This is a genomic window from Peptostreptococcus anaerobius VPI 4330 = DSM 2949, from assembly GCF_000381525.1.
Classification (GTDB): Bacteria; Bacillota; Clostridia; order Peptostreptococcales; family Peptostreptococcaceae; genus Peptostreptococcus; species Peptostreptococcus anaerobius.
The window spans coordinates 5,376-63,046 of the sequence record NZ_KB906606.1 but is presented as its reverse complement, the minus strand read 5'-3'; the positions used below and the strand labels follow the sequence as shown (position 1 = coordinate 63,046).

The following is a 57,671-nucleotide window of genomic DNA, read 5'->3' as shown; positions in this document are numbered from 1 at the left end:
AATTTTTTTCAGTAAAAACTATAAAAAATAGGATAGCAAGAGAAAAAGTCTACTGCTATCCTAAATTATTCTAAGCTGTATTTTGTTGTATCTTATTACTTTATTCCCATTTCTGCATACTTCTCAGCTATCCTAACTAGTAGTTTAGAACCAGCTTCTAGGGCTTCTACACTTACCATTTCATTTCTTCCATGGAAGTTGATTCCACCTGCAAATAGGTTTGGACAAGGTAGTCCCATAAATGATAGTCTAGCTCCATCTGTACCACCCCTGATAGGTATTACGTTTGGCTCTACACCTACATCCTTCATAGAGTCAACTGCTATGTCTACTACAAACATATTCTTTTCTATGATTTCCCTCATATTGTAGTAGCTGTCCTTGATCTCTACAGATATCCTATTGTCAAACTTGGCAGTTAGTTCATCTATAGTCTTCTGGAAAAATTCCTTCTTCTGCTTGAACTTGTCCATATCGTGGTCTCTGATGATATATGTCATCACAGTATCTTCAGCATTACCTGATATTTCATTTAGGTGGTAGAATCCTTCATAACCTTCAGTAGTTTCTGGTCTTTCATCCTTAGGGAAGGCTTCCATAACAGCTGCTGATATATAGATTGAGTTTATCATCTTGTTCTTTGCTGAACCTGGGTGTACGTTTCTACCCTTGATAGTCACTATTGCTGATGCTGCGTTGAAGTTTTCATATTCTAACTCACCCATTTCACCACCATCAAATGTGTAGGCATACTTAGCGCCAAATTTTTCAACGTCAAAGTGGTCTGCACCACATCCTATTTCTTCATCTGGTGTAAATCCTATCATTATGTCTCCATGCTTGATTTCTGGATGTGCAATAAGGTATTCTACACCTGTCAATATTTCAGCTATTCCAGCCTTGTCATCTGCTCCAAGTAGGGTATTACCATCTGTAACAATTACAGTCTGTCCCTTGAATCTTTCTATCTCTGGATAGTCCTTTAATGAAGTAACTATTCCCTTTTCTTCGTTAAGGACTATATCCTTACCGTCATAGTTTTCTATTATTCTTGGCTTTACATCTTTTCCAGATATATCAGGGCTAGTATCCATATGGGCAATAAAACCTATAGGACTGATTCCCTCTGTATTTGCTGGAAGTTTTGCCATTATATAGCACTTGTCATCCAAAGTCACATCTTCAAGTCCCATGTCTTCCATTTCCTTAACCAACATCTTGGCAAGATCGAATTGCTTCATAGTAGATGGCACTGTCTCAGAATATGGATCAGACTGTGTGTCAATTGATATGTAGTTCAAAAATCTAGATAAAACCTTTTCTCTCATAATAACCTCCACCTGTCAAGGCCACGCTATATATGACCCTGTTATTTTAATATTGCAATTAGATTACATAGCTTATTATAACACATATTATGTAATCGTATACATAGACTGACCCTTTTTTTTATGTTAATATTAAATATATTATTATGATTCGAGGATATTTATGAAAAATTTTAAGAAAAAGCTTTTTGGGAAAATAGGTAATCAGAAAATCAACCTATATACATTTGAAAACGATAGAGGTCACTGCCTAGAGATTATGAACTATGGCGCCTGTATAAGAAAATACACAAGTCCAGACAAAGACGGCATATTCTCCAATATAGTCCTTTCACTAGATAGGCTTGAGGACTATATAGATACGCCTCCAAACTTTGGATTTGCCCTAGGTCCTGTTGCTGGTAGGATAGGCAATGCTAGTTTCAAACTGGGAGATGACTTTTACAAACTTGAGAAAAACCTAGGAGATACCCATCTTCATAGTGCCAGCACAGGTTTTAATAAAAGTGTATTTGAAGTTGAATCTGTAGACAATAATGGAATAGTTATGTTTTTGGATAGACCTCATATGACAGGAGGATACCCTGGCAACTTAAAGGCCTGGATTGAATATCGCCTAGGTGAAGATGGTAGCTTGACTATAAATTATAGGGCTAAATCCGACAAAGACACTCTTTTTAACCCAAGCAACCACAGTTACTTTAACCTAGGAGATGATACAGGCCTAGGACTAAGAGACCACGTCCTAAAGATAAGGTCTAATAACCTAGTTCCAATAGACTCACAAGGACTACCTATAGAGGACTACAATCCCACAAATTGGAACCCTGACCAAGGCCTAGCTAGGCTAAACAAGGAAATTAATAGGGGTATGGACCTTGAGGATATATTTTCATATCCACACCCACAAATACAAGATACAAATGGACTCGACCACCCATTTTATTTGGACAAGCACCAATCTGATTCTATTGAAGAGGTTGCCTTACTTAGCCATAGAAAAACAGGAAGATCTATAAGCCTAAAGACAAGCGCTCCTTGCCTAGTTGTGTATACAGCAAATGGTCCAAATCCTGGCATAAAAATAAATGGCAAACAACCACCCCAACATATGGGTATAGCCCTAGAGACTCAGATTATGCCAGATGCCATCAATAGACCATACCTTGGCAATATAATACTTAAAAAAGACCAGGTATTTACTAGTACAACAATAATTACACCTGATACTTGTTACTAAATATTCTAACCTATCAACAGAAAAATATGATATAATATTATTTAGAGTATGTGCGCCTATAGCTCAACTGGATAGAGCTGCAGACTTCGGATCTGCGAGTTGTGGGTTCGACTCCTACTAGGCGCACTTTTATTTAAATAATTTCATGAGGTGAAATATGTACGTAATATTTAGAGACGACCTAATTAGCAGTGATGATATAAGAAAAGAAATAGAAGAAAATTCAAAATTCAGGGTTATTACAGACCTTTCAAAGGCTAGCAAGAGAGAGGACGTTATGAGCTTTAAGTTGGCAATAAAGCCAAGAGACTTAGAAATAGACAGGGCTTTTGATTGGGATGATGACTCTACTGTAGATGAATATTTTGAAAAGGCAGAGTCACTTACAAAAGACTTTCTAAAGTTATTTCCAAAATATACTATTCAGGCATCATCTGCTTATAAGTGGGATGAAGTATACGATGAGATAAACTTGGTTCTTGTAATATCAAATATAGACCTGAAGCTCAAAAAACTAGAATTAGATATCCTTCCAAGGATGCTTAAACAAGTTGATTAATAAACCATACCCTTTTTACTCAATTATGTTGTATAAAGGGTATTTTTATTTGAATTAATTATAGCATAATTGCATTTTTCCTTATAAAAGTACCTGTATTTTCCCTTTATTATGGATATTGAATAAATACTTTCACCAATTTCACCTTAAAAAACAACTTTTTAGATCTTTTTCATAAAAACATTGTAAAATCAAATATACCTTTTGTTAAATCGAAAACAATTTCCTACACAATCCATTAGTATGGACCCTGTAACTTTTTTATATAAAGTGTCAAAAACCCTTATTTTTTAAATTTATATGCCTATAAAATATAAAAAACATAATTTTCATAAGAAAGGCTCAAAACCTTGTTATTACTAGCTTACAGCCTGTATAAAACAATTCATATAATAGACTCGTGAAAAATTTTATGTTTTTTAGCTGTCTTATTATCTTATGGTTTTTTAGTAAAATATCACTTTTAGCATATAAAACTTAATTAAAATTAATATAAGCATATTTTTGATTAATACTATAAAATAGTCGGAATATTCGAGAGTATGATTTAAAAAAATCATGTAAAAAACCCCTTGACCTTTTTTTTAAAGGTGGTATAATGAAGTTAAGAAAAAGATAAAAAAAACACAAACATTAATTAAAAACAAAGTAATCAAGGAGGAAATCAAAATGAAAAGAAGAGAATTAGACAACATCCAGAAGGAAAACTTAAAGAACAACATACTTTACAGAATGATTATGATGGTAGGTTAATTAGCATGATAGTGACGAAAATCAAAGAATGCAGTATTTAGGGCGACAGGTAAAACTGTCGCCCTAAATCATTGTACATAAGTCATGTTCTATAGGATCTCTGTGTAATTGTCTTATCTATGTAATTTATCTATATAATAATCTTATCTAAACAAATATATTTTTCAATTTACTTGTAGCAATTTCTATATCCTCAAGCTCCATAACAGCAAAACCAATAATCACACTATCTCTTTCATAGTCTTTATTTTCCTCTATATAGTAGTCAGACAAGCCTCTTATCATAATTCCATTTTCCCTAGCCTTCCTTACAAACTCTGCTTCATCTATATTCTTAAATGACACAACCATATGTAGGCCTGCATCAGCCCCCCTACATACAAGATTGTCACATGGTTCAAGTATAGATAGTATCATCTCTCTTTTGGCCTTGTATATTTTCTTCATCCTATTTACGTGCCTGTGGTAGTAGCCCCTCCTAATAAATATATCCAGCCCTATCTGGGTCATGGTTGTCACTGGACACCTCTTGTAGGATAGCCTATCCTTGTACCTAGCCAAGAGTTGGTCTGGAAGAATCATATAGCTCACCCTTATGGCAGGACTGATTGTGCTAGAAAAGGTACCCATATATATGACCCTATCCATATCATCCATACTCTTAAGGGCTGGTATCCTGCTACCCGTATACTTAAACTCGCCGTCATAGTCATCCTCTATTATCCAACCATCATTTTCAATAGCCCAGTCAAGGAGCTTGATCCTCCTAGCTATAGGCATTATCTTTCCAGTTGGAAATTGGTGGTTGGGAGTAACGCAGGCAATATCAACATTATTTGTAACCAAATCATCTAGGACTATACCCTCACCATCCATACTAAGACAGGAATATGCTACCTTGTTTGTCTTGAGAAAACTTGACCACCTCTCAAAACCTGGGTTTTCAAGACCAAAGCTAACATCATCATCCCAAAGTCGAAATAGGATTTCAAACATGGCCTCTGTACCCGAACTGATAATCATATTATCTTTTTGGGCTACTATTGATCTAGTCTCATATAGGTAGTTACATATAGACTCCCTAAGTGGCTCATAGCCCATCCCTCCCACAGTATTTAGTAGGGTATCCTGGTAGGAATCTATGACCTCCCTATTTATCTTCTTCCATATTCCAAATGGAAATGACTTGTCTACACCACCATAGGAAAAATTGTACTGGTACTTGTCTTCAATTTTTTCTTTCTCTAAGCCATAGTCATAAACTTGTTCCTGTGGCAGATATTCAATATTTTTACCTATCCCCCTGCCTACAAAGCTCCCTCTCATATGCTTCAAATCATCAAGCTCTGCAACGTAGTAGCCTGACCTTTCTCTAGCCTCTATATAACCCTCTTCTATAAGCTGAAAATAAGCTATCTCAACAGTATTGATACTTACACCCATCCTGTCTGCCATGATCCTCTTTGATGGTATTCTTGTTTTTTCAGGGTAGATATCCATCAGTATCTTTTTCCTTATTTCATGATATATCTCTTCGTATTTCTTCAAAACAACCTCCACCTATATGCAAACTATATGTAAAAATTTATAAAAACCAAAATCTGGTCCCATAAATTTAATCTATTTTGGTTCTTTTTAACCTATCAATATTATCCTATAATAAGGCTATGAGCGATACACTTTTGATAGTATTTCATCAAGTGTACCAATACACTTAATAAAGGAGAGGATATTTATTATGAGAATCACAAAAGAAGAAGTAACTAAGAAATTTATCGGTGGAGTAATCATGGACGTAACTACTCCAGAACAGGCAAGAATAGCTGAAGAAGCTGGTGCAGTTGCAGTTATGGCACTTGAAAGAATCCCAGCTGACATAAGAGTAGCTGGTGGTGTATCTAGAATGAGTGACCCTTCTATGATAAAGGAAATCATGGCTGCTGTATCTATTCCAGTTATGGCAAAGTGTAGAATAGGCCACTTTGTAGAAGCTCAGATCCTTGAATCAATCGGTATAGACTATATAGATGAATCAGAAGTATTGTCTCCTGCTGACAATATCCACCACGTTGACAAGACTAAGTTCGAAGCTCCATTTGTATGCGGTGCTAGAGACCTAGGTGAAGCCCTAAGAAGAATCCAGGAAGGTGCTGCAATGATCAGAACTAAGGGTGAGGCTGGTACTGGTGACGTTGTTCAGGCCGTATCTCACATGAGACAGATCCAGGGAGAAATCAGGATGGTGACTGCCCTAGCCGAAGATGAACTATTTGAAAAGGCTAAGGAATTCAGAGTACCATACGACCTAATCAAGTATGTACACGACAACGGTAAATTACCAGTTGTAAACTTCTCTGCTGGTGGTGTTGCAACTCCTGCAGATGCTGCCCTAATGAGACAGTTGGGTGCTGAAGGTGTATTCGTAGGTTCTGGTATATTCAAATCAGGCAACCCAGAACAGAGAGCTAAGGCAATCGTTAAGGCTGTTCAGAACTACGACAATCCTGCTATAATAGCAGAAGTATCTGAAAACCTTGGAGAAGCTATGGTTGGTATCAACGAAGACGAAATCGAAATCATCATGGCTGAAAGAGGTATATAAGTAAAATCTTCTTAACCATATAATATAATATTAAATCGGCTGACAATTCTTGTAAGCCAAAAAAACGGAGGTTACATCCTAATTGAATGTTAACCTCCGTTTTTCATTTTAGTTATATTCAGTAATTACTCTGTAAATAGTATACTTTCTTCTGTTTCAATATCGAAGAAGTGAGCCCTATTCATATCAAATGCCAATTCCAACACTTCACCTGGCTCTAGGTCTCTTCTACCATCGAACTTGGCTATTAGTTCCTGACCTGCAAACTTAAGGTAGGCAAATATCTCTGAACCCATAAGTTCTCTGATAATAACACTTGCTTTAAAGCTAGTTTCTGGAGACATATCTAGGAATACTTTCTCCTTGTGTATATCTTCTGGTCTGATACCCATTATAATAGTCTTGCCGATATATCCCTTTTCCTTTAGGTAGGCACCCTTGCCACCTGGTATAAGAATTCTTTCTTGTCCCTTAGCTAGCTTGGCTATTATATCCTTGCCTTCTTCTAGGACTTCAACTTCCATAAAGTTCATCTGAGGGCTACCTATAAAGCTAGCTACAAACTTGTTGGCTGGATTATCATATAGGACTTTTGGCTTGTTGATCTGCTGAACAACTCCGTCCTTCATTACAACTATCCTATCTCCCATTGTCATGGCCTCTACCTGGTCATGAGTTACATATATAAATGTAGCTCCAAGGTCCTTGTGTAGCTTGGATATCTCAGATCTCATCTCTGTTCTTAGCTTGGCGTCAAGGTTTGATAGGGGTTCGTCCATCAAGAATACCTTAGGGTTTCTGACTATAGACCTTCCTAGGGCAACTCTCTGTCTCTGGCCTCCTGATAGGGCTTTTGGCTTTCTATCTAGTAGGTTTTCAAGCTGTAGTATTCTAGCAGCCTCCTTTACCTTCTTGTCTATCTCATCTTTTGGCATCTTTCTTAGCTTAAGGGCAAATGACATATTTTCATAAACTGTCATGTGTGGGTATAGGGCATAGTTCTGGAAAACCATGGCTATATCTCTGTCCTTTGGTTCTACATGGTTGACTAACTTGTCATCTATAGTCAACTTACCGCTAGATATTTCTTCTAGTCCTGCAATCATCCTAAGTGTAGTAGATTTACCACAACCTGATGGACCAACTAGGACTATAAATTCCTTGTCATCTATATCTATATTTACATCTTTTACTGCATTAAATCCGTTATCATATGACTTGCATATATTTTCTAATTTTACTTTTGCCATTTGTATACCTCACTCTTATTTATCTAATATACCTAGGGTATCAAGACTAAGTTGGCTAGTAGATTCTAGCCTCAAGTCTGCATCTACCCCTATGCCTACGCTTCTCATATTGCATGCTTTCATGGCATCTACTCCTGATCTCGCATCCTCAATACCGATTGTATCCTTTATGTCTAGACCTAGTCCCCTAGCTGCTTCAATAAATATGTCTGGAGCAGGCTTGCCCTTTTCTACCTTGGCTGGGTCTGCTATAAAGTCTATCTTGTCTATCAAACCTAGCTTGTCCAAGATCATAGGGGCGTTTTTGGATACTGATGCCAATCCTATCTTAATATTATTATACCTTATTTCATTTATAAAGTCTTCTATTCCATCTAAAATATCTTCTTTTTTAAGGTCTTCTAGGAGTTTTTTGTAGTCTTCATTCTTGTCCTCTGCAAGGGCTTCTAGATCTTCTCTTGAGTACTTGTCAAGCACATTGCCATGTTCTAGTATTCTCTTTAGGGAATCCATCCTAGATACCCCCTTTAGACCTTCATTGAAGTCTTCATCTATATCTATGCCTAGCCTACTTGCCAGTCTCTTCCATGCCTTATAGTGAAATTTTGCTGTATCTGTTATGACCCCATCTAGGTCAAATATAATGCCTTTTATCATATAGACCTCCTAGTAGTTCTTTAACATTATAGCCTCGTATGGTCTTAGGCTAATCTTATTTCCATCTGCTACCATATCCTTGTAGTTTGATAGGTCTAACCTGTAGTCTTCTAGCTTGTATGTGTCTAGGTCAAAGTCAACTGGCTCAGAGTAGAAGTTAGCTATTATAAGTATAGACTTGTCACCAAGGTATCTTTCATAGGCGAATATCTTCTTGTTGTCCTTGTCAACCAATCTGAACTCAGCATCTGTTATCATGTCGTCATCATGCCTTTGGTCTATAAGCTTTTTGTAGAAGTAGAAGATTGAATCCTCATCAGCCAAACTCTCCTCTACATTGATTGTCTTGTAGCTAGGGTTGACCTTTAGCCAAGGCTCTCCACTTGTAAATCCACCATTTGAACTATCATTCCACTGCATAGGAGTCCTTGCATTGTCTCTTGATATCCTGTGAACTGCCTTCATAAAGTCTTCTTTTGTTGTCAACTTTCTTTCAAGAACTAGGTCCTTGTAGGCGTTTCTGATCTCAACATCCTTGTAGTCTTCTATATCAAAATCTGTATTGACCATGCCTATTTCCTGGCCCTGATATATATAAGGTGTACCCTGCATCATCTGGTAGACTAGGGCAAACATCTTAGCTGATTCTTTTCTGTACTCCTTGTCATTACCCCATCTTGATACTACCCTTGCCTGGTCATGGTTTTCTAGGTAAAGTGAGTTCCAGCCCTTATTGTATAGGGATGTCTGCCATGCTTCTAAAGTCTCCTTAAACTCAACTAAGTCTAGGTCTCTTAGGCTCCATTTACCTATTTCGCTGTCCATATTCCTGTCTAGGTCCATATGGTCAAAGGTAAATATCATATTTAGCTCATCCCTGTCCTTACCACAGAATAAAAGGGCGTTTTCAGGAGATGATCCTGGAGCCTCTCCCACTGTCATACAATCGTACTTAGAAAGAACTTCCTTATTCATTTCCTTGATATAGTCATGTAGTTTTGGACCATTTGTATGGTAGTCACCTATACCAATCTCGCCTTCTTCTAGATCATAGTCTGGGAAGTCTGTGTACTTGGATATTGAACTGATAACATCCATTCTCCATCCATCTACACCCTTGTCCATCCAAAACTTCATCATGTCCCATATTTCATTTCTTACCACTGGATTTTCCCAGTTAAGGTCTGGCTGCTTCTTTGTGAATAGGTGTAGGTAGTACTGACCTGTTGTCTCATCAAATTGCCAAGCTGGACCTGAGAAATATGATTCCCAGTTATTTTTTTCGTCTCTCCAGAAGTAGTAGTCCCTGTAAGGATTATCCTTTGACTTTTTACTCTCTACAAACCACTTGTGCTCGTCACTAGTGTGGTTGGCTACTAGGTCCATCACTATCTTTATATTCTTTTCGTGGGCCTTGTCTATAAGTTCAAACATATCTTCGTTTGTACCGAACTTTGACCATATATTTCTATAATCACTTATGTCATATCCATTGTCATCCTGAGGTGACTCGTATACTGGACTAAGCCAGATAACATCTATCCCCAATTTTTCTAGGTAGTCAAGTTTTTCTATTATACCCCTTATATCACCTAGTCCGTCTCCGTTTGAATCGTAGAAACTTCTAGGATATATCTGGTATACTACTGATTTCTTCCACCACGTCATTGTTTTACCTCACTTTTTATTAGTTATTTTTTAGCTTTACTGTATACTCTCCATCCAATGATATAGTTTCAGAGTACACCTTCATATCTAGCCTATCTCCCTCAATAAGCTTGAATACTATGTCCTCCTTGCTTACATCTACATTTATAAGCCTATCCCTATAGTTTATGTTGAAAGAGTATCCTTCCCATCCCTTTGGAACTATAGGTCTAAATGATAGGACCTCTTGGGCTGTTCTCATTCCTGCAAATCCCTGCACAACTGATAGCCAGCTACCTGACATAGACGTGATATGTAGTCCGTCATCTGTATCTGAGTTGTAGTTGTCAAGGTCTAGCCTAGCAGTCCTCTCATACATATTGACCGCCTTGTCTCCAAGTCCTATCTCGCAGGCAAGTATGGAGTGGATACAAGCAGATAGACTTGATTCATGTACTGTCATCGGCTCGTAGAACTCATAGTTTTTCTTCTTTTCTATATTTGAATACCTGTCACTAAACATATATATACCCTGTAGGACATCGGCCTGCTTTATAAAGCAAGATCTCAGTATCCTGTCCCAAGACCAGTTTTTGTTAAGTGGAAGGTTGCTAGGATCTAGATCTTCAACCTTCATAAGGTCCTTGTCTAGGAAGGTATCATGCTGGACAAACACTCCTAGTTCTTCATCAAATGGATAGTACATCTTGTCTATGATGTCTTTCCACTTGTCTAACTCATCAGCTGTCACAGCTAGGTCTTCTTTTCTATTTTCGTACTTTTTAAGCATTGAACTAGTAAATTCAAGTGTCCATGCTGCCAAAGTATTTGTGTACCAGTTGTTGTTTATATTGTTTTCATATTCATTTGGACCTGTAACCCCATGGATCATATAGACGTCTTTTTTCTTGTTGTAGTGGACCCTATCAGCCCAGAATCTACTGATACCAACTAGGACATCAAGACCATAGTCTCTTACATAGTCATAGTCACCTGTATATGTTGAGTAGTTGTATATAGCATAGGCTATAGCCCCATTTCTATGGATTTCTTCAAATGTTATCTCCCACTCATTGTGGCACTCTATACCTGTAAAGGTAACCATTGGGTAAAGGGCACCCTTTAGACCCTGCTTTCTGGCATTTTCATAGGCCTGGTCTAACTGCTTGTACCTATACATAAGTAGGTTTTTGGTTACTGACTGCGGTGCTACTGATAGGTACATAGGTACTATATATGCCTCTGTATCCCAGTATGTTGCGCCCCCATATTTTTCTCCAGTAAAGCCCTTAGGACCTACGTTTAATCTCATATCATCACCATAGTATGTAGAGAATAGCTGGAATATATTGTATCTTATAGCCTGCTGTAACTTGACATCACCCTTGATGATTACATCGGCCATCTTCCACCTCTTAGCCCATAGGTCTTGGTGGTCCTTTAGTAGGGAGTCAAATCCCTGACCCACTGCCTCTTCAAGGACAAGCTCTGCCTTATTGACTAGGTCTTCTTCCTTGTAGTCCCTAGAAGTGGTTACAGCTATTGTCTTGTATAGGCTGACCTCACTACCCTTTTCTAAGTCAAGGCTATAGGCTAGGCTTATAGCTTCGTCCTCTTCTAGCCTGCTAGTCTCTAGGTTTTTGTAGTCTCCATCTAGCTTGACATTCATGTAGTGGGCTAGGGAGAACCTATCCACTCCAAAAGGATTGTCTATTGTCTTTGATACCATATAGCCCCTATCGCAAGCTAGTGACTTGTCGATCACCTGCCAGAACTTTTCATCATAATTTGAATCTTCATTTCTGACGTCTGCATTTATTGAAGGACTAAAGACTATCTTAGCATCCTTGTCTAGGGATTTTATAGTATAACTTATGGCACATATTTCCCTTTTTGCTATACTTACAAATCTCTTTACCCCTATCTCAAACTTAGCTCCATCCCTGTCTATAGTGAACTTCCTAGTCAGTAGTCCTGTCTTCATATCTAGTTCCCTATAGTAGTCAACTAAGTTTTCCTTGTTTAGGTCTAGGTCCATACCATCTATTTGTAGGCCTATGCCTGTAAAGTTTGGTGAATTTATCATCTTTCCAAAGTAGTCTGGATAGCCGTTTTTCCACCAACCTACCCTAGTCTTGTCTGGAAACCATACTCCACCTACATATGTCCCCTCCAAACTATCTCCGCTATAGAACTCCTCAAAGTTGCCCCTCATACCCATATATTCGTTACCTATGGACATGATACTTTCAGACAACCTCATCTGATCCTTGTCTAGGGATTTTTCTATTATCTTAAATTCGTCGTATTCGAATCTCATATTACCTCCGTAGTTGTCATCACTGACCTTTTATTTTACAGAACCGGCTGTAACTCCCTTGATTATATGCTTTTGAGCAAAGAAGTAGAATACAATAACCGGTATTATAGCTAGTGTAAGACCCGCTAGAGCAAGGTGCCACTGCTTTGTATATTCTCCAAAGAAGAAGAACATCTTAAGTGGAATAGTCTCTGAACCTATCTTGTTGATTACAAGAGATGGTAGCAGGTAGTCATTCCATATCCATATAGTGTTTAGGATTGCAACTGTCACTGTTATAGGCTTTAGGATTGGGAATATTATATACCAGAATACCTGGAACCTATTGCAGCCATCTATTATAGCTGCTTCATCAAGTGACTTTGGTATACCTGTAATTGTTCCATGGTATAAGAATATCGCCATAGAAGACCCAAATCCTAGATAAAGGAATACTATACCCGGCCTATTTAGCATACCTAGTTTTCCAAAGAAAGATACTAGAGGTATCATTACTGCCTGGAAAGGTATCAGCATAGCGGCTACAAATATAAAGAATACCACTGCACTCACCTTTGACTTTACCCTTGCTAGGGCGTAAGCAGCCATAGATGAAAATACTATTATTATTAGAACACTTATTACAGTTATCAAAATAGAATTTGTGAATGTCTGTACAAAACTTAGGTTATCAGCTGCCTGAGTGTAGTTTTCTAAATGTAATCCTCCAGGCATCTTGATAGGTGATTCAAATATTTCTTTTTTAGTCTTAAAAGAGTTTGCCAGCATCAAATAAAAAGGACTAAGCCAAAGTATGCTGAGTATTGTACCTAGAATTACTAGTATTATATTTTTCTTTTTTGTAGTACTCATTACATCTCTACCTCCTTCTTCTTGTTGTAGTAGACCTGAGTCAATGATATAACTGCAATTATTACAAAGAATACAAGGGCCTTAGACTGGGCATATGCCATCTTGTTCTCCAAGAATGCAGTATTGTATATATTCATGGCTACCATCTGTGTTGAGTTAAATGGAGCCCCTCCTGTAAGTGACAAGTTCTGGTCGTATAACTTAAATGAGTTTGATAGTGTAAGGAACATACTTACAGTAAAGGCTGGTGCAACTAGAGGGAATATTATATGTCTAAACCTCTGCATTACATTAGCTCCATCTATCTGGGCTGCTTCTACCAACTCTTCGGGTATTGACTCTAGGTGGGCTATGTAGATTATCATTATATAACCTGACATCTGCCATGCTGTAAGTATTACTAGACCCCAAAAACCAGTCCTAGTAGTAGATAGCCATCCCTGAAGTGCTTCAGTACCGACAGCCTGACCTATAGCATCAAACCCCTGTATAAATACGAACTGCCATATAAATCCTAGGATCAGACCACCTATTAGGTTTGGCATAAAGAATACCGTCCTCATCAAGTTGCTACCCTTGATCTTCTGAGTAACCAATAAGGCAAGTCCAAGACCTATAGCATTTATTAAAACAATTGATACAACAGCAAACTTAGTAGTGAACCAAAGAGAATTTCTAAAACCTTCATCACCAAGCAACTGTATATAGTTTGTAACTCCCGCAAATTGAGGTGTATTTATCCCGTCCCAGTTTGTAAATGAGTAATAAACTCCATACAATAGAGGAATAACAACCACCATGAACAGTGCTATTAATACCGGTGCCAAAAACAACCAGAAAAATATACCGTTTTTTCCTAACTTCTTATTCATAATAGCCTCCTATTTTATAAAAAAGGCGCTGCCTAGTTGAAATCACCAAGCAGCACCTAAATCTAAATCTTTATTACTGTCTAGCCTGTCCCCAAGCCTTCTGTGAAGTCTTGACTATATCATCCCAACTAGCCTGACCACTTACGTATCTCTGTATTTCTGAACCTAGAGTTTTCTGACCCCAGCTTGATGGATATCCCATGAATACCCAGTTAATTGTATTTCCATCTTTTGCATACTTGTAGATTTCCTGAGATAGTGGATCACTGATCTTAGATTCATCAAATCCCTTGTATGCAGGTATGAACTTAAACTGAGTTAGAACATATTCTTTACCCTTGTCTGAAGAGTATATCCAGTTTATAAAGTCCTTAGCAGCCTTCTTTGTAGCATCATCCTTTGTATTGTTTACTGCCCAGTACATTGGAACACCTACTGGCATCTTGCCTTCTACTGCACCTTCTACTGAAATTGGTATTATACCTATGTTCTTAGCAAGTTCAGGATCTATCTGTTCAATTGAGTTGTATACCCAGTTACCCTGCTGGATCATAGCAACCTTACCCATTGAGAACAGCTTTTCAACCTGCTGTGAGTAGTCAAGGCTTGCTGTTGGCTGTACTGAGTACTTGTTCTGCATATCAAGTACATCCTTGAACTGCTTGCCATACTTAAATTCTACATTCTTAGCTGTAAATGCCTTATTTATATCTCCTCCAAATTCTGGTGATAGGAATACATTTGATAAGTGTAGTCCTGTTACCCAGTCTTCCTTAGCTGGTAGAGCAAATACTGCATCTAAGCCTAGTTCTTTCTTCTTTGAATCAAGAGTCTTAACAGCTTCCATCAACTTAGCATGAGTGTTTAGGTCCTCAGCCTTGATTCCAGCCTTCTTAAATATTTCCTTGTTGTATATAAATCCGTAACCTTCCTGGTTGAATGGAAGACCATAAACCTTCTTGTCAACTGTTACAGCATCAAGAGTCTTTGGAAGGGCTTGCTTAGCTATTGCAACATCGCTTAGGTCTTCTAACTTTGTCTGCCAGTCCTTAACATCCTGAGGTCCACCTATGTTGAATATAGCTGGCTCATTTCCTGAAGAGAACTTAGACTTTAGGGCAGCACCGTAGTCACCACCACCACCAACAGTTGTTATGTTGATCTTAACATCTGGATGTTCCTTCATATATTCCTGAGCTAACTTGTTGAACTGGTCCTTAAATTCAACCTTGAACTGGAATATATCTACAGTTGTAGCTCCTCCACCTGACTTCTGACTTGAAGAATTTCCACATCCTGCTAGTAGAGATGTTGTCATCAAAGCTACTGCAGCTAAACTTAATACTTTTTTGAATTTCATGGTTTACCTCCTTAAAATATAAGTACACTTTTTTATATATATTACATGATTTTATAATCAATAATATCCATCTTATTTACCTTTTGGCCATCTAGTATATCTATAAGCTTGTTACATGATGCCTGGCCCATCTTCATACACTGAACATCCACATTAAATACCTTGAACCTATCGTCATATCCAAGTTGGTGCTCAGCTCCAAATGTCCCTAGGATTATATCCTTACCGTAGTTGACCTCTGTAAGATAATCAACAACACCCCTAAATATCAGGGCATCTGTTACTATCATGCCATCTATATCCTCATTGTCACTCAGTATCTTTTCTATAGACCTATAACCATTTAACTTTGTAAACTCATTTTCTTGGATCATGGTCTTGTCCTTATACAGTTTTTTCTCTTTGACAACACTCATATAACCCTTAAGCCTATCAAGTGTAACTACTGAGTTTTTGTCTCCACCTATAAAACCAATCTTCTTGCAACCATTTTCCACCAAGATCCTTGTAAGTTCTTTGCAAGCTTTGAAGTTGTCAGTGTCTACAGAGTATATATCCTTGTTTTCAAGAGAATTTCCTATAAGCACAAATGGAACCTTGTTGTCCTTGAGGTACTGTATTGACTTGTCGTTTACAATGGCCCTCATAAGAATCACTCCATCCACCTTGTTGGCACTCACCAGCCTGTTTATGGCTGTTGTTTCATCCTTGTCATTGTAGACCAACATAGTATCGTATCCCCTTGAACTTGCTGTTATAGCGATCGCTCTAAGGCTCTCTTGGAAGAATGGATTCAAGAAAAAATCTTCATCCGACGGTAGAACAAGTCCTACATTCTTAGAGATTCTGTTGGCTAGGCTCCTGGCTATAGCACTAGGGTGGTAATTCAATTTTTTCATTACCTCTCTAACTTTTTTCTTAGTGTCATCACTGATATCTGGGTAATCACTTATAACCCTTGAAACAGTTGATTTTGAAACACCTGCCTCATCAGCAACCATCTTAATGGTCACTTTTTCCTTCTTTACCAAAATATCTCACCCCTTTAAAACAATAGTTTCATATTATGCAACCGGTTCCGAAAAACTTTGCACAATCTATGCAACCGGTTTCGATATTTCTTATTTATGAATATATCACATAAAAAAAGCGATTGCAATAGTTTTTTTTAAAAAACATATAAATTTTCTAATATTCAGCCTAAACGTAATTTAGCAATTGAAAAATAAACTATTATACCTTATACTATAGCTATCACTTTATGCAATAGACATATTTATATTTGATATAACTCTCAGTGCATTTTTTATGCAATGCAATTTCGATATATTTCTGAGTGCATTTTTATACAATGCAATTTTTTATACAAGATATACAATGCAACTTTTGATACAAGCTATAAAAGGCAATTTTAATGCAACTTATAGAGATACAATTTATAGAAAGGTGATTTAAGATAATGAAAAATTATATATGTTTTGATATAGGAGGAACAAGCGTAAAATACGGTATACTAAAGGAAGACTCCTCTATCCTTATGAAAGACTCATTCCCCTCAGATGCTCTTGAAGTAGGCGGAATTGGTATAATAAATAATATTGTAACTAAGGTCAATGAATTGAAAAATACTTATGAATTAAATGGTGTAGCCATATCCACACATGGAATGGTAGATTCGAATAGGGGCATAGTACTTTATGCAGATGACCACCTAATTCCTAAATACAGCGGCCTAAATGTAAAGAAAAAAGTAGAAGAAGAAACTGGACTAGTATGCCATATTGAAAATGACGTCAACTCAGCTGGTTTGGGAGAACTATGGAACAGGTCTGATATAGAGAGTGAGAATGTGGCTATGATTACTGTTGGCACAGGTATAGGATCATGCCTAATCCATAGGGGTAGACTTATCAGTGGGGACTCTATGACATCTGGAGAAATAGGTAAGATCCATATAGATGGTGGTGTATTTGAAGATATAGCATCTACAAGTGCCCTTTGCCACAGGATAGAAGACAGACTCGGACTTGACAGGGATAGCGTAAATGGACAGATGATATTTGAAAAAGTTGAAGAAGATGATCAGGTCTATATAGAGGAACTAGACTACATGATAGACAAATTAGCAGTAGGTATATCAACAATGGCCTATATCTACAATCCAGGCACAATAATCCTAGGTGGAGGCATAATGGCTAGGTCAGACTACTTTGAGCCTAGGCTGAACTTAGCACTAAAGAAGTACCTAAACCCTATGATATTAGAAAAAACAAATATAGTATTTGCAAGCCTTAAAAATGATGCCGGTATGGTAGGTGCCCTTAAGAACTTTCTAAACCGTAGTATATAACAATTAAATAAGACTATACTAATCAAATAGGGGTACATATTATAAGCACATGAAAATAAATATGTACTCTTATTTTTACGTGTACTACCACTTATATTATCAAACTTATTTTTAATCTGGAGAGTACTTTCTAAAAATAAACACCGAAGGCGATATTTTATTTGGCCTTCGGTGTTTTAATAGGATTTTGAATCCGCTCTATTCTTATTGAAATTTTACATTATATAATTTTTGTTTTACAATTTAACTTACCTTACAATACTTGAAAGGTCTTTTTCAACTTGACTTGATACTGAGGATTCACCTCCGACTATAATTACATTTTTAATGGATTTTGTTTCTTCTATGTATTTTTTAACATCCTTATTTAATTCCCTTGCCTCTGTCAGCAAGATTGCTGCATTCTTCTTGGCAGCTAGCGGTCCAGATGATAGGGCATCTGGGTAGGTTTCACCTGATGCAATTATTATTGTATCAATATCCTTATTTAATCTAGTCTTAAATGCCTTTGCCACCTCAACAGATGTTCTATACCTGTTAGAGCCAGCTAATCTAAGTTCCTCCTTGCCCTTTGGAATGAATGACTCACCACCGAACACAAAAGTATACAACTCAGAATTTATTTTACTTCCATTCTTCAATGCAACCATCAGTGGAATGGTATTTTTTTTATCGATATCATTCTGATACATAAAAGGTGTTGCTGACAGGGCATCAGCAAAATTTTCACCACTATATACGGCAAGCATATCTGTTAAATATGGATTTCCCATAATATCCTCATTAACCTTGCTAGCAACTAAAACTGATGTTTCATACCTATCCTTGCCAGCTAAATTTTTTAAGTCTATTTTTGAAAAAGTCTGTATATCATTTTTAACCCTTTTTGAAACACTTGATTCTCCGCCAACTACATAGTACTTTTGATTTCTATGACTATCTAGAGCTGAGTACAAATATGGGTTGAGTGAGTTTTTTTCTGTAAGTAAAACAGGTGCCCCCATAATACTTCCAAGCAGACCTGAAGATAATGCATCTGGAAAATCTTCTCCACTGGCTATTACTATATTTTTATACTCCCCAAGAGCCACACTTACCTTATATGACGTTTCATACCTATTTTTGCCAGCTATCCTGCTAACTGATAGCTTTGTTCCATTATCTACAACAATATTCCCATCACTAGACTGGCTATTCACTGGAAGCTGATTGCCAACAGCAACACCCTTTCCAGATGGTAGGTTAGATATATCAATTACACTGTCGGCTAACGATGTTGAACCAAAAGATAATAACATCATTGTCGAAATTAATATAGATATTTTATTTTTAAATTTATTAATTCTCATGTCTTTCACCTCTTATATCTGACTTAATTTCATAATAGTAGTTTACTGTACTTGAATCAATCTTACTTACTCCAAATGTAACCTCACTAAGGTCTTCCTTTTGGTACACTAATAAGTTTTCTTTCTTTCTTTCTTTCTTTCTTTCTTTTAACATTTTACCATCTCCTTGGTTTAAAAATAATACCTGTACAAGTATATATACTATCACCATTTAAAAAATATGTAAATGATAATTTTTCAAATAATATATAGAGCCACAATCATGACCACCCGTCCAACGGGTGGTTTGCACACGGGCTATAAGCCCAAGGGTTACCGGCCAGCGTCTAAAGGCGCTGGCTTTCACTCTGTTCAAGCTCGGCCTTTGACTCGTCGCTACCCTTTAAAGGGTATTTGTATTACTTGCCATCCCTAAAGGGATCTTCATACTCCTTGACACTTAATTTGTCCAAAGCTATATCGTGTCTTTCCTGTTCCTGAATATATTTCCTTATTGTTGCCTCATTTAATCCCACAGTACTTACATAATATCCTTCAGACCAAAAGTGTCTATTTCCAAATTTGTACTTTAAATTTGCGTGCTTATCGAACATCATCAATGCACTTTTTCCTTTGAGATATCCCATAAACTGTGATACACTTAACTTAGGTGGTATACTCACCAACATATGGACATGGTCAGGCATCAGATGACCTTCGAGTATTTCAACACCTCTGTATGAACATAGTTGTCTCAATATCTTACCAATACTATTTCTGTATTGATTGTATATTATTTTTCTCCTGTATTTTGGAGTAAACACAATGTGATATTTACACATCCATTTTGTATGAGACAAGCTGTTCGCTTTGTTTGCCATAAAATCACCTTCCTATTCGTATTATTGAGCTTGAACAATTCAATTATACTATGGAATGGTGATTTTTTTGTATAACATCTGTCGCGCACCCGCATAGCGGGTGGTTTATTGTTTCGCACGCTTTGCGAGCTCAACAGGGACACGTCCCTATAAAAAAAACCGGACACTAAGTGCCCGGCTAAAAATATTTTTTTAATCTTCTATGGCGTATTTGTGTGCTGTTTCAGCATAAATTGTATTCGTACCACCGATAATATATAGATATTCTATATTAGATTTTTCGATATAATCATCAGTTACTTTTACTGGTGTTGTTCTTGATAAAAGTATCGGTGCTTTTCTTCTTGCACATACAGGTCCGATTACCAATGCGTCAGGGAAAACTTCTCCCGATGCTACAAATACTTCCTTAGATTCTGGATATGTGTAACTTGCAACTAAAATTGCAGTCTCATACCTATCATGTCCGCTAAATCTTCTGATTACTTGTGGCAATTGAGCTTCCAATTTCTTGGATACTGAATTTTGTCCACCTGCAACATAAACCTTATTAATGTTCAAATCTTTAAGAGCTTTACTTACCTTCTTGTCCATTTGATTTCTTCTAACCAATAGAATTGGTGCGATTTCTTTTGAACCAAGAGGTGCAGTTGCCAATGCGTCAGGGAAATTTTCTCCAGATGCAATGATGGCCTTGTTCACCTTGCCAGTTAATCTTTCGATTTCGTAAGCTAATTCAGATGAAGTTACATATCTGTCACGACCCCAAATTCTTTGTACTTTGTTTTGATCAAATTTTCCTAATTGTGATTTAACATTTTCAGAAATAGACTTGTGACCACCAACGATAATAACTTCTGTAGCTCCCAATCTCACAATTTCTCTTGCGACATCATCTTCAAGATATCTTGTGTTGTTCAACAATATTGGACAATCCAATACGTGAGCCAAAACGGTTGCGGTCAATGCGTCAGGATAATTTCCTGAATCAGCAATGATTACATATCTTGACCTATTGAAGAATCTCTTAGAAGTGTTGATAGCTGTGTGAACTCTGTTCTTTCCAGCAACACGTTCAACGTATCTGTTGCCATGTTTTTCAACCACGCCTGGAGTTGTTCCTGGAATTGCTCCTGGATTTTCAGGAACTGTTCCTGGTTTATCTCCTGGTTTGTCGCCTGGTTGATCAGGTGTTGTTCCACCTGGTTGATCAGGTGTTGTTCCACCTGGAGTTGTGCCAGTTGACTTTTTATATTGTGCAGTAACTGTTTTGTCGGATTTTATTGCAAAGTCATCTGTTGTATCCCAAGCTTTAAATTTGAATCCAGTTTCTGGTTTTACTTCTGGTTTTGTAATATCAGATAACTTTTTGCCAGCATTTGGATTTACATAATATGAAGTTTGTCCAGTTAAGTTACCGTTAGCTCCCTTGTCAAATGTTACTGTAACATAACCATTTGGTTTGTCAGTTCCATCAGTATTCTTTTGAGGAATGATATTGTCAAGTTGAGTATAACCCGCAGTTATTTCATAAGTTGGGTCATTTTTATTAGCTGTTACTGTTAATGATTTGTCCCACTTATCAAATTTGTATCCAACATTTGGCTTTACAGTTGGTGCTGGGATATTAACTTCAACTTCTGGTTTGATCCAGTAAGTTTGTGTTCCTTCTAGTGAACCGTTAGTTCCTGGTTTGAATTCAACTTTTACATAACCTTCTACTTCTGTTGTTGAAATATTTCCTGGTTCATTATAAAGAGCTGTAATTTCAGCACCGTCTTTGTATTGAATTGCTTGGTCAATAGATATATCCCATCTTGCGAATTTATATCCTGTTTCTGGAACAGCTGTAGGAGCTTTATCTTTAAGAACTACTGCCTTGTTAGGATTTACATAATAAACTGCTTGTCCTGTTAATTCTTTTCCATGCTCGCCCTTTACAAATGTTACAGTGATATATCCATCTGGTTTTTCTGATTCATCATTTGTTGTCTTTGGAACAATATCTGCGATTTCTTTGTATTGTGCTTTTACAGTTTTATCTTCTTTTATTTCAAAAGTATCTTTTGTATCCCAAGCTTCCGCATCAGCTTTTTGCTTCCAACCAATTTCTGTTTCTTTTACTGTTGGTTTTTTAATTTCAGACAACTTTTTACCAGCTTTTGGATTTACATAGTAAACTGTTTGACCTTCGATTTTTGCTCCATGTTCGCCTTTTTCAAAAGTAACTGTTACATATCCTTCTGGTTTTGCATTTGGATTACCTTTTTCATCAGTTAAAGGAATAATATCTTCATGATTTTTGAAGTATCCTTTAACCGTTGTGTCATCTGTATACTTTTTAGCTGTTGCTGTATCTTGATCCCACTTTTCAAATACATAGCCTGTATCAGCTGATGTTTTTGGTTGTGGAACTGTTACATCTTTAGCTGGGTTTACATAATAAACTGTAACTTCTTTATCTGCAATCTTTCCGCCAGTTGCTGGATAGATTACAAATGTTACTGTCTTGTATCCGTCTGGTTTTTTATTTTCTGTTCCATCTGGATTTTTATTTGGAATGACATCTTTCAATCCATTAAAACTACCTGTAATTGTTGCATCTTCCTCGTAAACTGTTGGAATAGTTGCATCTTTATCCCAAGCACCAAATTCAAAACCTGTGTTTGCTTTTGTTGTTGGTGTGTTAATTGTTACATACTCTGTTGGATTAACGTAGAACTTTGTAACTCCTTCAAGTGTACCCTTAGATTGGTCTTCATCCTTAACCTTAAATACTACTTCCTTATAGCCTTCTGGCTTAGTGTTTGGATTTCCATCAGTATCTTTTTCTGGAATAACTGTTCCAAGCTTAGTCGCCTTTGCAGTTACAAGGACGTCTGTTGTGATTTCAAGGCTGTCTTCCTTATCCCACTTATCAGATTTGTAACCTGTTTCAACTTTGTATCCAGGTTTTACAAGTCCTGTGTCACCAAGCTTTATACCTGCATCCTTCTTAACATAGTATGCTTTTTGTTCTGTTAATTTTAATCCATCTTCTGCTGCAAATGTCACTTTTACATAAGTGCCATCCGGTCTCGTTGTAGGATTGTTTACTGGATCATATGGGATAATATTTTGGTCATTCGTCCATTGTGCATAAGCTGTAGTATCTTCTTTTAAGTTGATTTGATCGCCGGCTTGATAAATTTTATCGCCAATCTTCCAGCCTTTAAAACTTGCGTCTTTCTTAGCAAGATCGCCCTTGCCTGCAAGTCTAACATCTGTGTTATAATCAACGGTCGATACAGGAGGTACATCGCCTGTAGCTCCATTTGCATCGTAAGTTAATTTTACTACCTTAGGCTTGAACATTGCTATATGAACCCTACCTCTTGTGATAGGTGTTTCAGTGTCAATGTCTGCACGCCATTGGTCGAATCCATATTTAGTAGCGTCATAAGGAGCGGTACTTGGTACAGGTAAAACTTTATCACTTGCTGTTGCATCTGCCTTTGCAAGTTTAATACCCTTCTTTGGATTTACAAAGTAAACTATTTCTGTTTCATTTGCTTTCGGATTAGTTTTATCTTCGTATGCTGCATTTCCTGTTATCGTGCCTCTTCCATCGGTTTCAAAGATGATTACAACATAGCCTGCTGGTGCTGTATCCTTAGGTCCTGCTTTGATTATATTAGGAAGTTGCGTATACTTAGCTGTTACATTTATATCCTTATCAATAACAGTTGCAAAGTCTGTATCCCAACCGTCATGCTTGTACGTTGGACTTGGTACTACAGTAATTCCACTAATATCAAGGTCTTTTAGCTTCTTGTCAGCCTTTGGATTGACATAGAATGTTGTTTTTCCATCTAGCACGCCGTGCTCTCCCTTTAGGAAGTTCACGATAACGTAGCCTTCCGGTTGGGCATTCACTGTACCGTCGGGATTTTTAGACGGAATTATCTCATCTAGCTTTGTGAATTCGCCTTTAACAGTTGTGTCAGTAGTATATTGCTTAGCTTCTGTCGTGTCTATACTCCACTTTTTAAATTCATAGCCTGTTTCAGCTTTTGTCTTTGGTGGTTGTATTGTAACATTTGTATTCGGCCTTACAAAATAAGTGGTAGTTTGGCCGTCTTCAATCTTGCCAGCATTTGTCGGATCAATTACAAAATTAACTGTTACAAAGCCTTGTGGTTTTTGTGAATCATCATTCTTTGTCTTTGGTATAACATCGCCTTTTGTATTAAACTTTGCAGTTATAATTGTGTCTTTAGTGAAGTTTATATTGTTTGCCAATATAAACTCCTCACCATTACTGCACCAAGTTGAAAACTCATAGGAAGCATTTGGAACTGTTGTTGGTGGAGTAAGATGTACATACTTAGCAGGGTTTACAAAGTAAGTCTTTTCTCCTCCTTGAAGCGTACCATTTGCTCCAGACTTGAATGTGACTGTTACATAGCCTGCCGGTTTTTCCGAATCATCAGCTTTTGTCTTTGGTATTACATCATTAAGTGCCTCATATTGTGCAACTACGAACATATAATCATTTATAACTGTAGAATCTTGTACATCCCAACCTGTATGCTTCCAACCTACATCAGGTGTTACTGTAGGCTTTGTTAAACTTCCAATAGTTTTCGCAGGATCTGCCTTTGGATTGACATAATATAAGAATTGTCCATCCAACTTATTCGCGTGGTCTCCTCCAATGAATAAGACAGCTACATAGTCTATCGGTTGTAAATTCGGTGTTCCATCGTCATTTGTTGATGGTATGATGTCTTTCAGTTTAGTAAAGCTACCATAGATAGTTGTGTTATTTGGATATTGTCTTTGGTCAGCAGGATTAATTTTATCAGCAGTAGTATTATCTTCTAATCTCCAGCCATCAAATACAAATCCTGTTCCAGCTACTGTCTTAGGAGCTTTTAGTGAAACTTGTCTATTTGGGTCTACATAGTAAGTTGTAATTTCATTGTCCGCAATCTTACCGTATGTGCCGGTTACTTTAAATGTAACTTCTACATAGCCAGCCGGTTTTGTTGAGCCATCTAGTTTTGGATATACTGCGTCCTTTTGGTTAAACATTGCAGTTATAGTTGTATCTTCTTTATAATTCACAAAGTTAGCTAGACTAAAATCACTTTGAGACTTGTCGCTCTTCCACGTGCTGAAATCATAACCTGTATTGCCGTCTGGTGTAGGTGCTTTTAAGTTTACATACTTATTTGGATTTACATAGTAAACTTTTTCGCCTATTGTATTACCATTTTCTTTTATTACACCATTAGCTCCTGCTTTGAAAGTTACCTTTACATAGCCAGTGTGCTTTACTGTATCAAAATCCGGTAATACTTTAGCTTTTACAGTTACAAGTACATCATCCTCTTTAATTTCAAGCGTATCTTCTTTATCCCACTTTTCAAACTTGTAACCAGTTTCTTCTTTGTGTCCTGGTTTTATAAGTTCAGAATTTCCAAGTTTAATGCCTGCATTTTTCTTTACATAATATGCTTTTTGCTCTGTTAAGCTTAATCCATCATCTGCTGCAAAACTTACTCTTACATAGCCTTCTGGTCTTGGCATTGGATCTGTTTTGCTTGGGTCATAAGGGATAATATTATCAACATCGTCATACTGAGCTATAATTGTTGTTTCTTTTTCTGTAAATTGTCCCTTTATTTCATTTGTCCAGGTTTTTGGACTTTGCTCAGTTGATTGCCATTTTGTAAATGTCCAAGCCTTGGCTGCTTCTGTAGCTGTTTTATCTACAGTTTTTCCTACTGGCTTCACTACTGGGATAGTAACTGTTTTTGTTGGGTTAACCCAGAAGGTTTTTGTAAATTCAGTTACAGCTTTGTCAGTTGTTTTGACAATGGCTTTTACATAATCATCTGGCACATCTGGTTTTTTATTCGGATCTGTTTGTTCTACTACATCCTTTGTAAATCCTGGAGTAATAATTGTGTCTTCTGTGAATTTATGACGTTTATTAAAATCAAATACTCCATTTTCGTTTTGTGCATCTTTGTCTGCAGACCAACTTGTAAATCCTAATTCCTTCGCATCTTTCGAAATATCTACTTCAGGAATATTTACCCAAGCATTTTTGTTTACATAATAAATCTTTGAGTCTTTATTACCAGGTTTATTTGTTGGGTTAACTGTTACTTTTACGTAATTTCCTGTTACATCACTTAAACCGCCTTTTTCTGCTTTCTTTTCTTCAGCTTCTTTTAAGAATAGTGGTTTGTCGCCAGCTGTAAGTGCTTCGTAGACGTTCTTGTAAACTGTAATTGGTATAACAAGTTCTTGTGGGTCTTTACCATCTGTGAATGTAACCTTAGCCTTGACATTTACTGTGCGAAAAAGTTCGTCCTTGTCGGCTTTTCCCTTTTCGTTTACTAAATCATAAACTTGATTGTCTTTTGCTAATTCATTTCCAGCTTCGTCGAATAATTGTATTTTTGTTCCAGCCGGAAGATCTTTTACTTGGTCTTTTTCCCTCCAAACTAATTGTTTCTTTAAGTCTGCAATTTTTGGAGCAAAGTCATTTGTCCACTTGCCACTAGAATCTTTGAATGCTTCTGTTCTTACAAGACCAGATGCGCTTAGGCCTGACCATTCAAAGTAGGCTGTAAAAGTGTAGTCTCTCTTGATAATTGTGTTGTCATTTAATAGTGGACTCTTGTCCCACTTAATAAATTTCTTGCCAGTTTCTGGTGTGATATAGTACTTGCCCTCTTCTTTTTGTTTTTCACTACCATCATCATTTTTTCCACCAATCCATTCTTGCGGAACTGGTAATAATTGTGATTGAAGTCCTTTGATGACATCGTAGTAAAGTTCAGTAACTTCTTTTCCGTCCTTGTCAGTAAATGCTCCGCCTTTATCTGCTTTATACGTTACTCTTACATAGCCATCTGGTACTGGATCATCTTTTTTGGTTTCAATTACTCTTACATCCTTATAATAGAAGAAAACTTGATCTGCTCCTGTGCCGTTGATGCCTAAGAATTCATTTGTTTTTTCATTTACATCGAAGAATAGTTGTTGTTGAGGCTTTTCATCTTTTGCTAAAACCCAACCAGGAATTTGTCTGTAGTTTCTTGCGTCGTAGTGACGGTTACCATTGGAAACAGCTTCTGGATCTACAATTTTGTATTCCTTAATAAGTTTCTCAAAATCTGTTCTCTTAGTTTCAAATTTCTTTTTATTTCCTTCATTTGCTTTTAAAAGAGCGTCATCTTTTAATCCGCTTGTATCTGTAAGATTCAATCCCTTAAAGAATTTTTCGACTTCTGCTTTACCTCTTTCATCTATATAGTTGACCTTGTAGTCACGAGTTCTAAATGGTCTGTAGAAGAAGTGGAAGACATTGTCTGTTGCTTTAGGATTGTCTATCGTTTTGCTTGAATCCTTAGGATCAGGAATCTTTTCCGGCTCTACTTTAAAAGTTTGGAAGAAGGTGTTGTTGGCCTTTACTCTTGCATTATAATCTTCGTATAGTTTCTTTAAGTCGCCTGTTAATTTTTCTTCAAGATCTTTGTGAGTTGCCAAAATATATTTTTCATTTTGCTTGTCTCCACTTGTGGCAACGAGGTTACCTGCACGTTTGCTAGGCAAAGTCTCAGTTATCTTTTTTGTTTCTTTACTTAAATCTAAGTTTAGAATGTGATGTACTACTTTTACATCTATTCTGTTGTTTGGAGTCCAAATTGCTTTTAGATAGATTGGAGATACAACATCATTGCCAAAGGTGTAGAGTTCTGCAACTTTATAAGTTTTACGATATGAGTCGTCGATTTGGTTTGTATAGTTGCCTTTAGCATCCTTTGTATAACGGATTGCTTCCCAACCCATAAAGTCGTAGCCCTTCCTTGTAGGCTTTGGTGGCTCTACAAGTTTTTGTCTTTGTATAACTGTAAAGACTTGCTTGTCGCCTTCATTCTTTTCTTTTTGCGCAAAAGCCTTCATCTCTTCTTGACCTTTGTCCCCTACTTGGATGGTCTTGCGTTTTTGAGTTACTTTTGCTTCGTCAATTGAGCTTAAATTTCCACCGTTCGGGTCGAAAGTTACCTTCCATTGATAATCAGGTTCGCCCCACTTAGCATAGAGGTTTACTGGGTGGAAAGGCATCTTTTCACCTGGGTTCTCCCAAATAAGCTTAGTGCCGGCAGGGTCCAGTGCCCAGCCCTTAAAGACCATTTGGTCGGAAAGATTGTCTGGTCTTTTAACCTTTAACTTATTTTCGTCATTTGGATCGTTAAAGACAAGGTCTGTAAGGCCTAATTTTTTCAAGTTTTCTGGATTGTCTAGTAAGTTTTTCGGATTATTTTTGTAATACTCTCTTTCTTCTCTTGGTGTCTTGTCATCTACCAAGTTAGGGCTTAGGGCCTTTAGAGGAAATTCGTAGAAAGTATTTATTGAATTAGTTGCTCCAAATTCTTTGTCATCTTTAATCTTTGATGGGTCGTAGTTAAATCTCAATGGATACTTGTTACGAGTGTATTTGAATCGAAGATAGCCGTTTTCTTCAAATGGTTTAACTATAGGATTACCATCTTCATCATTCAATGGATCACCAAATTCATCAGCATCGCTAAAGAAGACTGATATAAAATCTAGCTGACCGATAGGAAGTTTAGTTCCGTAGTTGTTATAGTATGTCCCACAAGTGTTAGGAGTGATTTCATCACGCTCATCATTTAGATTGTTAATTTCATCCCCATTCACACGGCCATCTTCCTGACTTCCCTCTTTGATTACTGGCCAAGAAGCTCTAGGATTATAGTCATAAGGGGTGAAGCCTGTAACTTGCGGATATCTGTGACCATAGTCCAGGCCAGCTGTATCTGCCTTGGTCCTAACAAGGTCGTAACGGATGATGGTTTCGCCTTTCTTAAAGCCGTCCATCCAAAAGTCCATGTGGTGTGGGATGGAAGGTTTATCCTGCTTTATACCAAAGGAAAGAGTTTTAAAGTCTAATGGATCCAAATCGATCGTTGTACCATCACCCTTGTCTATATGTTTAGTATAGCCGCCCCAGCTAGTGTAGTTTTCCATGTCCAGGAATTCATCGGCATTTAATCTATAAGGAGGCGTGTCTAAATGAGTCGGCCAATTTGGAGTAGTATAGTTTGGTCCCCAACCAAAACTTTGATAACCAGGAGTGAATCCTTTGGTTTGTTTGGCATCGTTAGGCCACTTATACATCATCTCGTTGAATCTTGCCTTATAGTGGTATAGATTACCTGGACCGCCTAACATGACAGATTTTCCCTTTGCCGGGTCGTAGCCCCAAATCTCAGGGTAGATAGTATTATCTTTAGGTTGTGCATTGGACTTTGTAAAGTATAGGTCGTAGACTTGTCTGTCGTAGTAGATGTTGTAGACAGTCTTGCCTGTAGCTGACACAGACTTAACCACGCCTGGTTTTTTTTGGTCTTCATTTTCTTTATCGGTTAATTCTTTATTGTAGACAAAGAATTTGTTTAGATAAAGATCTCTGCCACGATTAAATTTATCGCCATTCCATATCTTATTTAGACGAGCTTGGTCTAGATCTGGGAATTTTAATCCATTTACAGGTTCTGTATCCAAGACCGGTCTTGACCCTGTGTCTTTGTCCTTATAGACACGAGTTCCCATGTAGTCATATTTATCCAATAGACTTGCACCATCTGCATGGTCTGACTTTTCTGCCCAGAATTGTACTGCGTAGTCAGCCTCTTCTTTGTCCTTCCACACTGCTGTGAAAGTAACTTTGCTTGCCGGCATAATCAAGTTGGCATCAAGATTTTTGCTAGCTTCATTAGTTCCAACTTTAATTATTTCATTTGCCTTATATGTTTTTTCATCCTTTGTTTTTAAATCAACAGATGGCTTCCAACCTTGGAACTCTCCGCCTACTTTTGTAGGAATATCTGCATCTGCAATTTTAGGCATGGCTTGTTCATAATAAAGTGTACGAGTTGGAATAGGAGTGCCGCCTGCAGTATCAAAAACTACATCGTAGTGGGCACGGTTGTAACGGTATTCCAAGACAAAGTTCTCAGCATTTTGTGGAACTTGCAAATTTATATAGTCAGCTTCTGGAACAAATCCTTTTCTTCTAGAATCACTTTCACTCAAGGGGCTGGCTTGCATAGTGGAACCAGTGTTTCCATTTTGAGTGGTAATAAGCGCACCTTCATCTCCAACACTTCCGTCTGGATTTGTATACTTAGTAAAATCGTCAAGTTTTTGGAAGACGTGTTTGATTTTAATTTCATTACTTATAGCAGAGTAGTTAAACTCTTTATTAACGGAATATCTTAATCCGTTATCATCATTTCCTGGTTCGTTTTTTCCATCTGCAGCATCTTTTATAGTTTTGTAGTCAATTGTAAAATCTTTTTGTGGTTTTTTATAACCTGCAATGTCAGGTAGGTCTATAGTCTTATTGACCTTATCTTTTTCTACTTTAGTTGCTGCTTCCCCTACACTAGCAATATAAGGTTGGTAGTTAACCTTATACTTCTCACCTCTTTGGACCTTGTAGTCTGTCCTTAGGGTATATATCTTTGGCTGAGGAGGATTCTTGATCAGATCCGCTGCCGTATTACCTGCTTCAAGTTTTGCAACCTTAACAGGTGTTTTGTTTATGATTTTACTTTTATTATTTGACAAATTATTGTGATTGACATTAGCTGCCAATAAGTGTACCGGCATCGATGTCAATATCATTATCATAGTAATTGAAAAGCAAAGAAATCTTCTAATTTCTTTGCTAATCGAATGTCTCATAACACCACTTCCTTCCTAAAATTTAAAATTATAAGCTCTGGCAGGCTGTTATTATTGATAGCTTGTATACGTCTTCTTCGTTGCATCCTCTTGACAGGTCAGTTATTGGCTTGTTTAGACCCTGTAGGATTGGACCCAAAGCTTCGAAACCACCTAGTCTCTGAGCTATCTTGTATCCTATATTACCAGCTTCTAGTGATGGGAACACAAATACGTTGGCAAATCCTGCTACCTTTGATCCTGGAGCCTTCTGCTGGCCTACTGACTCAACTATAGCAGCATCAAACTGGATTTCTCCTTCTATTGGAAGTTCAGGAGCTAATTCCTGAGCCATCTTTGTAGCTGTTTGGACCTTAGTTGCTAGGTCATGCTTTGCTGATCCCTTAGTTGAGAATGATAGCATTGCAACCTTTGGATCTATTCCAAATATCTTGGCAGTCTTAGCTGATTCTACTGCTACTCCTGCTAGGCCTTCTGCATCTAGTTCTATGTTTATTGCACAGTCAGAGAATATGTACTTTGTATCTCCCTTGATCATTACGAATGCACCTGAAGTTCTAGACACGCCTGGCTTTGTCTTTATTATCTGTAGGGCTGGTCTTACTGTGTCACCTGTTGAGTGAACAGCACCTGATACCATACCTGCCACCTTATCCATGTAAGTTAGCATTGTACCGAAGTAGTTTTCGTCTAGAAGTAATTTTCTAGCATCTTCTTCAGTAACCTTGCCCTTTCTTCTTTCTACAAATGCTGCAACCATTTCATCAAATTCTGCATAGTCTGCTGGATTTATTATTTCAACACCTTCTATGTCGATTGATTTTTCGCTAGCTACCTTTCCTATTTCAGCTGGATCACCAACCAATACTGGTACTAGGATACCTTCCTTATGTAATCTTGAAGCAGCTCCTATTATTCTAGGTTCTGTTCCTTCTGGTAGTACTATTCTTATATACTTACCCGCAATTTGAGACTTTAATCCATCGATTAATTCCATCTTTTACCTCCTAAAATTTTATTAAATATCCCATACCCGGACCTAAAATCCAGGTATAGGTTTTAAATCTTCTAATATCCTTGTGACTGTCGGCATATATTTTTTGGATTTTTTAAAGGACTCATCCCTTAACCTAATCAATCCATATACTATACCTGTCACTAGTAGGCCTATTCCAAAACTATACACTTCAAGTAAATGACCAGCAACCACTGATCCAAGTGCATAGTAGGAGCCTACTGTGCCTGCTACTAGGGCTATCAATGGTAGGCCATATAGGATTCCTAGAGCCCTCATGACATTGATATGTTCCATGCTGACCTCTACATAATCACCTACTTGACTACCTATACTGTTGTCTACTTCTACTATTATATCCATAGACTCACTCTTTGCAGCACCTATACATTTACCACAGCTAGCACAGGCTGACATTCTCCTCATCTGAAACTTGGCTGTCTTATCATCCATTACCTCTACTATATATCCTCTTTGATCCATTATGCTACCTCCTATTGAACACCTGTATGCTACCTCCTATTGAACACATATCATATTCAATTACTTGGAGTACCTGCCTATCAAGCTTATCAGTTCTTCTATTAGGGCATCTCTGTCCTCTTCCTGATTCTCAATAGCATCGATCAAGCATCCCTTTATATGGTTCTCTAGTATCATGACTCCTACAGCATTTATAGCTGACTTTACTGCTGTAACCTGTGTCAGTATATCTATGCAATAACGCTCGTCATCAACCATTGACTGGATACCCTTGACCTGGCCTTCAATCCTTTTAAGGCGCCTGATTAGTGCATCCTTGTCATTTTTAGAATTCAATTTTCTATCCTTGTTCACCTCATGTGTGCAACAACCACTCATCTATAATCTAGCCACCTTTATTATTCTTCTATAGATACCTTGATGCTTAATTCCTTTAACTGATCGTCCTCTGCAATAGACGGAGCCATAGTCATAGGACAAACAGCATTCTGGTTCTTAGGGAAAGCTATGACCTCTCTAATATTGTCTGCTCCTGCAAGTAGCATTACTAGTCTGTCTAGACCAAATGCCATACCACCGTGTGGAGGTGTACCAAACTTGAAGGCATCTATTAGGAAACCAAACTTATTGTAGGCTTCTTCATCTGTAAATCCAAGAGCCTTAAACATTCTCTTCTGGACTTCTGAATCAGATATTCTAATTGATCCTCCTCCTATTTCATATCCATTAAGGACTATATCATAAGCCTTGGCTCTTAATTTTAACTTATCTTCATCTTCTAGGTGGTCTAGGTCCTCATCCATTGGTGATGTAAATGGATGGTGCTTGGCTGCAAATCTTCCATTTTCTTCATCTTCTTCAAATATTGGGAACTCAGTCACCCACAATAGGTTGAACTTGTTAGGATCAGCTAGGCCTAGCTTGTCTGCTACTGCTATTCTGACCTGACCTAGGGCATCATATACTACAGAATCCTTGTCCGCTACAAATAGTAACAAGTCTCCTAGTTCTGCTCCCATCTTTGTCTTTATAGATTCTAGTTCTTCTTCTGAGAAGAACTTAGCTATTGGTGAAGTTACTCCTTCTTCTGTAATCTTCATCCAAGCAAGTCCCTTTGCCTTGTATAACTTGGCATGGTCTTCTAAATGAGATATCGCCTTTCTAGTGAACTCTTCTGCTCCACCCTTAACATTGATACCTCTTACTGATTTTCCATCCTTAGTTGAATCTGCAAATACCTTAAATCCACAGTCTGCAACTACATCAGATATGTTTACAAATTCTAGTCCATATCTAGTATCAGGCTTATCTGAACCAAACCTCTCCATCGCTTCTTTGTATGTAAGTCTTGGAAGTGGTAGGGCTATATCCATTCCCTTGATTTCCTTGAATAACTTCTGTAGGAAACCTTCCATCATTGTCATTACGTCGTTCTCTTCAACAAATGACATCTCAAGGTCTATCTGTGTAAACTCTGGCTGTCTATCCGCTCTTAAATCTTCATCTCTAAAGCACTTTACTATCTGGAAATACCTGTCCATTCCAGATACCATTAACAACTGCTTGTATAACTGTGGTGACTGTGGTAGGGCGTAGAACCTTCCTTCATTTACTCTTGATGGTACTAGGTAGTCTCTAGCTCCTTCTGGAGTAGGCTTTACCAAGAATGGAGTCTCTATCTCACAGAAATTGTTGTCTGATAAGTAGTTTCTAGCTATGTTTGTCACCCTATGTCTTAGCATTAGGTTCTTCTGCATCTTTGGTTTTCTAAGATCTAGGTACCTATACTTTAGTCTTAGGGCCTCTGATACATCATCATCGTCCTTTACATAGATTGGTGGTGTCTGTGATTCATTTAGGACTCTTAGTTCTTCAACGAATACTTCTACATCACCTGTAGCCATGTTAGGGTTCTTTGACTGTCTCTCACATACCTTACCCCTTACAGCTATTACATACTCTGATGCCAACTTTTCGCCCTTTTCAAAAGCTTCCTTGTCTACATCAATATCGAATACTAGCTGGGCTATTCCTCCCCTATCTCTAAGGTCTACGAATACTAGTCCACCTAGGTTTCTCTTCTTCTGTACCCATCCCATTAGGGTTACTTCCTGACCTACATTTTCAATTCTTAGTTCTCCTGCATAGCAAGTTCTATGCATGCCTTTAATATTATCCACTCTATCTCCTCCTATAACAAGCCTTTAAATTCTTCTACTAGATTGCTAATCTTAACTGACTTTTGCTCACCTGTTTCCATATTTTTAAGCCTAGCCTCGTCCTTTTCAAGTTCTTCATCGCCTATTACAATTGTGTACTTGGCATTTATCTTGTTTGAATACTTGAACTGGGCCTTGAAACTACGGTCAAGGTGGTCCTTATCAGCTGATATATGGTTGTCTCTTAGGTTCTTTAGTATAGCAAATGACTTTAACTTGGCCATCTCTCCAAGAGTTACTATATATATATCCGTTTTATTTGGATTTTCTATTTCTATATTGTTGGCTTCTAGAGTAAGCAGCAGTCTTTCAACACCCATACCAAATCCTACTCCACTATAGCCTTCTGGACCGCCTATCTGTTCTACTAGTCCGTCATATCTACCTCCACCACATACAGTAGACTGGGCACCTAGGTCATTTGATATTATTTCAAATGCTGTCCTCTTATAGTAGTCTAGTCCTCTTACAATCTTCTTATCTACATGGTACTTGATATTCATCTCGTCTAAGTAAGCCTTTAGTTTTTCAAAGTGGTCTTGACAGTCTTCACACAAGTGGTCTGCCATAAGTGGTATATCCTTGATGTTGTCCTGGCAAGTCTGAACCTTACAGTCTATAACTCTCATAGGGTTCTTTTCACGTCTTTCATTACATAAGTCACATAATACATCTGACTTTTTCTCTAAATATTCCTTAAGTAACTTGTTGTATGACTCTCTACATACTGGACATCCAACTGAGTTGATTGATACTGACAGGTCTTTAAGTCCTAATTCTCCCAAGAACTGCATAGCAAGTGATATGGCCTCTGCATCTAGAGATGGTGTGTCACTTCCTACTGCCTCTACACCAAACTGGTGGAACTGTCTTTGCCTACCTGACTGGGGTCTTTCATACCTAAAACAAGGTGTTATATAAAATAACTTTGTAGGCTGGGCATCTGCAAACATCTTGTTTTCTATAAATGCCCTGATCACTCCTGCTGTACCCTCAGGCTTAAGAGTTAAATCCCTATCTCCCCTATCCTTAAATGAGTACATCTCTTTTTGAACTATGTCTGTAGTATCACCTACACCCCTCTGAAATAGTTCTGTGTTTTCAAATATAGGTGTCCTTATCTCTTCATAACCATACATCGAGCATATTTGTCTAAACTTAGTTTCTAGATAATTCCACTTGAATGATTCTTTTGAAGTTATATCCTTTGTTCCTCTTGGAGCACTAATTTTCATTCTTTTCAACCTCCCGCCTCTTTTTTTCTATCATTTCATCAACCCTACTTAGGTAGTGGTCAAGGTCCTTGACATCGTCAACCCTCTCTATCCTATTTTCATCTAGATAGACGAACTTGGATACTGCACCAGCACCTATTGCATAGTTTGACTGTTTTTCTTCCATTATCTGCATATTGTATAGGCATTCTTTACCTTCTTTGGCATAACCAATATTTTCCAGGTTGCCTAGCATATGCTTTTGCCTGTACATATAATATGGATTGTAGCCGTTTTGGGACATGGCATCTCTTGATATTTTTATCATTTCAACCATTTGCCTATATGACGTCAAATCGTCTTCATAGTCTTCTATATTTATCTTCAAGTCTGATGCCCTCTTGAGTGCCAGTGTATGTACTGTCACATTTTCAGGGTTCAGACCAACTATCGTATTCATTGTATGAGCAACCATATCTGGAGTCTCATTTGGAAGACCCAATATCAGGTCCATATTGATATTATCAAATCCCAACTCTCTTGCCATATTAAAGCAGTCTACTATATCCTCAACACTATGACGTCTACCTATCTTGTCAAGTGTGACTTGATTCATAGTCTGTGGATTGATAGATATTCTGCCTACACCATGCTTTTTAAGGACTAGGAGTTTTTCTCTTGTTATGGTGTCTGGCCTACCAGCCTCTACTGTAAACTCCTCAATCCTAGAGAGATCAAATATGTCAAATAGGCCTGTGATTAACCTGTCTAAATCATGAGCCTCTAGGGCTGTAGGTGTTCCTCCACCTATATAAAATGACTCTATAGTCTTGCCTTGCTTTGTAATTATATCAGCTAGTCCCTCTGCCTCTACTAGGAGTGTATCCACATATTGCCCCCTCTTTGACCCCTGTATTCCAAGGGCATTTGATGGGAATGAACAATACAGGCACCTCGTTGGGCAAAATGGTATAGATACATATAGGGAAATCTTGTTCCCATCAAGAGGATATATGTAAGGTCTTTCCCTCTTGGCTATATCTATTATAAGGTCTAGTTTTTCGTCACTTATCAGGTACTCCCTCTTCATGGTATCCCTGATTGTAGACTCATCAATCCCCTCATCCAACTGGCTATGTATCAACTTGACTGGCCTAATACCAGTCAATATCCCCCAAGGTACATTTGCATCGTACTTGTCATTGAGGTAGTCAAACATAGACCTTTGAATGAGTCTTTTTGAGATGGTCTTTACTCTATTATCTATCTTTTTTTGATTGTTTGCAAATTTTTTTTCTTTCAGGTCTATTATATCTTGAGTAGACTTAGAATATACCCTAAGGCCATACTCATAGGCATATGTTGTTGATCGAATATACATAATATGGTCTTTTTCTTCTATATCCAACTTGTTGGCTAGACAAGAAAGCTCAGAAGCCTTTAAGTCCTCTGAGTCCTCTATCTGACTTTCAAAAATTCCGCCATCTACATCTTCTATAAAATCAAAGCTAGATGTAAACAATCTCAAAAATTCAGATATCTCGTATTTATAATTGTGTCCCTTTAGTGCTATATTTAACATTACAACTTATCCTATCAACTGCATATAGTAGTTTACTTTCTTTTCTATACCTAGCTTGGTAGCTGGTCCATGGCCTGGATATACTGTGATGTCGTCTTCCATCTTGCTAAGCTTCTTTAATGACTTGAGCATCTGGTTGTAGTCTCCACCATATAGGTCTGTCCTACCTATAGAATCCTTAAACAAGGTATCACCCGTAAACATATCCATGCCACATCTTATGCACATACCACCCTTAGTATGACCCGGTGTTGCGAAAAATGAGAAGGTATTTTCTCCCATCTTAAGCTTGTCCCTGTCCTTAACATATATGTCTGCATCAAACTCTATACTCTCTGGATAGAACTGGACACTTAGGTTCTTGCTGGCATCATTTAACATTTCTTTTTCATCTATATGGGCTACAATTTTAGCCCCTGTATATTTCTTTAGTTCCTCAACATCACCTATATGGTCTGCATGACCGTGAGTTAGTAGTATGTACTTGACATCTAGGTCAAGTCTTATTATAGTATCAACAGCATCCTTGAAATTAAGGGCTGGATCTACTATAACTGCCTGCCTAGTTTGTTCATCATAGTATACATATGTATTTTCTTGCATCATCCTATCTACTAGCACTTCTAACTTCATCTTTTCCTCCTAAAAATTCTTATTGGAATCGACCAATATTGTAACTGGTCCATCGTTGATCAGTTCAACCATCATATGGGTCTTAAACCTTCCTGTCTCTGTTCTTATCCCCATACTCCTAGCCTTGTCCACAAATTTTTGGTATAGGTTGTCAGCCATTTCAGGTCTGGCAGCTTCAATAAAGCTAGGCCTCCTACCCTTCCTACAATCACCAAGTAGGGTGAACTGACTGACAACTAGTAGACTTGCTCCTATATCCTGAAGAGATAGGTTCATCTTGTCGTTTTCATCTTCAAATATCCTAAGGTTTACTATCTTGTCAACCATATATGTTACATCTTTGTCTGTATCTCCATCAGCAACACCTAGTAGGACCATCAGACCCTTATCTATCTTACCAGTCGTCTCTCCTTCAACTGTGACGCTTGATGAAGTAACTCTTTGAACTACTGCCCTCATACTTGCTCCTTATTTACTATGCACCCTGTAGGCATCGTCAACACCCGGTACATTCATAATTTTTTTCATTACTTGGTTCATCTGGTCAATGCCAGATACTTCTAGGGTAAGGTCTATCGTTATTCCAATATCGTTACCTCTTCTAGCGTAAATGCTGACTAGGCCTATCTTCTCGTTGGATATAACGTGGGTGATTTCGTTTACAATCCCCCTCCTATCATTGGCCTTTAGCTGGATATCAGCCTCAAACCTAGAGTTGTTATCCTCTACCCAAGACACCTTGATCATCTTATTCTTGTAGTTTTCCTTGTCCCTTATAAGGTTCTGACAATCAGACCTATGGACTGTAACACCCCTTCCCCTTGTGATGTAACCTTCTATTTCATCACCTGGCAATGGGTTGCAACATTTTGCAAACCTAACATAGATTCCTTCTAGTCCATCTACTATGACCCCTGTGTGTCTCTTTTCTTTTTTCTTTGATCTATTTTTAGATGCGTCAACCTTGTTGTGGACTTCTACATCCTCCTCAAGGGTTGCCATCTGCTCTTTTTCTTGTTTTCTTACATCTCTTAGGAGTAGGTCCTTTGTCTTTGTAGCAACCTGGTTGCCCATGATACCACCATAGCCTATTGTAGCCAAGAAGTCCTCATAGTTTGGTTGGTTAAACTTGACACCTATCTCCTTTAGGGCTGCCAAAACTTCTGGATCAGTCCTGTTAAGGTGGTTACGTTTTAGCTCCCTATCTAAGATTGCTATACCTCTTTCAATATTTTCTTCACGTCTTTCCTTCTTAAAGAACTGCCTAATCCTATTTCTAGCATTTGAAGTCTTTACTATATTTAACCAGTCACGGCTAGGTCCTAGTGAAGATTGGGACCTAAGTATTTCAACTATGTCCCCATTTTTAAGTATGTGGTCTAGTGGTACAATTCTTCCATTGACCTTGGCACCCACGCATGAGTTACCTACCTTTGAATGTATCCTATAGGCAAAGTCTATTGTAGTTGAACCTGTAGGTAGTTCTATTACCTCACCCTGTGGCGTAAATACATAGACCTGATATGTCAAGACATCATCCTTTAGGGCATCCAGGAATTCATGAGGATCTTTTACGTCCTTTTCCCATTCCATCATCATCCTAAACCACTGTAACTTTTCGTCTAGGGCTGATACATCCTTGTCTGTTACACCTTCCTTGTACTTCCAATGGGCTGCAAAACCATATTCTGCAACCTGGTGCATCTCCTTTGTCCTAATCTGTATCTCAACAGGCTCACCATCAGCACCTATAACTGTTGTATGGAGTGACTGGTACATATTAGGCTTTGGCATTGCTATATAGTCCTTGAACCTACCTGGCATAGGCTTCCACAAAGTGTGTACTACACCCAACACCCCATAGCAATCCTTGACTGTATCAACTATAATCCTGACAGCAGTTAAGTCGTATATCTCGTCAAATGACTTGTTCTTTTTCTTCATCTTCCTATATATAGAATAGAAGTGCTTTGGTCTACCATATACATCTGATGGTATCTCCATCTGCTGGAACTTGCCCTTTAACATATCCACTATATTAGCTATATAGCATTCTCTCTGTTCTCTTTTTTTGTTAACTTTTTTGACTAGGCTATAATATCCTTCTGGATCCAAAAACCTTAGAGATAGGTCTTCTAATTCCCACTTGATGGTCTGAATACCCAACCTGTGAGCTATACCGGCATATATATCTAGGGTCTCCCTAGCCTTATATCTAGCCTTGTTACTGTCCATATATTCAAGAGTCCTCATATTGTGGAGTCTATCCGCCAACTTAATAAGGATTACTCTCATGTCCTTGGCCATAGCTAGAAACATCTTCCTAAGATTTTCTGATTGAGATTCTTCCTTGGTCATATACTGGATCTTACCTAGCTTGGTAACACCATCCACAAGGACTGCTACATCCTTGCCAAACATCTCTTCAATATCTGATTCTTCATACTCTGTATCTTCAACTACATCATGGAGTATTCCACCACATATTGTATCCATATCCAACTGCATATCAGCAAGTATATTGGCTACTGCTAGAGGATGGATAATATAGGGTTCTCCAGACTTTCTAACCTGTCCATCATGGGCTTTTTCAGCTAATTCATAAGCCCTCACTACCTTGTCGAAATCGGCATGGGGGGCATATGTCTTAATTTTTTTTATTAACTTATTTATTTCATTTTCATGCATAAGACTACACCTCCTAACGACTAAATTTCAACGTGTCTTATATCCTATCAGACATTACTATAAACTATATTATATAGGTTCCTATTCTGAATCATATTCTACTAATGTATTCACCTTGTAATTAGATAGTTTATCTCTTCCCTTTAAGAATGTAAGCTCTATAAGGAATTCTAGGCCTACTACTTGGCCACCTAATTTTTCAACCAGCTTAACTACAGCAGCTACTGTTCCTCCTGTCGCTAGTAGGTCATCAACTATAGCTACTTTCATTCCAGGCTTTATAGCATCCTTATGAATTTCTAGAGTGTCGCTACCATACTCAAGATCATATTCAAATGACTCTACTTCTGCTGGCAATTTTCCTGGCTTTCTAATAGGTATAAATCCTACACCTAACTCACATGCCACTGGTGTTCCGAATATAAATCCTCTCGCCTCTGGGCCTACTATGGCTTCAACCCCTAGTCCCTTTAGGTGGTCAGCCATCTGACTTACAGCATATCTAAAGGCTTGTCCATCTGCTATTAGGGTTGTAATATCCTTAAAACCTATACCAGGCTTTGGAAAATCTTGCACGTTTCTAATCTTCTCTTCTAAATTCATCTTTTCCTCCGTTGCTACATACCATAGCTAGTCTTAAAATTATTAATCAAAGACTCCAGTCCCCTTACAAGGCTGTTGTCCTCTAAATTCAATTTATTCTTTGGTTTTGGGAGCATAATATTTTTAAATATGCCCTCATCATAATCTATTTCATAGGATATAAGCTGCTCTGATTCAAGAACCCTAAGTATAGATACCAGCTTGGTAAATGAAATCCTAGTAGCTGCTACAAAGCTAGATAACTTGACATTTAACTCTACTTGTGATGCCAATCTCTTGTATATATCTACAAAGCAATCCCTAGAGAACTCCAAGTCCTTTATCTTGTTCGCTTGGTATATAAAATCTAACTCATCCATATTAAAAATTAATTCTGTATCAGCTAACAATATCCCCTCTAATTTGTCTACTTCTTTAATATTATCAAAGTAGTCATAGATAACAATTTTATTATATACTTTTGAATAGGTTTTATCAATATTTGAAAGGAATATAGGTTTTATTTTTTCACTATTCGATATGTTAATATCTGACATAGCCCTAAAATAACCTTCTATAGTATTTACTATAACAAGAGTATCATCATCAATCTTATTTGATATTTCAATATCTCTTGACGTATCTCTTTTAAACATGTCTCTAAATCTACCTATAGTATCGCAAGAAGTTTTATTTTCTTGTTTATACCCATTTATAGATGATAAACCATCAAAATCTACTATTTTTGACTGGACTTTTAAAATATTATTATGCTTGTATATCTTATCCGGCTTGGATAGTCTAATGTCCTTTATAAGCATCTGAACTGTAGTTCTTCCCTTAAAGGTATTTTCATCCAACTGAAATACAATATCTACCCTATCATCAACAGAAAACTTGTCCATCAAGTGGCCCATATTAAATCCTATACAGTCATATGTATATTCTTTTTCAATAGAGAGTTTAAGGTGGTTTTTATCCTTGCCTATCAGGTAGGCCTTCTTTACCTTATAATCCCTAACCATAAAATACGGCGTTGGATTATTAATACCAAATGGTTCAAGTATATGTAGGTCCTTGACTAGGTCAAGGCTTATCGCATCTTCTTCAAGTTCAAATTCTATATTTATGTTCTCTATAAGATCATCTTTTTTGAGTTCATAATCCGCTATAGCATTTATTCTCTCCCTTAGGGCCTGAATATTTCCTTCTGCCATAGTAAGACCTGCAGCCTGTTCATGACCTCCAAACTTCATCATAAGATCCTTGCATTCGCTCATGGCCTTGAATAGGTCAAATCCCTTTATAGACCTTGCAGAACCAGTGGCTACACCATCTTCTATGCAAAGTAGTACAGTAGGCTTGTAGTATTTTTCTGTAAGCTTTGATGCTACAATACCAATTATTCCATGGTGCCAGCCATGACCTGCCAATACTATTACTTTTTCCTTTTGGTACTTAGAGTCTGAGTCGATCATAGCCTCTGCCTCCATGAGTATCTTGGCTTCAACCATCTGTCTTTCCTCGTTCTTTAAGTTCATGGATTCTGCTAATAACCTAGCTTTTTGTGGATCTTTGGATGTAAATAACTCTACACCCAACCTAGAAAAGCCAAGTCTTCCTGATGCATTTATCCTTGGACCAATAGCAAAGCCAAGATGAGAACTCTTCATCTTTGTGTCTAGTATTGAGCATACACTCAAAAGTTCCCTCATACCAATATTGTTTCCTCTTCCCATTATCTCCAGTCCATTTTTGACTATTATCCTATTTTCATCTAGGACTGGCATAACATCACATATGGTAGCTAGGGCAACTATCTCAAGGTATCTATTTATATTATTGTAAAAGTCTCTATCACCACTAAGGGCATGGATTAGCTTAAAGGCAACACCACATCCACAAATCCCCTTAAAAGGGTATCTACAATCTTCTCTTTTGGGGTCTATAACCGCATAGGCCTGGGGTAGTTTTTCCTGTGGCTCATGGTGGTCTGTAATTATAACGTCGATTCCAAGTTTCCTAGCTGTCTCTACCTCATTTACAGATGTGATACCACAGTCTACACTTATTATCAGGTCTGTTCCCATTTGACCAATCTGTCTTATAGCTTCATCATTTAGACCATACCCTTCTTCAAGCCTATTTGGTATATAAAATTCCACCTGATAACCTATAGATTCAAAATACAGGCACAGTATTGATGTGGATGATACCCCATCTACATCGTAGTCTCCAAATATACATATTTTTTCATTGTTTGATATGGCTCTTTTGATCCTGTCAACAGCCCTATCCATGTCCTTCAAAAGAAATGGATCCCTAAGACTAGTAAGGTCTGGATGCATATAAAGGTCTAGTTGGTCCTCTGTCTCTATGCCCCTATTTATAAGTATCTGACCAATATTGTCATTTATATTAAATTTTTTAGTGACTTCATTGCCCTTGGACCTGCCTAGGCTCTTTACTATCCAATTTTTCATTGTTATATCTTCTTTCCATATAAGTTAGTATTAATTAATCTGGTTGTAAGTTGGTTTTTAATTAATCTTGTTATAAGTTGCTTTTAATTGATCCTGTTATAAGTTAGTTTTTAATTAATCTGATTATTTGCTAGTCTTTTCTATGGTAATTATTCTTAAATATCAGAAATACTAGGGCAAGCCCTATGATGAACGATAAAATGAAACCACATATACCAACAAATTTTATTGTCCTTGACTTTTGTATGTTTTCTGATGCAAGTATAAGGGATGAACCAACTATGCAAGCAGTCAACATTATGGCCATTGAAACCTGAGTCGTAAACTTTCTGATATTTTCTTCTATCTTCGGAGATCTCATCTCTCCTATATCCAACTTTAGCTCATTTTTCTCAAGTATGCTTATAATATTCTTGAGTTGGCCCGGTACAGATACTAAATCAAAATAATATTCATCAAAACCTGATTTTAGGTTATTGATATTCCTCCTTATGTCAAGTTTTTCATGTTTGTAATATCTTATATATGAACTAGCTATTGTCTCAGCTGAAAACTCCTTGTATAGCCCCCTTGACGTCCCCTCTAGGGTAATCATTGTCTTGCCTAGTATAACTAGTTGTGACGGAAGTGATACCCTGTGATTTCTCATAAACCTAAAGGCTTCATCCAGTACTTCAGATATCCTCAGCCTGTCAAAAGGTATATCAAAATAATAGTGAACAAGATATAGTAAGTCTCTTTTTAAACCTTCATCGTTTGAGCTCTTGCTAATCGCATCCATGTCCGCCAGTATCCTTATTATCTTGTCTACATTCTTATCTGTAGCAGCCAATATAAGTTGGTTGAGTTGGCCTAGTGTCTTATCATCTATCAGGCCGACCATTCCAAAGTCTATATATGCCAACCTCATATCGTCCATTACAAATATATTTCCAGGATGTGGGTCTGCATGGAAAAATCCACAAGTCATAACCTGCCTAAAAAAAGACCTCACACCTATGTCGACTATTTTTTTCTTCTTGTCATCAGATAATTTATGACTAGATATATCTGATAGGCATAGGCCATTGACCTTTTCCATTACCAACAATCTCTTAGTAGTGTATTCATCATATATCCTAGGTATAAATACTTCCTTGCTGTCCTTGAATATATTTCTAAGTTTGGTACCATTGACTGCTTCAAACTTGTAGTCAAGCTCTCTTACTAGCTGCATCTCCATCTCAGAGATAAGATCGTATATGTCTACATTCCATTCTTTTTTTAGGAACTCAAGGTTGGATGATAGCCTCTTTAAGATTTCTATATCAGCCTTTATAGTCGATTCTATATTAGGCCTTTGTATCTTTATAACTACATCTGTACCGTCCTTTAACCTTGCACTATAGACCTGACCTATTGACGCTGCAGCTATTGGGCTTTCACTTATATACGAAAAGACTTCTTTTCTGCTTACTCCTAGCTCCTTGTCCAGTAGGTCCATGGCTATATAGTCATCAAACTGCTCAACATCATCTCTTAACTTTGAGAGTTCACTAATTATATCATCGTCAAATAAATCTTTTCTGGTGCTTATAATCTGCCCTATCTTGATATAGGTAGGTCCGAGTTCTTCAAAGGCAAAACGCAACCTCTGACCTGTAGTCATTTTTTTGACACTAGAACCCGGTCCATGTGTAGTCACATTTCCCGCCACAGACTCCTTATTTAGCTTGTCTACAATGAAACCAAAACCGTACTTTATGAGTACGGTTGCAATTTCCCTGTATCTTCCTAGATATTTATAGCTGACTCTCATATATCTCACCTACTTTTTATTGGTACTATTATGTAATGCCTATTCTCCCTCAGTTAAAAGCTTAGCCTGGATCATAATTGCACATTCTGTTCTCTTCTTCTGCATCTCACAACCCAAGTCATATGGCTTTGTGATATCTCCGTTAAAGTTGATGGCATTTGCGTGGCAACCACCTGAACAGTAGAACTTGTTCCAGCACTTCCTACATGATTCCTTATTATATACATGGGCATTCCTAAACATGCTCTTTATATTTTCTGGAATAACTATCTCTTCGTCATTTATATTCCCTAATATAAATCCTTCCTTGCCTACAAACTGGTGACATGGATAGATATCTCCGTTTGGAACTACAGATATATATTCGTTACCAGCTCCACAACCTGTAATCCTCTTGATTACACATGGACCCTGGTTTAGATCTATCGTAAAGTGGAAGAATTTATTTTTTTCTCCCTTTAATTGTCTCTCAGCTAGTTCAGCTGCATAGTTTTCATATTCTTCAAAGATCTTTGGTAGGTCTTCTTCTCTTAGGGCAAATGGGTTTGTCTCATCATCAACAACCGGCTCAACTGATGTAAGTTCAAAGCCAAGATCATAGAAATGATTTACGTCCTTCGAAAAATCTAGGTTGTCTCTAGTAAATGTACCTCTTACATAGTAGTACTTGTCCTTTGGCCTCTGTGCTACTAGTTTCTGGAACTTAGGAACTATAAGGTCGTAACTACCCTTGTCATTTAGGGTAAGTCTCATTCCATCATTTACCTCTTTTCTACCATCTAGTGATAGGACAACATTATGCATATGTTCGTTTATAAAGTCTATCTTTTCATCATCAAGTAGGACACCATTTGTTGTTATTGTGTATCTTATGTTCTTGCCTGCTGGTTTTTCTACCTCTCTACCATAGGCTACTAGGGCCTTGACTACCTCCCAGTTCATAAGTGGTTCACCACCAAAGAAATCTATCTCAAGGTTCTTTCTACTTCCTGAATTGGCTATCAAATAGTCTATAGCTTTTTTACCTACTTCAAGTGGCATTAGTTCTGCTTTACCACCAAAGTCGCCCTGCTTGGCAAAACAATACTTACATTTTAGATTGCAGTCATGGGCAACGTTTAGACAGAGTGCCTTGACAACTGGCTGCCTGTTTACAAAACTAGGATGGAACTCATACTCATCTTCTGAGTACAATAGCCCCTCTTCAACAAGTCCCTCAATTTCTTCATAAGCTTCTCTCACCTTGTCCTCTGAGAACTCTCCAGCAAGTAGGTCTACTATATCTTCTACTTTCTTATCTTCATAATAATCTAAGACTCTATATGTAACATCATCTACAACGTGGACAGCACCGCCATTCACGTCTACTACGATATTGTATCCATTCATATTGTACTTGTGTATCAACTTCAAAATATATTCCTCCCTTGTTATATTTTATAAATTGTATAATGCCTCGCCTATACTATAGAAATCCTATAGTATAAATTTAAAGTCTACCTTGTATAATAATATATAAAAATTTACAAATCAGCTTTACATTTTATTATACCACAAATTGTATACAATATAAAAAAATATTCTACCTATATCACCAACATTATAGGTCTAACACTCTAACCTATGCTTTAGCTTTAAAATTAATCAAATAAGTAGTGTCTTGTCTAATTTCCAGTTTGGTGTTTTTAAATCTATATATTTATGGTATAATAAGGTTTATATAATCATGGAGGTGAGTAAATTTGAAATTGTTAAAGAAGTTTCTTGTTTCTTCCTTGGCTATAGCGATATCAGTATCAGCTGTTGCTTGTGGCCCAAGTAAGAAAACAACAGAAAAACAATCAGAAACAAAGACCGAAAAAACTGAATATATAACTAAGATAACGAAAGATAATGTAGAACAAGTTGTAATAGAATACAAGGAAATCTTGTCATACTACAATGACTTAAAAAATAACCTAAAAACTCTTAGTGATGTAAGCAATAACAGTAATCTTGAGAGTGATGCTATAGCTGCAAAAGACTCCATCAAGAATGGAACTACACTACTTGCTAGTGTAAAACCTAAGTACAAGCCTTTGGAGGATGCTAAAAAGATACTAGTTGACATGTATGATGTATCTGAAACAATGGCTGAGGACGTAGTTTCAAATCCTGATAAGTATAAAAAAGACCTAGAAGAATATGACAAATACTTCAAAAAGTTCAAGGACTTGATGGATGAGATACGTAAGGATGTAGAAAAGGTAAGAGGTAAATCACCTAAGACAGAAGATCAAAAGGATGATTTAGTTACTGAAGTAGCAGAAAAAGACAACAAAGATAAGGACAAGGACAAGAAGGACTCTGATAACTCTTCAGACAATAAGTCTAATGACAAGGACAGAGACAATGATTCAAACAGCAGAAGTGGATCAGACAGAGGCAGAAATTCAGGTGATTCTTCTAGCACTATCAGGACAAAACCAGGCAACTCAAGTAGTTCAGGATCAAATGATTCACAGGGCTTTGTTCCAAAGGTATCAAGCCTAAACAACAGCATCAGAAATGAAATTAAATCTGCAGGTTATAGTGCAGGTGCAAATTTCAAACAGAGCGGTGGTTCAGAAGCCCAGATAGAGCAGACTGCAGGTCAGTTATTCGATGATCTAGAAGGCGACAATCCTATACAAGGAAGTCAGGTCTCTGAAGCAAGAGCAATATTTATAAGTGCATTTAGAGCTGCCTACTATTCAAGATAATACCTATCCCCTAGATTTAATCTGGGGGATTTTTTTATTCAAATTTTGGTAAAAGTTTTTTTGTTTAATTTTTCTATTTAATTCAATAATTCGCACTTGTATGTTATAATGGATATATTGTGTACAATTCAAATTTTTCAAAACTATATAGGAGGTTAGTATGCTTGATTATTCATATTTATTAAGTATCTCTATTATTTTAATTTCCACGAAATTTCTTGGAAGTATTACTGAGAAAATAAATCTTCCCCAAGTAGTTGGTGCCCTTGTAGCAGGTATTTTAATAGGACCCGCTGTATTTAACATTGTTCATGACACTAGCTTTTTGGATAGTGTTTCTCAGATTGGTGTTATCATACTAATGTTTATGGCAGGTCTTGATACAGATATGGGCCAGTTAAAAAGAAAAGGTTTGTCCTATCTCTTAATAGCCTTATTCGGTGTGATTATACCATTGATTGGTGGCTCTATAGCCTATATGTGGTTCTTCCATCTAAATCCAGGTAACCAGCAGGATTTATTGATGGCTATATTTATAGGAGTAATACTTACTGCAACTTCTGTCAGCATAACAATAGAGGCTCTAAAAGAGCTTGGATATGCTAATTCTAGTATAGGTAATGCCATACTTGGAGCCGCTATAGTGGATGATATTATAGGAATTATTGTACTTAGTATAATCTGTAGTTTTAAGGACTCAAACATACACGTTTCTACTGTAATTATTAAAATAGTTATTTATTTTATATGTATGTTTATACTGTCTCTAATAACAGTTTTTGGAGCAAGATTTTTGGACTTTAAGGAAGATAAAAGGCGTATTTCTGTATATGTACTTGCATTTGTATTTTTTGTAGCCTATATTTCAGAAAAATATGTAGGTATTGCAGATATCACTGGTGCCTACCTAGTGGGTATGATATGTTCTAAGTTTAGTATACGAAACGAGATTATCAAGAAAACCAATGTCATGTCTTACCTATTCTTTTCACCTATATTTTTCGCTAGTATAGGACTTAAAACGGAACTAGGCAACTTTACTAAAGAGCTAGTTATTTTCTCAATGATCCTGCTAGTAGTAGCCATCATAACTAAGATACTGGGCGCAGGATTAGGGGCTAGAATATGTGGATATGACAGGTTCGAATCATTGAATATAGGTATTGGTATGGTGTCTAGAGGAGAGGTAGCCCTTATAGTTGCACAAAAGGGATTCAAACTTGGTCTTATAGACAAGCGTATGTTCTCACCTACTATACTGGTGGTAGTTGTAACTACGATTGTTACTCCTATAATACTTAAAAAGACCCTGTCCCTAAAAAAGATCCAGAACCCCTAGCTAATGAATACTTATAAATACACGATTATTTATTAACTTTCATATATAGTAGGAACAAGGGAGTATCTATCAAATCAAATATTTATAAAAATATAAAGCAAAAACCTGTGGTGACCCACAGGTTTTTACTTTAAGTGATTATGGTAGTTTTGTAAACAAAACGTGATAGCAACTTAGAAACCTAGGGCCATTTTCAAGTCCTTGTTTCTCATATCTATATCTAGATTGTCAGTTTCATTCATTATAACTGAGTAACGATTACCATCTACAAAGAATACTACTACTTTTCTTCCTTCATGATTATATTCCCTGTATTTCTGCATTTCTTTTTTGCAGACTCTTGATATAATATCTAGGTCGCATTCATCTTTAGCTAACTGGAATTTTGCATCTGACTTGTAAAGTAAGTTTACTAAATTCCTCTCTTCTCCTATTTCATATATCCTGTATTTCTTAACTATTTTCTCTAACTGGTCTTCAGTAAGGGCTACAGATATAGCATCTCCCTTGTCATTCTTATGTATCATACCATACTCATCCTGTATATGTACTGGTATCAATTCACTCTCATGAACATCCATTATTTTATCAAAACGAACATACTGCTTATTGCTTACATACCCTTCATTCTTTATCTCCATAAATCCAGGTATATGTCCTATACAAAATGATTCTATTGAATCCTTGCAGAACTTATTAGTTATTGGCAGGATCTTTATAGCATCCTTCGCTTCATCAATATCCAATACTACAGCGTAGTCTAATGAATAAGTTTCCTTATCAGCTTCATCCAAGGCAAAAAAGTTATATCTAACAATATCTCCTAACATACTAAAATCCTCCATCACATATTTTATTTTATCTAGGAAATTGATTTCCAATTAAATAATAACATATTTATGTGCGCTCGTCTATAGCTTTAAGCAAGATATTTTCATATGGGAAAGCGTTAAACAAAAGTGTCCCACCATATATTTTTTGTAAATATTGATAATTTGGCAATTTGAGTTAATTTTATTAAATATAAATACCAAAAAAATTTTAGTTGTACTTTTTGTGTCCCACTATATTTGTAGGTCATTTATTTTATATGTAATATACTAATTGTGTTTTTTAGTTTGTTTAAATACTTTTTTATGATTATACCCATATTTATATGTTCGCAAAGACAAGATATATAAGTCATTTATCATATATATGACTACTATTTATTTTCAACCCGTCTTATTTCGATGAAGAGTAATTACCAAAAACCAAATACAATTTTGGTATTAATCGCTCAAAACCAAATCCAATCTTGGTCTTCATAAAAATAGCGTTGGTATGCTAAGTTTCACCTTATGGCAAAACCCATAACTACCAACGCTAAAATATACATACATATTTGACTTAACTTATTAGAATACAATACATATAATTTGTTATCTTTTAAATCTATCTTTTCAACTTAATTACTTACTAGCAATAAAGTCCTTCATATAACTTTCTATTTCTTTCGCTGTTCCAAATTCTAACACCTTGTCAGAAAGAGCCTGCATATCTTTTTCTGATACTGAGTTTATCAGCCTTCTAGCCCTTAATATAGAGATTGGTGACATTGAGAACTCATCTAGTCCAAATCCTAGAAGTATTGGTATCATCATCTGGTCTCCAGCTGACTCACCGCACATACCTACCCACTTACCTTCAGCATGAGCATTCTTGATTACCATCTTGATAAGTCTTAGAACTGCTGGATTGAACTGGTTGTATAGGTAAGATATCTTCTGGTTCATTCTGTCAACTGCACAAGTGTACTGGATCAAGTCATTTGTTCCTATTGAGAAGAAATCAACGTGCTTTGCAAGTAGATCTGATATTACAGCTGCTGATGGTATCTCTATCATCATACCTATTTCTACATCATCTGAATATCCTAATCCCTCTGCCTTAAGATCAGACTTCACTTCTTCACATATAGCCTTAGCAGCTAGTAGCTCTTCAAGTGAAGATATCATAGGGAACATTATTCTTAACTTACCATAAACAGAAGCTCTAAATAAGGCCCTTAACTGAGTCTTGAATATATCTGTCCTATCTAGGCATAGTCTTATAGCCCTGTATCCTAGGAATGGATTCATTTCCTCTTCCATCTCAAAGTAACTTAGCTTCTTGTCTCCACCTATGTCTAGTGTTCTGATAACTACTGGCTTTCCTTTCATACCTTCAAGAACCTTCTTGTAGGCTTCAAACTGTATTTCTTCACTTGGGAATTCATCACTATCCATATATAAGAATTCTGTTCTGTATAGTCCAACACCCTCTGCGTCATTGTTGATTAGACCTTCAAGGTCGTTTGGTGTACCTATATTACCAGCTAGTTCAACGTGCTTTTTATCAGTTGTTACAGATGGCTGACCCTTTAATAATTCAAGAGCCTTTTTATCTTCTTCAAATATTCTCTTCTTTTCCTGGTATTCAGCTACAACATCTTCTTCTGGGCTGACAATTACAATACCCTTGTCTCCATCAAATACTATCATATCTGAATCCTTAACCTTGTCAGTGACATCACTTAGACCAACTATAGCAGGTATTTCTAGTGTCCTAGACATTATAGCAGTGTGAGATGTTCTACCACCTATATTTGTTAGGAATCCTAGAACTTTTTTCTTGTCCATAGTCGCTGTATCAGATGGTGTAAGGTCATGGGCTATTAGAACTACCTCATCACTTAGGTTTGAAAGGTCTATTATCTTAATGCCTAGTATATGTCTAAGAACCCTATTCGTTACGTCCTTTACATCGGCTGCCCTTTCCCTCATGTAGTCATTATCCATTGACTCGAATATAGAAACGAACATATCCTTTACTTCATTTAAGGCATACTCAGCATTTAATGATTCATTCTTTATCTTGTTTTCTGCCTCTCCTATGAATTCAGGGTCTTCTAGAACCAATAGATGGGCACCGAATATTTCAGCTTCTTCTTCCCCTAATTCCTTGGCTACCTTTTCCTTGACAGCACTTAATTCTTTTTTTGATGTATCTACAGCAGAGTTTAGCTTTTCAACTTCTACTTCTACATTTACATTTTCTTTCTTTTCAATTACCATCTCCTTGTGCTCTAAAACAAGTGCCTTACCTATAGCTATACCAGGAGATGCTCCTATACCTTTTATTTCCATAATCAATTCCTCCAATTTAAGCAAGGGTCAATCTCCATAATTATAAAACTATATATGACCCCATTAAACAGTTCACCTAATAATCAGTATTTACGAATAATAACTATCCATAAAAAAGATGCCAAGAGACTAACTCCTGACATCCATAATAGACTATTTTTCACCGAAACCGTTTTCAACTAATTCTACCATTGAGTTTAGTGCTAGTTCTTCGTCTTCACCATTAGTTACTATTGTCACTTCTGTACCCTTAGCTAGTCCAAGCTTCATTATACCCATTATTGACTTAGCGTTTACCTTTTCGCCATTGTGTATCAATTCAACACTTGACTTAAATTCTGATGCCTTCTTTACAAACATACTTGCAGGTCTTGCATGTAGACCAGTTTCATTGATTATTGTTACATTCTTTTCCATAATTTACCTCCAATTTAAATTCAAATTATTTCTTTTACTTTATCATTTAATGACCCATTGGTCGTTTTGTGTCCTAGTTGGACTTAAAAAATCTCGCTAATTATATTTTACTCTAAAAACGGGAAATTTTCCATATCTTTTTGAATTATATTCATAAAATTATCTATCTAAAATTTATCCTGTCTTTTATTATGTTTTTACGGTTTTGATCTATAAACCTCAATATACCCTCACTTATTCCATTGGCCAATTCTTCCCTTGTAGATGGGGTCTCTAATATCTCTACGTCTTCCTTGTTGGTAATAAAACCTGTATGGACAATTACAGATGGCATCTCGGCATACCCAAGTATATCATATGTAGCCTCTCTAATGCCCCTGTCTTTAAATTGTACAAAAGATAGGCTGGTAGACTGTATTTGCTCCGCCATAGACTTAGACAATTCTTGCCTTACATTATTTTTGGTATCACCAGTCTTATCATCCTGACCCTTGTTGTCACCTATATCCTTATCTTTGTCTGTAGATTTTTGACCGTATTTGTCATCGGAATTTTTATCATTTATCTTGTCTGAAGATTTATCTGCAACTTTGCCATTATTAGATTGGCTATTATTTTTTTGATTTTCCTCATCGATAATAGACTTTTGGGCTATTGATGCAGAGTTTGGGTTTGAATAGTATACATCCATACCACTCGCTTCGTTGCTGCCACCTTGGGCATTTATCCTGATAGATACCAAGATATCACCCTTGTTTTTCTTTGCAAACTTAACCCTCTCCGCAGTGGTCATTGAGTTGTCATAACTACGAGTTAATTTAACATTTACATCTGAATGCTTTGATAAATTAGCTTCAACCAACTTGGCTATATCTAAATTCAAGTCTTTTTCATATTGACTTCCCCTGAAGCCAACCAAGCCTTTTTCTTTACCACCCTTGGCAGGATCAATTATTATATTTATTTTTCTATTTTCTTCCTCTTGTATTTCCTCTGCAGTTTTAACCCTTGGTATTGGTTCTGGATTCCTCTTCTTTTCTATAAAGTTGCCTATGCCAGATATTATCCTAAATACTAAATATAAAACAAAGACAAGTACAAGAATTACAAATATAAGCTTTTTCTTATTAATCCTCTTTCTTTTCGCCATTTTACACCGCCATCTATCTTATATATATCCATTTTAGTCGATATTAAATCTTTCTTTTATCACTTGTATTACACCGTATTCATTATTGCTAGGAGCTGTAAACCTAGCCACTTGCTTGATTTCGTCAGCAGCATTGTCCATTGCATATGAGTAATAAACACTTGTCATCATTTCAAAATCATTCATCTCGTCACCAAAGGCCATAATTTCATCCATGCTTATGCCCATTTTTTCTGCTACTGCCTTTATACCTGTAGCCTTATTTGCACCCTTAGGAATTATATCCAACCATTCATTACCTGATGTACAAGCCTTGGCCCAATCGCTGACTAATTCGGATATTTCTTCTATATCCTTGTCATGCCCATTTGGTGAATATACAGATATCTTAAGTGGTAGTAAATCTAAGTTCCTAAAACTATCAATATACTCATATGCTGGAAGGTATTTTCTAATGTTTTCCATTGACTCAGGCGATAGGTCATCTACATAAGTACAGTTTTTAGTACAATATATAGTCTTCTTGTCTTCAAGTTTTTCTACCTTATCTAATATCATATCTCTAACCTGAGCTGTCATGCATTCTTCACGGATTATTTCGCCTTCATATTCTACTAGAGTTCCATTTTCAGCTATAAATACAATGTCATCTTTTAAAGTAGGAAACTCCTTCTTTATGCTAGCCATCTGTCTACCACTAGCTACGCCGAATTTGACTCCTTTATTCAATAGCTCCCTTATAACCCTTTCGTATTCTGGACTCTTTTGCTTGTTGTCATCAAGAAAAGTACCATCCATATCTACCACTACAAATTTTATCATCTAATCCTCCTATTTCACTACAATTTTTCCATAATCTATTCTATTATACCATATTAATACCCTGTATTTCCATATAAACACCTAGTCAAAATAAATAATCAAATTTTATATATGGTATTTACTATAGTAATCATATCTAATATAATATATATGTGATTTTAAAGAAAGGAAGGTGAGGACTTGTCTGGACTTAGAAAATTTGTTATTTTTCTACTTGTTCTAGTATTGACCATACCAGCTGTATTTGTAGGCCTAATGTACTCAAAACTAAAGGCTATGAATGTAGATGGTAATTTCTCTATGTTGGCTTCACAAAACTATAAATATGACAATGCAATTACCAATATCTTGCTTGTCGGTAGTGATGCTAGACCAGGAGAAGAAGTCTCTAGATCAGACTCGATGATGATACTGACAGTCGACACTAAAAATAACAAACTAAAACTGACTTCACTAGGAAGGGATACCTATGTCGCTATAAAGGGACATGGATACGAAAAACTTACCCATGCATATGCATATGGTAAGGAAGAATTATTGATAAATACCATCGAGCAAAACTTCAAATTGGATATTCAGAACTATGCCAAAGTCGATTTTTACTCATTTATTGATATTATAAATGCCCTTGATGGCGTTGAAGTGACTGTTACAGAAGAAGAAATTGGAGAACTTAACAAGTTTATACCAGAATGTCACAAGTGGGATAAGAAAAATAGAGATAATAAAATCCAGTATGTAAAAACAGCTGGTAAACATCATCTCCTAGGATATCAGGCTCTTGCATTTGCCAGAATAAGACATAACGACGGTACTATGCAAAGAGATGATAGACAAAGGCAGGTAATAGAAGCTATAATGCAAAAGGTAAAATCAACTTCTATCACCAGGTATCCAGCTTTATTAGATGCAGTTAAACCATATGTTAAGACAAATATGAATCCAAAAGATATACTTTATCTGGGTATGGATATATTGAAAGTTGGAGATCTCAAGTTAGACACTATGCAGTTCCCTCTTCACCCTGAAAATGAAGTAAGGCTTCCTGCATCAGGATATGTAATACCGTTTGAACAGTATGAAGTAAAGCTTCTTCACTCATACATATTCGACAATGTTAAACCAACAGCTGATACGATTAAAAAGGCAACTCAGGAATGGAAAAAATCTGGAGAAACTACCCAGTATATAAACGACCCTGAGTATATGTCTAACGTTGGTTATTAGATTAGTTGAGCAATATTATTTGAACGATATATTATTAGCTAGATAAATTCAAGTAATTCATAGCTCTACTCTAAAATTTACAATTAAACCACCTGGGCTCTAGGCACTCCTAATGGTTGGATTTTTAGATCTAACCCTTGAGAGTCACTTGAGCTTCAGGTGGTTTTTAATTTATATTTATGGTTAACTTAACCTTTCTATAGTAAACTTAGGGCAATTAAAAGAAAGGATATAATAATATGAAAATACTTAGAAGAATAGTAAAGCTTCTTTTAGTAATGGTCATTGTTATTCCAATCATAGCTTATTTTTTAACATTTAAGATATCTGGAGTAATCCACGACAAGAACATTGATACAAGTAGTTTAACTGAATACAGTCACTCTCACAAGGATGGCATTAAAAATATCCTTATAATGGGTTCAGATGCACGTCCAGGAGACAAAGTTTCTAGAAGTGATTCACTTATGATTATGAGTATTGACTCTATTCATGATGATGTTAAAATAACATCTCTTGCTAGAGATACCCTAGTAAATATAGACGATCATGGCAAGTCAAAACTTACCCATGCCTATGCTTTTGGTAAGGAAAAATTGTTAATCAAAACTGTGGAAGATAATTTTGACATAGATATAGATGACTTTGTAGCAATTGACTTTAAATCGTTTATGGCAATAATTGATGCAGTCGGCGGCGTTACTGTAGAGGTCAAGGACCATGATATAAATGAATTAAACAAGTTTATACCTGAAACATATTCTTGGGATACACGTCAAGACAAGGGTGATATGCAGCTAGTCAAGTCAAGTGGAATCCAAAAGCTTAATGGTTACCAGGCTCTATCATTTGCAAGGATCAGGCATAATGACAGTGCTTTTGGTAGGGACAACAGGCAGAGAATGATACTTTCTAGCCTTATGAAGGAATTAAAGGCTACATCAAAATTTAAATATCTATCTATATTAAAAACTGCCGCTCCATATATAACTACAAATATGGACACAATGAAACTTATCAAGTATGGACTTAGTATCATGACTAAGGATATATCTAATATAAAGCAGATGGAGTTTCCACTAGTCGATAATCCAAAATACACTACTAGCGGTATATACGGATCACATGGTTGGGTAATAAGGTTTGACCCTACTTCTGTTTCTTTCCTAAAAGACTTTATCTACAATGATATAGACTACAAAAATTAGGCAGCTCTCATTATTCAATATAAATATCATTCCAATCATGACCACCCGTCCAACGGGTGGTTTGCACACGGGCTATAAGCCCAAGGGTTACCGGCCAGCGTCTAAAGGCGCTGGCTTTCACTCTGTTC

40 protein-coding genes and 1 tRNA gene are annotated in these 57,671 nt (G+C 36.8%); 9 read left to right on the top strand and 32 right to left on the bottom strand.

The genetic code is table 11. The features are described from left to right. Window positions 1–95 precede the first annotated feature (95 nt). Window positions 96–1,328 carry a peptidase T gene (pepT, locus tag F823_RS0100995; RefSeq protein WP_002843864.1) on the bottom strand — a complete coding sequence of 411 codons (1,233 nt, stop codon included), beginning with the start codon at window positions 1,326–1,328 and terminating at the stop codon, window positions 96–98. 163 nt (window positions 1,329–1,491) lie between these two features. On the opposite strand from pepT, the gene F823_RS0100990 reads away from it, so the two are divergent. The 3 genes from F823_RS0100990 to F823_RS0100980 all read left to right on the top strand — a co-directional run bounded on the left by F823_RS0100990 (window position 1,492) and on the right by F823_RS0100980 (window position 3,127). Then, window positions 1,492–2,568, top strand: coding sequence for an aldose epimerase family protein (locus tag F823_RS0100990; protein WP_002845302.1), 1,077 nt, complete (start codon window positions 1,492–1,494; stop codon window positions 2,566–2,568). A 52-nt stretch (window positions 2,569–2,620) separates the two neighbouring features. Next, window positions 2,621–2,694, top strand: a tRNA-Arg gene (locus tag F823_RS0100985). Window positions 2,695–2,725: 31 nt separating this feature from the next. Further along, window positions 2,726–3,127: a hypothetical protein gene (locus F823_RS0100980; protein ID WP_002845303.1), complete on the top strand. Its 402-nt coding sequence runs from the start codon at window positions 2,726–2,728 to the stop codon at window positions 3,125–3,127. Window positions 3,128–4,027: 900 nt separating this feature from the next. On the opposite strand, the gene pdxR is transcribed toward F823_RS0100980, so the two are convergent. Further along, window positions 4,028–5,428 (bottom strand): MocR-like pyridoxine biosynthesis transcription factor PdxR, encoded by a 1,401-nt coding sequence (gene pdxR, locus F823_RS0100970; protein WP_019595267.1) that lies wholly within the window; start codon window positions 5,426–5,428, stop codon window positions 4,028–4,030. Between the two features lie 190 nt (window positions 5,429–5,618). On the opposite strand from pdxR, the gene pdxS reads away from it, so the two are divergent. Then, on the top strand, window positions 5,619–6,482 hold the full coding sequence (pdxS, locus tag F823_RS0100965; RefSeq protein ID WP_002843869.1) for a pyridoxal 5'-phosphate synthase lyase subunit PdxS: 864 nt from the start codon (window positions 5,619–5,621) through the stop codon (window positions 6,480–6,482). 125 nt (window positions 6,483–6,607) lie between these two features. On the opposite strand, the gene F823_RS0100960 is transcribed toward pdxS, so the two are convergent. The 8 genes from F823_RS0100960 to F823_RS0100925 form a co-directional block, all read right to left on the bottom strand. Then, window positions 6,608–7,732 carry an ABC transporter ATP-binding protein gene (locus tag F823_RS0100960; protein WP_002843859.1) on the bottom strand — a complete coding sequence of 375 codons (1,125 nt, stop codon included), beginning with the start codon at window positions 7,730–7,732 and terminating at the stop codon, window positions 6,608–6,610. Window positions 7,733–7,747: 15 nt separating this feature from the next. Continuing rightward, window positions 7,748–8,389: a beta-phosphoglucomutase gene (pgmB, locus tag F823_RS0100955; protein WP_002843877.1), complete on the bottom strand. Its 642-nt coding sequence runs from the start codon at window positions 8,387–8,389 to the stop codon at window positions 7,748–7,750. A 9-nt stretch (window positions 8,390–8,398) separates the two neighbouring features. Next, window positions 8,399–10,057 (bottom strand): glycoside hydrolase family 13 protein, encoded by a 1,659-nt coding sequence (locus F823_RS0100950; protein WP_019595266.1) that lies wholly within the window; start codon window positions 10,055–10,057, stop codon window positions 8,399–8,401. Window positions 10,058–10,076: 19 nt separating this feature from the next. Then, complete coding sequence (locus tag F823_RS0100945; protein ID WP_002845307.1) at window positions 10,077–12,356, bottom strand: glycoside hydrolase family 65 protein; 2,280 nt, start codon at window positions 12,354–12,356, stop codon at window positions 10,077–10,079. Between the two features lie 30 nt (window positions 12,357–12,386). Next, the gene (locus tag F823_RS0100940) at window positions 12,387–13,208 is read right to left on the bottom strand and encodes a carbohydrate ABC transporter permease (protein WP_002845308.1); all 822 of its coding nucleotides are present in this window, start codon (window positions 13,206–13,208) and stop codon (window positions 12,387–12,389) included. Next, window positions 13,208–14,080, bottom strand: a complete 873-nt coding sequence (locus tag F823_RS0100935) for a carbohydrate ABC transporter permease (RefSeq protein ID WP_002843866.1) — start codon at window positions 14,078–14,080, stop codon at window positions 13,208–13,210. Before F823_RS0100935 ends, F823_RS0100940 begins: the two co-directional genes overlap by 1 nt. Window positions 14,081–14,153: 73 nt before the next feature. Continuing rightward, window positions 14,154–15,440: an ABC transporter substrate-binding protein gene (locus F823_RS0100930; protein ID WP_002845309.1), complete on the bottom strand. Its 1,287-nt coding sequence runs from the start codon at window positions 15,438–15,440 to the stop codon at window positions 14,154–14,156. 41 nt (window positions 15,441–15,481) lie between these two features. Continuing rightward, window positions 15,482–16,471, bottom strand: a complete 990-nt coding sequence (locus tag F823_RS0100925; protein ID WP_002845310.1) for a LacI family DNA-binding transcriptional regulator — start codon at window positions 16,469–16,471, stop codon at window positions 15,482–15,484. Window positions 16,472–16,899: 428 nt separating this feature from the next. Here F823_RS0100925 and F823_RS0100920 point away from each other — a divergent pair, with 428 nt between their 5' ends. Then, window positions 16,900–17,790: an ROK family protein gene (locus tag F823_RS0100920; protein WP_019595265.1), complete on the top strand. Its 891-nt coding sequence runs from the start codon at window positions 16,900–16,902 to the stop codon at window positions 17,788–17,790. A gap of 248 nt (window positions 17,791–18,038) precedes the next feature. Here the strand turns inward: F823_RS0100920 and F823_RS0100915 are convergent, their stop codons facing one another. The 17 genes from F823_RS0100915 to scfB form a co-directional block, all read right to left on the bottom strand. Further along, complete coding sequence (locus tag F823_RS0100915; RefSeq protein WP_019595264.1) at window positions 18,039–19,139, bottom strand: cell wall-binding repeat-containing protein; 1,101 nt, start codon at window positions 19,137–19,139, stop codon at window positions 18,039–18,041. Beyond that, entirely contained in the window at window positions 19,129–19,293 is a 165-nt protein-coding gene (locus F823_RS0100910) for a hypothetical protein (RefSeq protein ID WP_019595263.1), read from the bottom strand. Before F823_RS0100910 ends, F823_RS0100915 begins: the two co-directional genes overlap by 11 nt. 244 nt (window positions 19,294–19,537) lie before the next feature. After that, window positions 19,538–19,999: an IS200/IS605 family transposase gene (gene tnpA, locus F823_RS0100905; RefSeq protein ID WP_002843375.1), complete on the bottom strand. Its 462-nt coding sequence runs from the start codon at window positions 19,997–19,999 to the stop codon at window positions 19,538–19,540. 192 nt (window positions 20,000–20,191) lie between these two features. Beyond that, the gene (locus tag F823_RS0100900; protein WP_019595262.1) at window positions 20,192–30,775 is read right to left on the bottom strand and encodes a cell wall-binding repeat-containing protein; all 10,584 of its coding nucleotides are present in this window, start codon (window positions 30,773–30,775) and stop codon (window positions 20,192–20,194) included. 28 nt (window positions 30,776–30,803) lie between these two features. Beyond that, window positions 30,804–31,772: a phosphate acetyltransferase gene (pta, locus tag F823_RS0100895; RefSeq protein ID WP_002845199.1), complete on the bottom strand. Its 969-nt coding sequence runs from the start codon at window positions 31,770–31,772 to the stop codon at window positions 30,804–30,806. Window positions 31,773–31,814: 42 nt separating this feature from the next. Further along, the gene (locus F823_RS0100890) at window positions 31,815–32,273 is read right to left on the bottom strand and encodes a SoxR reducing system RseC family protein (RefSeq protein ID WP_002845200.1); all 459 of its coding nucleotides are present in this window, start codon (window positions 32,271–32,273) and stop codon (window positions 31,815–31,817) included. A gap of 60 nt (window positions 32,274–32,333) precedes the next feature. Further along, on the bottom strand, window positions 32,334–32,651 hold the full coding sequence (locus tag F823_RS0100885; RefSeq protein ID WP_002843807.1) for a metal-sensitive transcriptional regulator: 318 nt from the start codon (window positions 32,649–32,651) through the stop codon (window positions 32,334–32,336). Window positions 32,652–32,671: 20 nt separating this feature from the next. Continuing rightward, a complete protein-coding gene (gene aspS / locus F823_RS0100880) occupies window positions 32,672–34,453 on the bottom strand; it encodes an aspartate--tRNA ligase (RefSeq protein WP_019595261.1) in 1,782 nt (593 codons plus the stop codon). Window positions 34,454–34,464: 11 nt separating this feature from the next. Beyond that, a complete protein-coding gene (gene hisS / locus F823_RS0100875) occupies window positions 34,465–35,727 on the bottom strand; it encodes a histidine--tRNA ligase (RefSeq protein ID WP_019595260.1) in 1,263 nt (420 codons plus the stop codon). Continuing rightward, the gene (gene hemZ / locus F823_RS0100870) at window positions 35,717–37,288 is read right to left on the bottom strand and encodes a coproporphyrinogen dehydrogenase HemZ (protein WP_002845204.1); all 1,572 of its coding nucleotides are present in this window, start codon (window positions 37,286–37,288) and stop codon (window positions 35,717–35,719) included. The genes hisS and hemZ overlap by 11 nt, the downstream gene beginning before the upstream one ends. Before the next feature lie 6 nt (window positions 37,289–37,294). Next, window positions 37,295–37,921, bottom strand: coding sequence for an MBL fold metallo-hydrolase (locus F823_RS0100865; protein WP_002845205.1), 627 nt, complete (start codon window positions 37,919–37,921; stop codon window positions 37,295–37,297). A 9-nt stretch (window positions 37,922–37,930) separates the two neighbouring features. Then, window positions 37,931–38,380, bottom strand: coding sequence for a D-aminoacyl-tRNA deacylase (gene dtd, locus F823_RS0100860; RefSeq protein ID WP_002845206.1), 450 nt, complete (start codon window positions 38,378–38,380; stop codon window positions 37,931–37,933). A 9-nt stretch (window positions 38,381–38,389) separates the two neighbouring features. Next, on the bottom strand, window positions 38,390–40,609 hold the full coding sequence (locus tag F823_RS0100855) for a RelA/SpoT family protein (protein WP_002845210.1): 2,220 nt from the start codon (window positions 40,607–40,609) through the stop codon (window positions 38,390–38,392). A gap of 81 nt (window positions 40,610–40,690) precedes the next feature. Further along, the gene (locus F823_RS0100850) at window positions 40,691–41,212 is read right to left on the bottom strand and encodes an adenine phosphoribosyltransferase (RefSeq protein ID WP_019595259.1); all 522 of its coding nucleotides are present in this window, start codon (window positions 41,210–41,212) and stop codon (window positions 40,691–40,693) included. 14 nt (window positions 41,213–41,226) lie between these two features. Further along, complete coding sequence (gene recJ, locus F823_RS0100845; RefSeq protein WP_002845213.1) at window positions 41,227–43,674, bottom strand: single-stranded-DNA-specific exonuclease RecJ; 2,448 nt, start codon at window positions 43,672–43,674, stop codon at window positions 41,227–41,229. A gap of 130 nt (window positions 43,675–43,804) precedes the next feature. Continuing rightward, window positions 43,805–45,472 (bottom strand): ABC1 kinase family protein, encoded by a 1,668-nt coding sequence (locus F823_RS0100840; RefSeq protein ID WP_002843730.1) that lies wholly within the window; start codon window positions 45,470–45,472, stop codon window positions 43,805–43,807. Window positions 45,473–45,511: 39 nt separating this feature from the next. Then, entirely contained in the window at window positions 45,512–46,885 is a 1,374-nt protein-coding gene (scfB, locus tag F823_RS0100835) for a thioether cross-link-forming SCIFF peptide maturase (RefSeq protein ID WP_019595258.1), read from the bottom strand. A gap of 329 nt (window positions 46,886–47,214) precedes the next feature. Between scfB and F823_RS0100830 the strand changes: the two genes are divergently transcribed. Both F823_RS0100830 and F823_RS0100825 read left to right on the top strand, forming a co-directional pair. Next, the gene (locus tag F823_RS0100830) at window positions 47,215–48,213 is read left to right on the top strand and encodes a hypothetical protein (RefSeq protein ID WP_002845218.1); all 999 of its coding nucleotides are present in this window, start codon (window positions 47,215–47,217) and stop codon (window positions 48,211–48,213) included. A gap of 160 nt (window positions 48,214–48,373) precedes the next feature. Beyond that, entirely contained in the window at window positions 48,374–49,552 is a 1,179-nt protein-coding gene (locus F823_RS0100825; RefSeq protein ID WP_002845219.1) for a cation:proton antiporter, read from the top strand. A 173-nt stretch (window positions 49,553–49,725) separates the two neighbouring features. Here the strand turns inward: F823_RS0100825 and F823_RS0100820 are convergent, their stop codons facing one another. The 5 genes from F823_RS0100820 to F823_RS0100800 form a co-directional block, all read right to left on the bottom strand. After that, entirely contained in the window at window positions 49,726–50,382 is a 657-nt protein-coding gene (locus F823_RS0100820; RefSeq protein WP_002843749.1) for a hypothetical protein, read from the bottom strand. A gap of 621 nt (window positions 50,383–51,003) precedes the next feature. After that, the gene (gene ptsP / locus F823_RS0100815; RefSeq protein ID WP_019595257.1) at window positions 51,004–52,719 is read right to left on the bottom strand and encodes a phosphoenolpyruvate--protein phosphotransferase; all 1,716 of its coding nucleotides are present in this window, start codon (window positions 52,717–52,719) and stop codon (window positions 51,004–51,006) included. Between the two features lie 153 nt (window positions 52,720–52,872). Further along, window positions 52,873–53,136, bottom strand: coding sequence for an HPr family phosphocarrier protein (locus F823_RS0100810; RefSeq protein WP_002843837.1), 264 nt, complete (start codon window positions 53,134–53,136; stop codon window positions 52,873–52,875). A 163-nt stretch (window positions 53,137–53,299) separates the two neighbouring features. After that, on the bottom strand, window positions 53,300–54,286 hold the full coding sequence (locus F823_RS0100805; RefSeq protein ID WP_002845224.1) for an N-acetylmuramoyl-L-alanine amidase family protein: 987 nt from the start codon (window positions 54,284–54,286) through the stop codon (window positions 53,300–53,302). 33 nt (window positions 54,287–54,319) lie between these two features. Then, complete coding sequence (locus F823_RS0100800; protein ID WP_002843786.1) at window positions 54,320–55,108, bottom strand: HAD family hydrolase; 789 nt, start codon at window positions 55,106–55,108, stop codon at window positions 54,320–54,322. A gap of 180 nt (window positions 55,109–55,288) precedes the next feature. Here F823_RS0100800 and F823_RS0100795 point away from each other — a divergent pair, with 180 nt between their 5' ends. Then, complete coding sequence (locus F823_RS0100795) at window positions 55,289–56,335, top strand: LCP family protein (protein WP_002843798.1); 1,047 nt, start codon at window positions 55,289–55,291, stop codon at window positions 56,333–56,335. A 239-nt stretch (window positions 56,336–56,574) separates the two neighbouring features. After that, window positions 56,575–57,543 carry an LCP family protein gene (locus F823_RS0100790; RefSeq protein WP_002845225.1) on the top strand — a complete coding sequence of 323 codons (969 nt, stop codon included), beginning with the start codon at window positions 56,575–56,577 and terminating at the stop codon, window positions 57,541–57,543. Window positions 57,544–57,671 lie beyond the last annotated feature (128 nt).

Coding starts and splice junctions, on each gene's coding strand:
- pepT (WP_002843864.1), bottom strand. CDS start 1,328: ATGAGAGAAAAGGTTTTATCTAGATTTTTGAACTACATATCAATTGAC.
- F823_RS0100990 (WP_002845302.1), top strand. CDS start 1,492: ATGAAAAATTTTAAGAAAAAGCTTTTTGGGAAAATAGGTAATCAGAAA.
- F823_RS0100980 (WP_002845303.1), top strand. CDS start 2,726: ATGTACGTAATATTTAGAGACGACCTAATTAGCAGTGATGATATAAGA.
- pdxS (WP_002843869.1), top strand. CDS start 5,619: ATGAGAATCACAAAAGAAGAAGTAACTAAGAAATTTATCGGTGGAGTA.
- F823_RS0100960 (WP_002843859.1), bottom strand. CDS start 7,732: ATGGCAAAAGTAAAATTAGAAAATATATGCAAGTCATATGATAACGGA.
- pgmB (WP_002843877.1), bottom strand. CDS start 8,389: ATGATAAAAGGCATTATATTTGACCTAGATGGGGTCATAACAGATACA.
- F823_RS0100950 (WP_019595266.1), bottom strand. CDS start 10,057: ATGACGTGGTGGAAGAAATCAGTAGTATACCAGATATATCCTAGAAGT.
- F823_RS0100945 (WP_002845307.1), bottom strand. CDS start 12,356: ATGAGATTCGAATACGACGAATTTAAGATAATAGAAAAATCCCTAGAC.
- F823_RS0100940 (WP_002845308.1), bottom strand. CDS start 13,208: ATGAGTACTACAAAAAAGAAAAATATAATACTAGTAATTCTAGGTACA.
- F823_RS0100935 (WP_002843866.1), bottom strand. CDS start 14,080: ATGAATAAGAAGTTAGGAAAAAACGGTATATTTTTCTGGTTGTTTTTG.
- F823_RS0100930 (WP_002845309.1), bottom strand. CDS start 15,440: ATGAAATTCAAAAAAGTATTAAGTTTAGCTGCAGTAGCTTTGATGACA.
- F823_RS0100920 (WP_019595265.1), top strand. CDS start 16,900: ATGAAAAATTATATATGTTTTGATATAGGAGGAACAAGCGTAAAATAC.
- F823_RS0100915 (WP_019595264.1), bottom strand. CDS start 19,139: ATGAGAATTAATAAATTTAAAAATAAAATATCTATATTAATTTCGACA.
- F823_RS0100910 (WP_019595263.1), bottom strand. CDS start 19,293: ATGTTAAAAGAAAGAAAGAAAGAAAGAAAGAAAGAAAACTTATTAGTG.
- tnpA (WP_002843375.1), bottom strand. CDS start 19,999: ATGGCAAACAAAGCGAACAGCTTGTCTCATACAAAATGGATGTGTAAA.
- F823_RS0100900 (WP_019595262.1), bottom strand. CDS start 30,775: ATGAGACATTCGATTAGCAAAGAAATTAGAAGATTTCTTTGCTTTTCA.
- pta (WP_002845199.1), bottom strand. CDS start 31,772: ATGGAATTAATCGATGGATTAAAGTCTCAAATTGCGGGTAAGTATATA.
- F823_RS0100890 (WP_002845200.1), bottom strand. CDS start 32,273: ATGGATCAAAGAGGATATATAGTAGAGGTAATGGATGATAAGACAGCC.
- F823_RS0100885 (WP_002843807.1), bottom strand. CDS start 32,651: ATGAGTGGTTGTTGCACACATGAGGTGAACAAGGATAGAAAATTGAAT.
- hisS (WP_019595260.1), bottom strand. CDS start 35,727: ATGAAAATTAGTGCTCCAAGAGGAACAAAGGATATAACTTCAAAAGAA.
- hemZ (WP_002845204.1), bottom strand. CDS start 37,288: ATGTTAAATATAGCACTAAAGGGACACAATTATAAATACGAGATATCT.
- F823_RS0100865 (WP_002845205.1), bottom strand. CDS start 37,921: ATGAAGTTAGAAGTGCTAGTAGATAGGATGATGCAAGAAAATACATAT.
- dtd (WP_002845206.1), bottom strand. CDS start 38,380: ATGAGGGCAGTAGTTCAAAGAGTTACTTCATCAAGCGTCACAGTTGAA.
- F823_RS0100855 (WP_002845210.1), bottom strand. CDS start 40,609: ATGCATGAAAATGAAATAAATAAGTTAATAAAAAAAATTAAGACATAT.
- F823_RS0100850 (WP_019595259.1), bottom strand. CDS start 41,212: ATGAATTTAGAAGAGAAGATTAGAAACGTGCAAGATTTTCCAAAGCCT.
- recJ (WP_002845213.1), bottom strand. CDS start 43,674: ATGAAAAATTGGATAGTAAAGAGCCTAGGCAGGTCCAAGGGCAATGAA.
- F823_RS0100840 (WP_002843730.1), bottom strand. CDS start 45,472: ATGAGAGTCAGCTATAAATATCTAGGAAGATACAGGGAAATTGCAACC.
- F823_RS0100825 (WP_002845219.1), top strand. CDS start 48,374: ATGCTTGATTATTCATATTTATTAAGTATCTCTATTATTTTAATTTCC.
- F823_RS0100820 (WP_002843749.1), bottom strand. CDS start 50,382: ATGTTAGGAGATATTGTTAGATATAACTTTTTTGCCTTGGATGAAGCT.
- ptsP (WP_019595257.1), bottom strand. CDS start 52,719: ATGGAAATAAAAGGTATAGGAGCATCTCCTGGTATAGCTATAGGTAAG.
- F823_RS0100810 (WP_002843837.1), bottom strand. CDS start 53,136: ATGGAAAAGAATGTAACAATAATCAATGAAACTGGTCTACATGCAAGA.
- F823_RS0100805 (WP_002845224.1), bottom strand. CDS start 54,286: ATGGCGAAAAGAAAGAGGATTAATAAGAAAAAGCTTATATTTGTAATT.
- F823_RS0100800 (WP_002843786.1), bottom strand. CDS start 55,108: ATGATAAAATTTGTAGTGGTAGATATGGATGGTACTTTTCTTGATGAC.
- F823_RS0100790 (WP_002845225.1), top strand. CDS start 56,575: ATGAAAATACTTAGAAGAATAGTAAAGCTTCTTTTAGTAATGGTCATT.